Here is a 57,671-nt window from a genome sequence, read left to right on the forward strand (position 1 = left end):
TGTAGCATTTGTACTTAAAGAATTGTCTAAATATAAAAAAGTTTGTTGGTTTGTTTCTGTATTTTTATTACTGAAATAAGGTTGTGAAAATGCAAAAATTATCGCAGAAAATAAAAGCATTCTTGTAGCTAAAATTAACCATTTTTTTATGCGTGAACTTTTGCGTGTTTCTTGTACTAATTTTTTTAAAAAAGCAACATTTGTAAAAGGTGTTTTTACAAATTTTTGGAGTTGAAAAAGATGCACTAAAATCGGGATAATGAGTAGTGCTAAAAAGTATAAAATTTCAGGATTTTGAAATTGCATTTTTGTGTTTAAAGTTCTCTCAAAAATAGGGAAATTAATCCATATTATTACATAGTGTGTTTGCTGGAAAACAGAATATTTTTTTGATCTTTTGCATCATAATTTTAATAAAACAGGAGCTCAGAATCATTAAAATTTTTCAAAAACACCTAATCCAAAAAGTGCAAAATCGTATTTTACAGGATCGTTTTTATCTAGTATTCTTAAATTTTTGTCTAACTCAGAAAGTGCTTTCCAGTCGTTTTGTTTTCTGTTTAACAATTTTAATTTTCGAGCAACATTACCTGAATGTACATCTAAAGGACAAGATAAATTTGCAGGATTATGAGTTTGCCAAATTCCGAAATCTACACCAGAATTATCGTTTCTAACCATCCAACGTAAAAACATATTTATACGTTTTGCCGCCGAATTTTTAAGCGGATCAGAAACGTGTTTTTGGGTTCTTTGTTGATGGTCAACTTCAAAAAATATAGTTTTAAATTGATGTATTGCTGTTTTGTAATTTTTAGAATTGTCTTTTATATTTAATGCATTTTCTAAACCAAAATGGTTTTTATATATGTTTTGCAAAGACTTTATAAATTGTTGAAAATCGATGTAATTAAAAGTTCTATGTACAAAGTTTTCGAATACTTTTAAGTCTTTTTCTTGATGGTTTAATACAAAATCGTAAGGAGAATTGTCTAAAAGTTCCATCATTTTAAAAGCATTTTTAATAATCATTTTTCGATTACCCCAAGAAATAGTAGCTGTTAAAAAAGCAGCAATTTCTATATCTTCTTTTAAAGTAAATGTATGCGGAATTTGAATCGGATCTGATTCAATAAATTTTGGATTATTGTATAAAACAACTTTTTCGTCTAGAAATTCTTTGAGTTCAGTTTTGTTCATTTATCAACTAAAGAATTTTACCATCTTTCATTGTTAATTTTCTGTCTGCCATATCTGCTAATTCTAAATTATGGGTAACTAACACAAAAGTTTGACCAAATTCATCACGCAGTTTAAAAAATAATTCGTGCAGATTTTTAGCAGATTCACTATCTAAATTTCCACTGGGTTCATCTGCTAAAATAACAGAAGGGTTGTTAATTAAGGCTCTAGCTACAGCAACTCTTTGTTGTTCACCACCAGAAAGTTCGTTAGGTTTGTGGTTAATTCTGTGGGATAAACCTAAAAAAGCAAGCAATTCTTTAGCTCTTTTTTCGGCTTCTTTTTTAGATTTTTTGGCAATAAATGCAGGAATGCAAACATTTTCTAAAGCAGTAAATTCTGGTAATAATTGATGAAACTGAAAAATAAAACCAATATGCCTATTTCTAAATTCTGATAATTGTTTGTCGGTTAAATTTTTAAGTGAGGTTGCATTGATAGAAATTTCGAAATCTTGTTCTTTTAACGGTTTGTCTAAAGTGCCTAAAATTTGTAAAAGTGTCGTTTTACCTGCTCCAGAAGGACCAACAATAGCTACAATTTCTCCTTTTTTAATTTCTAAATCTACTCCTTTTAAAACTTCAACATCACCATAATATTTATGGATATTTTTTGTAACAATCATAGTTTTTATATCTATTTACGAATGTATAAAAAAACGGATATACTTTTTAAATATATCCGTATTTATTGAAATTTGGGAGAATTTTAAATTTTAAAAATGTTCTTAATCTTATTATAATCTATAAAATAGACAAACCTTACAGAAAAAGTATGGCTTTGTGATTGATCGAATAAATTCTCTAAATTTCTGAAAAAATTCAAGTTTGAATTCGTATCAGAATTATAGATAGAATTTCTGTAAAAAGCAATCAACTGACTTCCAGGAGCAAATTGCCAAATGTAATTTAAGTCTAAATTCCAACTATTAAAATTTACATTTTCTCCTTGGTAGGTGTTGTTTTTACTTAATCCACCATCTGAAGTTAAATTGTAATAGTCATTATAATTTACAGCCCCCCAATAATGTCTAAAAGTTAAAGAAAGCGAAGATTTTGTACTAAAACTATATTTACCAGATATTGAATTTGTATAGTTTTTACGATCTCTCATACCAAAAATAATATTGGTATCAACTTCATCTACATAACCCTGATCGTCGTAAAATTGATTGTAATTTAAGCTGTATTGTAAAGAAAATTGATTTGTAAATCGATAACGAGGTGAAACGCTAAATCCGTAACCAACTTTCGGGTTATTAGAATAAGCAGTATGCCAGAAATCTGCATCTAGTTGAAACTTTTTTTGTGAATTGGTAGATATCCAAGCATTGATGTTTTTTCTTTCGGGTTGCAAAAAATAAACGCCACTAGTTGAGCCTTGTCTTGGTTCAAAAAAGTCTTTGTTTTCTGTTTGATAATTTAAATTTCCTCCAAAGAAGAATCGATTTCTTGTTTGGGCATTTGCGCCAAAACTGGCTGAATAACCTGTAAATATTCCAGAAAAATGTTGGAATTCTGCATTGTTGTAAAAATAGAAACTGTAAGAATTAAATTTTTTGGTAGGTTGTAACGTACGCCAACCAGCACTACCATAAATTGTTTGTTGGTTATTGCTAAAAAGAATTCCTAAATCGTTTGGATTGTAATCTTTGTTTTCAAAATTATAGCCAATTTCCCAATTCCAATGTCCAGAGTTGTAACCAAAACTATTGTCAAAATAATAACCTAAACCATTGTTATTTACATCATCGCTTATAGAACTCATTTTTACAGAGCCATCTGCATTGTATTTGCTGTCTTTGGTTTCAATATGCCAATCTAAAGCAGTAACATTTGCATCTCTAAATCTACCATCTCTAGTAACATTTGTGTTGATTAAAGAAATGGTTGAATTTTGGTTAAATTGTTGGTCTAAAACTAAAATGTTATAATTGGTAAAAGGGCTAATAACCTCTTTTCTTTCTTCGTTTGTGATATTATTTTTAATGGTGGCTTCTGTTTTTTCTGTAATTGCATTAAAAAAACCGATTCCTAATCCTTTTTGCGTTCTTCCAGAAATTTTTACGGCATTTAGCATGGTAACTTTACCTGGATAATCTATAATTTCTTCGTCTGTAGAAAGTGTGCTAGAAACATCAAATTGGTCTATAGGATTAGAGCCAATTCTTCTAGAATAAAATAAATTGGCAATATTAAATAGCTCAGTACCTTCTGTAAAAAACTGTCTTTGTTCTGTAAATTGTTGCTCAAAAGGACCTAGGTTTAATTCTACATCATCGAAACCAACTTGACTAAAATCGGGAATTAAAGTGGCATCCAAAGTAAAATTTTCTGTTAAACCATATTTAATGTCCATACCAATACTGTAATTAAAATCGGTATTACCTTCAAAAGTTGTGGTTGTTGCAGAAGCGTAAGGATATAAATTTAATCTTGTTGGTGGCTTTATATTTTTAAAGTCTGTAATTAAACCATCATATTGTGTCCATCTACCTACTGCATTATCAATATGAGTCCAAGTGTGTTGTTGGTTTAATTTTTCTAATCTTCTATGAAAATTAAATCCCCAAGATTGTACAGGTCTGTTTGCAAAACGTAAGGCTCTGTAAGGTATTTCCATTTCTACATTCCAACCTTTTTCTGTAATTTTTGCTGCACTATCCCAAACTGCACTCCAATTAAAATCTTCATTTCCGTTAGAAACTTTAGCATCGCCTTGGTTTCCTGTAGTTTGAACTAAAAATTCGAATGGGTTTTGGCCATCGTCATTTGGGTTAATTGTTACCAAAAAGAAATCTGCAATACCAAAGTTATCTCTAACTGCAAATTCTTTAGGAATATCTTCTGGATTTGGATCTAACATTTCTGCTGATATGTATATAGCATCATCATTGTAGATTACTTTAACAGTGGTTTGGTATGCTTTACTCACTGGTTTACCATTATCTGGTCTAAGAATAACAAAATCGGTACAGATTTCTGCATTTTGCCAAACATCGTCGTCTAAATTTCCATCAATTTTCGGAGCCTTAGAGACTCTTGTGGTTTTAATTGTTTTTCTATTCTTTGGGTTTTGCGAAAATATCTGATGCGTGCTTATAAAAGCTATCAGAATTAAAGAGACTCTTTTGAACATATACAAATTGGTTGATTGGTGTATTAAACACATCACGAATATATCTGACAGATTACAGACAAAACATAAAATGTTGTTAATTGTTTTAAAGACAGTAGAAAAATTAAAGCGTTACAGAATTAATGTGTTAATTATATCTTAAAAAGGTTTTTTGTCTATTTTAAACGGAATTTTTAGTAAAATATAATTTTATAAAAAAAATATATAATTTCATCATTGAATTTGTATTTTTGTTACCGTTTTAAAATCACGATACAGATGAACTTACACGAATATCAAGGAAAAGAAATTTTAAGCAGTTTTGGAGTTAGAATTCAACGAGGAATTGTTGCAAGTACTCCTGCTGAAGCAGTTGATGCTGCAAAAAAACTAACAGAAGAAACAGGTACAGGTTGGCACGTTATTAAAGCTCAGGTTCACGCAGGTGGACGTGGAAAAGGTGGTGGTGTTAAGTTGGCTAAAAACTTAGACGAAGTACAATCTATTTCTGATGATATTTTAGGTATGATGTTAATTACACCTCAAACTTCTGCAGAAGGTAAGTTAGTAAACCAAGTTTTGGTTGCCGAGGATGTTTATTATCCTGGAGATGAAGAGCCAGACGAATATTATATGTCTGTTTTATTAAACAGAGCTACTGGTAAAAATATGATAATGTATTCTACAGAAGGTGGGATGGATATTGAAACTGTGGCAGAAGAAACTCCACATTTAATTTTTACTGAAGAAATAGATCCATTATTAGGGATTATGCCTTTCCAAGCACGTAAAGTTGCTTTTAATTTAGGTTTATCTGGTGTTGCATTTAAAGAAATGACAAAATTTGTTACAGCTTTATATACGGCATATATTAATTCAGATTCTTCTATGTTCGAAATTAATCCAGTATTAAAAACGTCTGATTCTAAAATTATGGCTGTAGATGCTAAAGTTTCTTTAGATGAAAATGCTTTATACAGACATAAAGATTACGCAGCAATGCGCGATTTAAGAGAAGAAAACCCAATTGAAGTAGAAGCTAAAGCTGCTGGTTTAAACTATGTAGATTTAGATGGTAATGTAGGTTGTATGGTAAATGGAGCAGGATTAGCAATGGGAACTATGGATTTAATTAAAGAATCTGGTGGTGAGCCAGCTAACTTTTTAGATGTTGGTGGTACTGCAGATGCTGCAAGAGTAGAAACTGCTTTTGGTATTATTTTAAAAGACCCGAACGTAAAAGCAATTTTAGTAAATATTTTTGGAGGTATTGTACGTTGTGACAGAGTAGCACAAGGTGTTGTAGATGCTTATAAAAATATGGGTGATAAAATTACAGTGCCAATTATTTGTAGATTACAAGGTACAAATGCGATTGAAGCTAAAGAATTAATCGATAATTCTGGAATGGAAATTATTTCTGCTACAGAATTTCAAGAAGCTGCTGATAAAGTAAGTGAAGTTTTAGCATAAATTTTTATTCTAAAGTTTAAATATATATTAAAAAGCCTCATAATTATTGTGAGGTTTTTTTTATGCTTGTTATTAAAGTTATTAATGTAAGCTATTAAAGAGATTTATAATTTGATTTTAAAATCAGTGTCTAAACCTCTTAAATTCTTAAAGTTCTGTTAAACAAAAAAAATAATGTAACTTAATTGGTAAAGTTACGTTTAATTAAATATATAAATTAGATATCTTAAGGTATTTAATTGATATTAGTTAGTTTTTAATAGTTGATTAGAGTCAAAAGCTGTAAAGTTTTTGACTCTTTTTTTTATTGATAAGATTTAGTTTTTAGAAGGAATTTTATCACGATCTATTTTACCATTTTTAATGGCTTTATAGTTTTCGTAACAACTTAAAACGGCTTCTATCATTTGTAAATCAGACGCTTTTTTAATAAAGTATTCAGAATAACTACAGTCTGTTAAAAGATCAGTTAATTCTTGTCTATCCATTTGCAGATACTCCATCATTACTTCTCTATCAAATTTACCTGCTAACATTTTACGTAAATCGTCCTCTTTCTTTAACTTCTGTAATTTTTTTAATTGTTTTGGCTTTTTACCAAAGAGATTGTACAGGAAATCTACAGGTTGAAATAACGCTGCAACAAGAGAAGAGAAATCTCTTTTGTTAGGTTTACCAACTTCATAAGTTTGTGGTAATCCATTAATATGGATTCGTGTAAATTTATCTTTAGGTACCTGTTTTACATCAACCTCTAAAACTCCAATTAATTTGGTAGATTTTATGATAACTTCTCTAATTTCTTCAGGTTTTTCGTACAAAGCAATCTCTAGTTCATTTCCTTTTAGTAAATCATTTGTAACCTTAACTTTAATAGAAGAAAACCCTAAATAAGAAACTAAAATAGTATCATTAGCTTGGGTTGGTATCTCAAAAAAACCTTTATCATTGGTAATGGTTCCTTGAACTGTGTTTAAATTTAAAATATGTGCAGCACTTAGAGGTTGTTTATTTACGGCGTGTATTATTTGACCTTTTAAAGTTGCTGTACGAAGACTATCTTGCTGAGAAAATGCACTTAAACTAATTAATAAGCACAGTATGAATAGGTTTTTTTGCATGGAAACAAAATTAATGATAAAACTGATTAGAAAGGTTAATATTTTGTGAAGATGTTAAAAAAAATATTGATAACAGTGCGCACGAGAAGATTCGAACTTCCACTTTCTTGCGAAAACAGCCCCCTCAAGGCTGCGCGTCTACCAGTTTCGCCACGTGCGCTATTAATACAACAAATAAAGTTAAGTGTAGACTTAATTTTATTTAAATCGGGCTGGGGTTAAACCTTAAGTTTAATGCCAGCAATATTCCGTCTTTTAATTTCCTTTTTTTAAGATATTGACGATTTGTTAACTTTATTTTTCTACAAATGTTAAATTAACTTCCGGGCAGCAAAGATAATTATAATTATAGGTTTACACTAAATCTGTTCAGAAAATATTATGAGAAATTTATAAATTTGATATGAAAATATTTAACTAATGTGGAATTACTTATTTGTCAAATGTTTCTGAGTGATACGTGCAAATTAATAGAAGTTTGCTTGCTAATTTATATTGTTAAAAAAAAATCGATGATATATTATCAGAATTATAAAAAATATATAGATTTTATGACATATTCCTTCTATGATTTAAGGATATTACGTTCTCCTAACAAAAGACTTAAACAAAAAGTATAACCTCGTCTTTTGTGTATACCCATTAAAAAATACTTAAGATTTATATGTTTTATGGTCTGTTTTTTGTTATCAAACTTGACAGATAAAGAGTCAGAAAAATCTATTTACTTCCCTTTTTAGGCTGATTAATCCCCATTGGTTAAAGAGTTTTTTAAGATTTTTACATAAATTAGAAAAGTATTTTTTTGAGAATTCTATTCTCAAAAAAATGATGATGTTCTAAATGAAAATCAATAAACATATCTTTTAGATTAACAGTAGACACAAATAACAAATAATTTATGAAGCAGCATATCTTAAATAAAGCAACATTATTTTCTTTTGCTTTTATTTTGTTCACATTAACAGCTTGTCAAAATAACAAAGAAAAACAAGAAACTACATTTAACTATAAACTTCCTCCAATTCCTGAAACAAATACAGCAGCCGAAAACTCAGTTGAAATGGGGAGTTTAGATGGGTTTAACGAAGTAGATGTAGAGATACCTATAGCAAAAGGTCCTTATCAGCCTTCTTGGGAGTCTATAGAAAAACATTATCCTGGAACACCTCAATGGCTTAGAGAAGCCAAACTAGGATTATGGGTGCATTTTGGACCTCAATCTGCTGGAGAGAGTGGTGATTGGTATGCAAGGCGATTGTATATTCAAGGTTCCGTAGCTAATAAAAATCATATAAAAAATTACGGTCATCCTTCTAAAGTGGGATATAAAGATGTTCTTAAAGACTGGAATCCAAAACAATTAAACCCAGACCATTTGGTGCAAATCTATAAAGATGCTGGAGTAAGGTTTTTAATTATTCAAGGCGTTCATCATGATCAATTTGATATGTGGGATTCTAAATATCAACCTTGGAATGCAACAAATATGGGGCCTAAGAGAGATCTTTTAAAAGAATGGGAGCAAGCAGCTAGAAAAGTAAATATGCGTTTTGGAATAACTTTTCATCATGAATATTCTTGGTGGTGGTGGCAAACAGCTTTTCAAAGTGATACTAAAGGTGATAAGGCTGGTGTACCATATGATGGAAATCTTACACTAGAAGATGGTAAAGGAACCTGGTGGGAAGGCTATGATCCTAGACTACTTTATGGGGTAAATTTAAGAGAGTATAAAGGTGTTGCTCAAGCAGCAAATAGTAGATGGACTCCTTCTCCTGCAGGTATTTTTAAAAATCATTTAGATTACAGTAAATGGTATAGTCAATGGTGGGCTGCAAGAATGATGGATGCAGTAGATAAATATCAACCAGATTTTATATATACAGATGGAACAGACCAACAACCCTTTAGTGGATCTGGAACGGGTTCAGGATTTAAATCAAATGCTATGCAACATGTTATAGCAGATTATTATAATAAAACATTGCAACGTCGTGGAGAGGTTGACGTATTTAGTATCGTAAAATTTAGAGATAAAACTAATGGTACTGTAAATACACAAGAAGGACACATACCACACAAAATTAAAACGGATCAAGCTTGGATAGCAGAAACACCTGTAGGCGATTGGTTTTATGGACCTAATTTTACTTACAGTTCTGATGCAGTTATTCGCTATTTACTAGAAGAAGTTGCAAGAGATGGGAATGTGGGTATTTGTGTTTCTCTACTTCCTGATGGTTCACTAGATGAAGGAAGTTCACAAATGCTTAAAGAAATTGGAGCTTGGATGCGCATCAATGGAGACGGAATCTACGGTAGTTATGCTTGGGATGTTCTTGGTGAAGGAACAGATGGTAAACTTAATGTACTTCCAGGAGGTAAAATAGGTAAAAGACAGGCTGAACATAAATTTTCAACGAATGATATTCGATTTACCAAAGGGAAAAATGGTAAAATCTATATTTGGGTAATGACCGTTCCTGCTTCAGATGAAGCCCTACAAATTAAATCTCTCGGTCTAAGTCAACAACACGGTACAATTAAAACCGTTAAGCTTCTAGGGCAGCAAGGTGATTTAAAATGGAATCAAAACAAAGATAATCTTATGATTACTTGCCCAGATAAAATGCCTTTTAAAACAGCAATTGGATTTGAGGTAGAATTAGAATAATTGTAAAAATACTTTTCAAATAGTTTTGTATTTAACAAACTATTAACTTCTACTTTCCAGAATGGTCAATGTATGGTTTAAATGACCATTCTGGATTGTTAGAATATCACTAATTGCTATATCAATTGATTTATATGTAGTTTCTTATTCTTATTAATTTATTAGTCTAAGTATGATGTAATAATAAAAAATCCTTTAACTATTTACCCATATCCGAATTATTCCTCAATAATTATTACTTATTCAATAGTAAAAAACTGAGCGGGAGAAAATGGTGAACCACTATATCCTGCATCTATGGTTTGAACGCTCCACTCGTAATTTCCAGGAGGTAGATTGTGAATACTCCAACTTTTATTCATCCAAGCATTTCCAAAATTGCTAACTTTTCTTTTTCCAGTTTCAAGATTAGACATTGGGGCTATTAAGTATTTCCCAGTTTTAGTGTTTTTGAGATAGTAATTATAGGAAAGTAATTTTTTTGCTGACTCTTCATCTTCACCATTGTCCCAACTGAGCGTTACTTTATTGTTCTCTTTTTCTAATTTAAGTTTTTTAGGAGGGGTAGGAATGTAGTTTGCTATTTCTGTTTGGTTTCTTACAATCACGGCTATTCTTCTTTCGGTATCGTAACTCTGAAAATTGGTATTGTTATTACCGTTGATTATCAAGTCAAGTTTCCCTTTATTATCAAAGTCTGCCATAGTTATTGAGCCCTCACTCACTCCAGGTAATTTCATATTACTTTCTGCAAAAACACCTTTTCCATTATTAAGATATAATCTCGTTTGGCCTTGTTTTGCTATTTTTCCTGAAAGTACCAGATCAAAGTCTCCATCATTATCCCAATCTCCAAAAGCAGCATTATTTCCACCATTTTCAGGTTTTATTGATGAAATTTTTTGAGTAACCGTAAAATTTCCTTTATTGTTAAGGTAAAGATAATAACCGTCTTGACTACCAATTAAAATATCTAAAAATCCATTAGCATCAACATCGGCATAGGTTATACATTCTATGATGCTCTTAGAAAAGAGGCCTGTATCTTTTTTTTGAAAATTGCCTTTACCATTGTTAAACCATATACTAACGTTACTTTCATTTTCATTTTTTGACACTACACATATATCTACGTCCTGATCATTATCTAGATCTGCATAAATCAAATTCGGATTTTTAAGAGTTGATAGATGCTCAATTTTTGCTTTATCGTGCGTAAATGATCTGTCAGGATTTTGATAATAAAAATGTTGATCTCCTTCATTTCCAATAAAGAAATAGTCTGGAAACCCATTATTATCAAGATCAGATATACCGCAAGCGGGAGAACTTTTACCTTCCGTTTCAACCGAGAGTGTGTTTAGGTTTCCAGTACGGTCATTTATAAGGACTTCATTGTGAGTGTTCCAAAAATCCCACCCTGATTGAATTAAATCAACATATCCATCTCCATTAAGGTCTCCTGCTGCAAAAGTTGCTAAAGAAAGTTCTCTCAAGCGTTGAGTTGCTGTAAAATTAAATCCTCCTTGGTTGATACGAATACCTCCTTGATTAACCTGATGTGCTTCACCACCACTATAAGCAATATCTAACTCATTGTCATTGTTTAGATCTACTGCAATGGCTGAGCCCAGTTTGAAGCCTTCCCCAACGGCTATATAATCCACTATATTTTTTTTAGGTAATATTTCAGTTATACTATCCAAAGGTGGGTAATTAATTGGTGTTACCTTTTGTTTGATATGTTTAAAAGCCGGCTCTAATCCTGCTGCTCTGCGAATACTATCTGGTACTGTAGGTCCATTTTGTTCCCAAATATTATGAGAACCATTTTTATTTTTTGAGTAAGAAGAACGCTTAGACCAATTATTTTTAACAGTAAAATAATCAGAGCCTTCATCTAGATAGATATCTACCTGAGCATGTTTCATATCCCACATTAAGGGATTGAGAAAAGGATCCCCTGGTGTTTCTATTGTGTTGCCCACAATAGACGAGTTGGGTTGTGAAGATAAAGTGTAGATAGCTCCACCATCACGCATTTGATTACTAAAACTGTGTATATAGTTTGAAGTAATGTGGTTGTTATGCATAATGTTGGATCTTGAAGTCCAGCCCCATCCCATACTGATAGCAGAGTATGGAGTATTATAAATTTCATTATGATCGATGGTTACACCTGCAGCAAATCCTGTACTAATTGCTAAACAACCCCAGTCTTCAGTTGCTGGGCTATGGATGTAGTTGTTTCTTATTAAAATGTTTTCACAAATTTCACGTAAGTCATTAGGGTTATAGGCCTTATGTGCTTCAAAATTTTGATCTCCATAATAGCCTACCTGAATAGCTGTTCCACCTATATCGTAAAAAACAGAGCTTTGAATTGACATATCTTTGGAGCCACTAATGAAGTCTATTGCAGTAGCTGCCATATGTTGAAAAGTACATTCGCTAAAATGAACATTTTTTGCATTTTGAACTGCAACAGCTGAAGCTTGTCTACCTACCCATGCTACATTATCGCCAGGTGCATTCTCATCCACGTATGCATCATAAATATAGTTACCTGCTTGAAGCGGCACGTGTCCTTTATGAGTAGGTCGCATCCAGGTAGTATGTGCAAATGTTATGCCTTGAAATTTTAGATTCTTTACAGGAGCATCTAGCGTACCCTCTATTTTAATTAGTGTTTCTAAATATGGGACTATACCAGTGGTATTTGTTGTTTTTTCGCCAGCTCTAGGCCAATAATAAAGTTGTCCTTTAGAAGTATCGTTGTACCATTCTAAAGGACGATTAAGTAACTCTATGGCATTAGATAAGTAGAAAAAATGATTATGTGGAGCACCTTCTGTAGCTCTGAGAATTGGCCAAGGCCTCTTAAATTCAATTTCACTTTCTGGTTGTTTAAAAGTAAGTTTTGATCTTAACCCAAAGTTCTCAAAATCTTGTACCCGCATACTATTTGTTACCCAGTCTTGTATAATGGTAATTTCTAAGTTTTCTGCTTTAGAAAGGTTAATTTCTGGTGTTGGGATAAGAAGAGATTCTTCCGTTTTATTAGCAGAAATGACTCGGGTAAGTGACCAATCGTCAAAAGTGCTTGCTCGTTTGGCTTTAGTACCATTAATCCATAGCTGACGAAAATCGAGATATGTATTTTCGGACTTTGGGGTTTGAGCAACCCATATTTTGCCTTGTGCTATTTCAGGAAGACCATCTATGTTACCAGCTTGTTGCCAATTTGTGATTTTTTTGCCACCACTTAAAATAGGGACTTCATTTTTATAAGCAGTATAAATCACATGAAATCCATTTTTACCTCCATCCTTATCTGTAAAAACAATCGGCTTATCTAATCTATAAACGCCACCATGCAGGTACACGATAATATCATCAGTCATATTACTATTGACTTTAGCGACTGCTTTTTGTGCAGATTCAATAGAATTGAAGGGGAATTCTAAGGTGCCATTACCGTTTGCTTTTGCCGAAGGAAAGACGTGTATAACTTGCTGTGCTATTGAACAAGTCACTAAAAACATGATTAAAAATCCAGTAAAAATAAATTTTTGACAATATTTATTCATTGAGTTATTACTTTAATTCTATTAGTTCTAAAATATAAGGCGGTGGTATTTTACCATCAGGTTTTTGGTCATTATTGGGAGGCAGAGTTTCCCATCTTAACACATATTTGTCGAGTTGATTAATTTTTACTTCAATGGGGCTTGCATAGTTACCTTTAGTCATCACTTTATTAAGCATTTCTGGGTATGAATATTTAAAATCTCTCACATCAATTACGCTCATTGTTTCCTCATCTAATAAGATTTCACCATTACCGTATTTTGAGTGCTCAAAAGCAACAGCTATTTGTTTATTATCCAACAAATACATGTCCTTTATTTTTACAGCAAAATTAATAGAGCCCCAGCCTGAGAATTCAAAGCGATATTCCCAGTTGGTAATTTGTTTTTCTTGCCATTTTCCGTTTACTTCCGGGCGATAAACATACAGTTGCGAATTGCCTTGCAAATCATATTTCATATTACATAGAACAATACGATTCTTACTATCGACCACATGTTTTTGAACACCATTAAGCATCCCAGAACCCTTGATTGCTGATGGATTGACTTTTAAACTTTTTTCACTAAAAACCATGGGACTACTTACTGGTTGACCAATGGCACTCTCCCAGTTCTTTAAATTTTTACTTTTTGCATAGGAAAAATCGTGATTGGTGGAGCAATCGGGACTTTGTCTCCAAACCCAATATAGATGATAATAACCATCTTGTTCGTAAAATGGACCAGACATATAAGCATTTTTTTCACCTTCTCCATCAATAAGCGGTTTGTCTAGAAAACGCAACCACGTTTTGGTATTAGAATTCCATTTATTGTATATTTCGTAGCCATTTCCACTACCACCATAACGATAATGGAAAAGGAGTTCTCCGTTTTTGGTTTTAAGGAAATGAGGATAGGTTACCCTATTTTCTTCAGATCCTGTCATATAGTGCACCTCTTCAAATTCAGAAGCATCATTCGGTCGTTTTGATCTCCAGTAGTTGAGTTGTACATTGTGCATGTTACCACTAATATGAATATAACCTTTTTTATCAACAATAATAGCAGTGTAATTGTGGCTGTCCCAACCAATTTTTGAATTAAGTATTGTCTTATTAAAAGAGTTTGTTTTTAGTTTTCGGTAGGCAATAGCAAAGTTCTTATCCTCATCAAAATATGCAATATAGTGTTTATCACCAGCAATGGTTTGTGAGAATCCAACAGGAAAAGAGGCTTCTATGGTATCAACAGGAATACGATTTTTTATTTTATACTGTGCATGGGTATTAAAGAAGCCATAAAGACTTAAAACCATAAAAATGAAAAATGATTTTATGTGTTTAAAATTATTGAAACTATATATGATGTATTTTTTAATTTTCCATTTCATGTTCTGTTTATATAAGAATGAACTTTCTTTATTTGTCATGTGTTTTTCTGATATTATAAGATGCCTCTAAACATTAAACTACTTTTTAATATAAATACTCTTTGGAGGACCAAGATAGCTAGGTTTTGCACCTCCTGTATTAATTACAAACTTTTGAAATACCACTCCATCATCTATTGCCCAAATCTTTAGAGTGTGTGTACCTTTAACCAATTTTTTATGTTTGGTTTTTTTAATAGCAATGTGATTACTAACACGGTTTGACCACCAATTACTACCTTCGTGCAGATTGACAATTTGAGGTATTTCATCATCAATAGATACAGCAAACTTTAAACCATCATCTCTATTAAAATTATAGCTAGGAGATAAATAGGCTGATACCTCAACATCAGCAGTATCAAAAGTTGTAAAAGTGTATGCTAGATGTGGATGATTTTTTTTAAATTTTGTAGGGACTTTATATTGAAAAATAAATTTGTCTAGTTGGGTTTTATTTTCACGATAAGCAATCTGTAGTAGATGTTTCCCTTTTTCCAGTTCTCCTAGTTTAGAGCTAAACCAGTTTTCTTTCCCATAACGTCCATTTTCAAGAATCCATTTACCCTCATCAACTCTCCAGAAAAAGGAGTCATCGTGTGCATTGTCTGATAGCATTTTAAAGTTAAAGTTATATAGACCAGTCTTTGAAACAGTAAAATTATATGAAGCAATATCTTCTGATGAAGTAGCGGCTGGACTATTACCATTATGGTCTAGATCAGGTGAAATTTCAATGTATTTGTCTTCAGTAGCATTAATTTTAGTATGTACTTTCCATACCTCACCAAGATTACCTTGTTCGGCTTCTAAAATAATATCGTAATCTCCTGTTCCTAGTTTAGGTTGGTTAGTAATAGGTGTATTTATTGTATTACTTGGAGAAATAGTAACTGATGAACTTGTGCGGCCAAGGTTAGGAATGGTTAGCCATTGATGGTCTTTCTTGTGTATCGATTTATCATAGTTTTCTGCTTCTATAGAGATTACATCCATGTTTTCAATAAATCCATGAGGAGATGATATGTCATTTCGAATAGGAACTTCAATTATAAAGGATTGATTTGATCCAGCAAGTTTTATAGTACCTATATTTTTGCCTTTAGGAGCTTTTTCCCAATTAATACTTACAAAAACTTTTTCATCAGAAAGCAGCTCTCCATTTTTTTTAGACACTTGAATCCAATCCTGCTTTGGAGCTAGTTTGTAATGTAATTTCTCGTCCCCTTTATTAAAGATATTTATGTACCATTCTTGTTTGTTTGCGTTATCAAAAGTAGAGAAACTACTGTGGTATTTATTAGCAATACCATCAAAAGGTTCAAAAGTCGTCCATCCTTTACCATATTCTATGCTATAGGCCAAGTCAGCCGATTTTCCACTAGCATGGGTGTATGAAATAGGAGGCATATTATTGGGGGTTGAAGAATGCCAATGTTTTTGCCCAATATGTGTTTGGTTAAACATGTGGTTCCACTTTCCGTTTTCTAAACTATGAATGGTTTTGTGAAATTTTTCGTCTTTAAAAAATAGTTCGGTTGTTTTTTTGGCATATTTACTTGCCGAATGTGCAGCACCACGATCTACGTAAAACTTGTTTTTAGCTGCGGTTAGCAGCATTTCATTTAAATTGGCACAAGACTCTACAGGAAACCTTACTAATTGATAGAATGATGATTGATATTTTTTAGGTAATTTTTTTGAAACAGCTATAGTTCTTTCATTCAGTCTTTTAAAGTCTTTAACCACACGATCTGCTTCTCTGTAATTTTCAAGGCTATAGGTTGTAGGTTCAAGCATTTCGGGTGTTCGCCTTGAGTTATACTTGGTATATAGAGATAGAATTTTCTCAATTTCTTCTGCATATTCTGCACCAAATTGTTGTTCAGCCCATTGTGTATAATAATTAGGTAATTCATTAGCTGAAATAGACTCAGGGTTCCAAGCATAATCAAACCAAAAACTCATTGGGAATTCATGAGGTTTAATATCACCTACATTGGCTATCCACAGTTCTTTTGCACCGCGCTCATAAGCAAGGTTCATTTGTTCCCACACACGCTCTATTTGCGTTACATTAGCCCATTTGTAAGATCTTGGACTACCCACATAGTCAAAATGGTAATATATACCAAAACCTCCTTTTCGATGTAAATCTTCTTTCTTAGGTAAACTTTTAATATTTCCCCAGTTATCATCACAAAATAATATGGTTACATCGTCTGCTGGACGTAGTCCTTTGTCATATAAATTTTGGACTTCTTTATAAACAGCCCAAACTTGTGGTGTTTCATTAGCTGGTTTTCCAGTAACATTTTTAATAATTTCTCTCTGATCTTTTAATATTTTTTGAAGTGCTGATGTTTGCATACCTCCAGGAATGTCCCAATCACCATCACCACGCATACCTAGTGTTATAACACTTTCATAATTTCCCATGCGCTTAATACCTCCACGCCAAAATTCTTTTAGATTTTTACTGTTTTTGCTGTAGTCCCACTCGCCATTATCACCTCTATGCCATTCGTGGTGTGCTCGCATCATAGGTTCATGGTGACTTGTAGACATTACAATACCGTATTCATCAGCCAAACGGTGATTTTCGGGGTCATCTGCATAAAAGGCAGGTACATTCCAGTCTGAACCTTTTTCGTACCACATTGCTGGCCATAGAAAGTTAGCTCTGTTACGCAAAAGTAGTTCATAAACTTTTTCGTAAAACTTATGATTCCACCCTCCAAATTTATCATAAACCCATTTTGCCATAGAGGGGCGTTCATCATTTATGAAAATACCTCTGTATTTGATTTTAGGACTTTTAGAAACAAAGTTGCATTTTTCAAGATATATTTCTTCCTTTTGTTTAATAGGAACATCAGCCCACCAGTACCAAGGTGATACCCCCATTTTTTTTGAAAGTGTAAAAACACCGTAAGCCAAACCTCGTCTATCGCTACCTAAAATAACCAAACATTCTTCTACTCCATCAAAGGGATTGTCTATTGTTTGAATGATAAAACTCTCCCATTGTCCTTTAATTGCATCAACATTTATCTTCTTTTCAGCTATAAGTTTTTCTATAAGTGCGTTTTTACCTAGGGTACCTAAAAGAATAATTTTTTTTTCTTTATTAGCAAAATTATGATGTACCTGTGGTTTTTTATCGGTTACTTTTTTAATATCACTAGCCAAAAATTCTGCTGATTTTTTAACTAAAATATTTTCGGAATTATCATAAAAAATACTTGTTGCACTTTTTTTATTAGCAATAGAAAAATGCTTTTTTGGGTTTCTATTTTTATTGATAATGTTTATTTGAGAAAAAGAAATACTTGGTAATATTACCATTAGAATTAGTAGTTTTTTCATAAGGCTAATTTATATAAAAATTATGTTTTTCATTTTATGGATTAAATAATTTATAGAGGTAAAAGGAACAAATAGAATCGATTATAATTGCTTTATTTAAAAGTAATTTTCTGCGCAATAAGTAACATGTTTATTCAATAGATAAGTAAATTTTTTATTCAAATACTTGATTATTAAAGGAAAAGAAGAATATGGTTTTTTTACCACAATCTTTAAAACATCCACTTGTTTACAAATCTGATTGGGTAAATAAGTTAAAATTATTATTTTATCATAAACTATATTTCTAGTTTTAATGATATCGTTAATAATCTTAGATGCATGGCTAAATTAAGGTTAATTTATACCAATTTAGATAAATGATGTAATAGAAATAGTTAAATAGAATAGCTGTGTTCTCTTAATTATTTAATTGTTAATAAAATCAATTAATTTGAAAGTTTTAAATAAATAAACTAGACATTTTCTATTGTACAAGAAAATAAATTAGATTGTAGTTTTTTGTCTTTTAGCTAACAAAAACTCTTTATTAAATATTTTTACCTATTTTTTTAATAACATAATTAGTTGAGGAATTCTTACAAATTAAAAAGTTATTATTAGGTATTGTTTTTACCTAAACCATTATTCAAAATTTAGACTACAAAATAACTTTACATCTTATTCTTATAAGGTGAATATTTTTAGGTCTAGATAAATTGCGATTTAAGTAGTTTGTAATCAGTTATTTGTGTTTTTTGTTTAATGACAGATTTAACTATTCTATTCTAATAATTCTATTACAATATTAATCTGTTATACTGTAATTTAACTTTTATTTACCTGTTGTTTAACAGAAAAAAACAAACTTTTTGATGTTACAACTGCAATTAATTTATCCTAATTCTTAAGCTTTTTTACAAGATGATAGAAGGGGGTAGGTGAAATTTTAAACATAATTAACTAATCTAAAATTTTATTAACTTATGGAAAAAACTACAAAAAGTTTTTCAAGGTCTAAAAGAGACAAACTTATTTTAATGCTATTCTTTGGACTAAGCATTTTTACGTCATTAGCACAAGAATCTACAATTAGTGGTAAGGTTACAGACCAAGAAGGTCTGGCAATACCTGGAGCCTATATTGTATTAGATGGTACTAAGAAAGGTACAGTAACAGATTTCGAGGGACTATATACAATTAATGCTTCACCAACGGATGTTTTAGTTGTGTCTTACGTTGGATATCTTACAAAAAAAATAGCTGTAAACAATCAACAGGTTATTAATGTTACATTACAGGAAAGTATATCAAAATTAGATGAAATTGTTGTTGTTGGGTATGGTACACAAAAGAAAAAAGATTTAACAGGCTCAGTGGCTCGCGCAGATTTAGAAACTTTTAAAGATGCTCCGAATACAAACGTTGTTCAATCTCTTCAAGGTACGGTTCCTGGCTTAAATATTGGACAAGTAAGTAGTGCTGGTGCCACACCTTCTATACAAATTAGGGGAAGGACTACTTTAAATGGAAACCAAGGAGTTTTAATTATTTTAGATGGAATTCAGTATAATGGTTCACTTTCGTCAATTAATTCTGATGACGTAGCAACATTAGATGTACTAAAAGATGCAAGCTCAGCAGCAGTTTATGGTGCTCAAGCTGCTAATGGAGTAATAGTTATTACTACCAAAAAAGGGAGAGTAAATCAGCAACCAGAAATTACACTATCATCTTCCTACACTACCCAAGAGCCAACTAAAAATCGTAGGCCAATGAGAAGAGAGCAATATATAAATCATATACGTGATTTATTTCCTGAATTTGCTTACGATGAAAATGGAGAAATTAACCAAGATTGGGTAGAAAATGAACTTCCAAAACAAGGAGGTATAGCACCAGTTCTTTTTGATGGAGAAGGAGATAGCCGTACTTGGAAAGAAAACGATTTCGATTGGTGGGATGAAGGAACAGATTCTGGTTTCATTCAAAATAATCAATTAACAGTTAAAGGTGGAGGTAACAATGTCAGTTACCTTATGTCTGCAGGTTTAACAAAACAACAAGGCTTCATTAAGGCAGATGAATTTGAAAGAAAGAGTTTAAGAATTAATTTAGAATCTCAAGTTACAGATTGGCTTAAGTTAGGGATTAAATCTTTTGGTTCGTTTATAAATCAAGATGGTGCCGAGCCAACATTGTATCAACTTGTACGTCAATCACCATTGCTGTTGCCTTATGATGAACAAGGTGATTTGGTAGTAAACCCATTCAATACCCTTGATACAAATCCATTTCTTGCAAGTGATGTGGATGACTATGAAAGACACAATTACTTTTTTGGTAATATTTATTCTGTTATTGATTTTCCATTTATCGAAGGACTTTCATATCGTATGAATTTTGGAAATAATTATAGAATTGATAGAGCAAGAAGATCTTCAGCCTATGCAGCTGGGTTAACTGGAGTTGCCTACAAGAACAATACTGAATATTATGACTATACACTTGATAATATATTGAATTACAAAAGAACTTTTGGAGGTGTACATAGTATCGATGCAACATTGTTATATGGTGCAATTGAAAGAAAAAACTCTAGTACAGTTGCAAGAGCAGAAGGGTTTTCTAGATTAAATTTGGGGTACAATAATCTTGGAATTGGAGAGGTTCAAAAGGTTTCTTCTTCAGCATGGAGCGAGTCATTAGCATATCAAATGGCTAGATTAAATTATAAATTTTCTAATAAATACCTTGTTACAGCTACCGTTCGTAGAGATGGGTTTTCTGGTTTTGCTGAAAACAAAAAATACGGTTTATTTCCTTCTTTAGCACTAGGTTGGGTACTTAGTGAAGACTTTAATATTTCAAAAGCAGTAGATTTTATGAAAATTAGAGCAGGTTATGGGGTCAGTGGAAATCAAACAGGCAGATATTCATCGTTAGCAAGGGTTAGTAGCAATCAATCTTATGTATTTGGTGATGGCGGAACACCTTTAACCGGTCAAGAGCTAATTTCTTTAGCAAATAACGATCTTACTTGGGAAAAAACAGTTGGTTACAATTTTGGATTAGATTTTGATCTTTTTGACGGAAGAATATCAGGAACTGTTGATTATTACAACAAAACTACTAATGACTTGTTAAACAATGTGTCTCTTCCTGTTGTTTCTGGTTACGGTAGTGTTCAATCTAATTTAGGAGAGTTAAACAATAAAGGGGTAGAAGTAACTTTATCAACCGTAAATATTAAGAATGACAATTTTAAATGGACCACAACTTTTACGTTTTCTCTAAACAGAAATAAAATTGTAAGTCTTTTTGGAGAAGATATTGACGGAGATGGAATTGAAGATGATGTAGTTGCAAATGGTTGGTTTATTGGAGAACCAATCGATGCGATATATGACTATCAAATTGATGGAATTTATCAAATAGGAGATGACATTCCTGCAGGTTATTTTCCAGGTACATACAGAATTGTAGATCAGCAAAAAGATGCAGAAGAGTATGATATTGATCGTGCAGATGATAGAGTTATCTTAGGGAATAGTTCACCTGCATACAGAGCAGGTATATTAAGTAAAATGGACTATAAAAACTTTTCATTAAGTGTTTTTGTTAATACCATACAAGGAGGTAAAAATTCTTATTTAGGAAATAATACCCATTTTCTTACTAGAGGAAGTAATGAGATTATATGGAACTACTATGATGATGTAAATTACTGGTCTCCTGGAAATCCTAGTGGAGAATACCCGCGTTCTCTTGGTTCTCCAGCTGTGCGAGGAAATGCCTACTATGATAGAAGTTTTGTTAGATTACAAGATATTGTTTTGTCGTACAGATTTCCAAAAAAGTGGCTCGATAAAATTAGAGTAAAGCAAATGGATGTATTTGTTTCTGGAAAAAACCTTGGAACTTGGACCAATTGGAAAGGTTGGGATCCAGAAACCGGAGCTGGATTGGGCGTAGGATCACGTCCTGTTATGAAAGGTTATTCTCTTGGTTTAAATATTACAATCTAAAAAAAAATAATTATCATGATTAAAAAGTATATAACAATTTTAATAACAGCATTAATATTTTCCTCTTGTTCGGAATCATTTTTAGAAGAGGAACCACTTGATTTTCTTAGTGCAAATAATGCATATCAAACAAAAGAAGACTATGATGCAGGGATGTATAATCTTTACAGAAGAGTTCGTAGAGAGTTTTATGACCGTGATGAAAGAACACCATTCGATTATTTATATGGTACAGATTTAGTATTTGATGGTACACCAGAATACAATAGTGCTAGGCATTTTCCAATGGAAGTAGCTTACCATCCTGATGGAAATATAGCTTATTCTCATTGGGGTGTTATTTATAAGCTTATATCAGAGGCAAATACAATAATAAGTAGATTGCCTTCATCTGGAATGAGTGATGAGGATAAGGAACTTTATAAAGCACAAGCCTTATTTTTTAGAGGTATGGGATATCGAACACTTGCTTATTTATATGGAGGTGTACCTCTATATACAGAAGAAATTACTAGCCCTAAAAAAGATTTTACAAGAGCAGAAAGGTCAGAAGTAATTGCACAAGCTATTGAAGATATTAAATTTGCAGCAGAAACGCTACCTGAAATAGATGAGGTTCAGGATGGAGAGGTTCATAACCTTGCAGCCTATCATTTATTATCAGAACTATACATAGCTAATGAAGAGTATCAGAAAGCTGTAGATGCAGCCACAATTGTTATAAACAGCCCTAAGACAGGGTTGATGTATAATAGATTTGGTTCAAGAGCTAATGAAGCAGGTAAAGATGTATATTGGGATCTTTTTAGAAGGGGAAATCAAAATAGATCATCAGGAAATACAGAAGCTATTTGGGTAATTCAATTTGAAACAGATGTGTTAGGAGGTAGCCTTATATCTACAGGAAGAAGAGGGTATTTACTTGAACGTCATCATGCACCATTTGTTAGAGATTTGAGAGTTAATGGTAGATCACCATTTCTATGGCCTGTGGGCGATTTAACAGGAGGAAGAGGTATTGGATGGGCCATTTCTACAAAATACTTTACTAATACTATTTGGGAAAGCGATTTTGATAATGATATTAGAAACGCCAATCATAATTTTGCTAGAGAGTTTGTAGTAAATAACCCAAGGTCTCCATTATTTGGTCAAGTGGTTTCAACAGAAGATCCTGCATTGGCAGATGTTGTACCGTCTAGAAATTTATATGCATATCAAACAAAATGTACTACACCAGATAATCACCCCGAAAATGTTTATGCAGGAAGTACGCAAACCCCATTGTTATTAACTTCAGCTGCAGGTTCAAGCTATACTGATCAGTATATGTTTCGTTTGGCAGAAACTTACCTACTTAGAGCAGAAGCTTATCTTGGATTAAATGATAATATAAATGCGGCAGCCGATATTAATGTTATTAGAGGAAGAGCTAATGCTTCTAGCGTTAATGCAGCAGATGTAGATATAGATTATATTCTAGATGAACGTATGAGAGAGTTAGGTGTCGAAGAGAAACGTAAGTTAACACTAATGAGATTGGGTAAAGTTTATGATCGAGTAAGTAGATTTAATCCGTTTTATGTTGGTCAGAATGGTTTGCAAAGACATCACGAACTATTTCCTATTCCATCTAGAGAAATAGAAGCTAATGCTGGTGCTAAATTAGAACAAAACCCAGGTTACTAATAAAAGGATAATAACCTTTTTAACTTAAAAAATTATTTTGCTTTTAATAAAACTAGATGCTCAAATTTTTTCTGAGTGTCTAGTTTTTCTAAAAAATAAAATTTTAAAAATTCTGAATGTTTTGATGATGAGAACAACCTCTTTAATAAAATTATTTTAAAAGTTTACGAACATTATAAAATTATAGATTATCTCAATGTATAAATAATTTATAATTTTAATGGCATAACTAATAGATATTTAGGTTTTTAGCCTGTAATCAATTATCTAGCTAAAAGCCAGTTCTCAAAAAACCTTATGTAAATTCTAGGGATAATTATTTTAGAATTTACGTTAATCCATAAACGTAACATTATGTTGCAAATTTTTTAAATAAAAGACATTAATATCTCTTTTTTCTGATGAAGCTATGGTATAAATAGGAGTAATTAGGTGTTAAAGCTGTTTTAGCCCCCTTTTTGAGCTGAATAATCCCCGTTAAATAAGTGATTTTTAATGTTTTTTTATTATAAATTAGTTTAAAATACACATCGTAATTGATTGGTTTTTATACTATCTATAAACAATAATAACTATAAAATAAATTTTAAAATTATGAAAAAAATTACATTTTCTTTTTGTTTCTTGGCACTAAGTGCTATCTCTCTTTTTTCTCAAACAACAGAACCTTTTTCAGTTGAAGCTGAATCTGGGGTTTTAGGAAGTGATTATACAACTGGAACTGATGGAGGAATTACCTATATTTATCCTCAAACAAATTTTATAGCTACCTCTAATCCTGGAGATGCCAGTAAAGTGGTAAGCTATTCTATTACTTTTCCTGAGGCTGATACATATGATCTATATGTTAAGCTTTATATTGGAGATGGAGGAAATAATGATGATAGTTTTTATACACCTAGATATTTAGGTACAAATGATCCTGCTAATGGTCAAGATTGGGTTATAATAAATCAATTAAATGAAACAGGTTATACGTCGGGTTCAAGTGTTGTAGATGGAGCCCTAGTGCAACCTGAAATTATAAACCAATGGAAGTGGTTAAATGTTTCACAAATATGGAATACATCAGAGTGGTCTTACGTAATATCACCTGGTTCTCTTAAGGTTACTTTTGAAATAGGAGCTAGAGAAGATGGTTTAAGCATTGATAAATTGGTATTTGGTAAAACAGGTGTAAACTATACTGTTGATGAGCTAGAGGGTGCTAAACCATTAAGCACAAATAAATATGAGTCTTTAGAAACAGTAACAGTATCTCCAAATCCTTCAAAAGGTGTTTTTAATATCCAATCTGCTGAGCAATCTGTTTCATATAAAATATATAGTATTTTAGGTGCAAAAGTAGAAGAGGGTACATTTGGTTTTGGAGTTAATAACTGTGGAGAAAATTTAAAATCAGGTACTTATATTTTAGATATGCAAACTAAAGATAAAAGAAGTGTTTCTAAAATAATTAAATTATAGTATTCATAAGACTATTTAGTTTATAAAAAAGGTTTAACGATTATTTGATCGTTAAACCTTTTTTTTATGTTTATTTTTTAGAAAAACATCATCAAATATTTAATGTGAAGATATTCTATGGTTTTAAATAAAATTATATCAACAGAGTTTTAAAATTTATCATTAAAATTTTCTTTAGATAAAGCATCTGTCTATATTGTTTGATAAGAAATGAAAAAAATATAGTTTAATTATATAGCCATTAAGTGTTTAAAAAAGAAGAATAATAAGTTATTAAATTCTATAGCAGATTTCTTGATGTTTAAAAGTAAGTATAACCAATCTACAGTTTGTTGTTTTAATAATAGAGAATATATTTATTAAGGCAAAGTTTATATTCAATGAAGGAACAAAACGGCAGAATAATTCTTTGTTTATAATTTTACTAAATCACTCTGCACTAGAAGTACAGAGGTTTGTTTCACTAGGGATTATAATCCCCTTTATGTATCAGAATTATAAAATTTAAAATTGACTGAAGCTTATTTATAACAAACCTAACGATATAAATTTTTTATATCACTAAAGTACTTCAATAAAATTGCAGGGTTTTAAACCCTAATCTGAAACCAATAAACTCAACAATATTTATTCAGTAAACCGTAATTAATCAGTAAAATTTTATTTAGAAAATAATTTATTTATTATTTTTTCAAATCTGTTACTGGAGTCATTTTTGGTAAAATTAAATGAACAACACCAATACCTATAATATAACCAAACGATGCAACAGCAAAAGCTGTGTTGTAACCTGATGTTTCTGATTCATTTAGTAAGAAACCTATTATAAGGGCAAAAATCATACCCCCTGCTGTACTTACTGTTGTTGCAAATCCAGTTACAGTAGCTACTACATTTTTTGGAAATAAATCTGAAACCATTGTAAATATGTTTGCGGACCAAGAACTATGGGCTCCTGCAGCAAGAGCAATTAAAGCTACACTTATAAAAATTGAATTATAATAAGGAACGGTCATCACTGGTAAAACTAAAATGGCAGAACCTAACATGGTTGCTTTCCTAGAAAAATTAATACTTTTCCCTTTTTTAATTAAAGAGGAAGAAACAGCTCCTCCAATAATACCGCCTATATCTGCAACAACATAAATTGCAATAAGAGGCATGGCAAGTTCTTTTAAATCTACTCCAAATTTTGAGTTTAAAAATTTAGCACCCCAAAAAATATAAAAATACCATGTCGGATCTGCAAAAAGTTTACCAAAAGCAACAGCCCATGTTTGTTTGTGTTTTAAAAGGTCTATCCATTTTATTTTATCGTTATCTTCATGGTGTTCACCATCTTCGATGTAATTAATTTCTGCTTCGTTTGTAAATTTACTTTCTCTTGGTTTTTTGTAGAGAATAATCCAAAATATAACCCAAACAAATCCTAATAAACCAGAAAGAATAAATACCCACTCCCATGAACCCATTGATGTTATAATAATGGGTATTAAAATAGGAGCCATTATTGCTCCAAGGTTTGATCCTCCATTAAAAAGTCCAGTAGCCAAGGCTCTTTCTTTTTTAGGAAACCATTCAGCAACTGTTTTTATTGCTGCAGGAAAATTACCAGCTTCAGTTAAGCCCAGTCCAATTCTAGCCAAAGCAAAACCAACCCAATTTCTAGCAGCGGCATGGAGCATACTTGCTAAACTCCATAAAATTACAGCTAAGGAAAATCCCCAACGAGTACCTAATTTGTCTATTACATAACCCACTAATAACGTTCCTATACCATATGCAAATTGAAAAGAGGCAACAATATAACCGTATTGAATTTCTGTCCAACCAATTTTTGTTTCTAAATAGGGTGCTAAAATTCCCATTAAAAATCTATCAAAATAATTAATAGTAGTGGCAAAAAAAAGCAATACAACTATTACCCACCTGAAATTAGACTTTTTGGTTACGCTTAAATCTGTCATGTTATTTTGAAATTTTTTATACTGAGTTTCTTGTTATTAATTTTGGAGAAAATACTTTTTGGGTAGGTTTTGGGTTTTGAATAAATTCACATATGGCATCGCCAATTTTAAAAAAATCAGCACTAATAACAGTTATTCCATCTTTTATTATTTTTTTCATAGGCGTTTCATTATAAGAAACTACACCTATTCCATGCCCAATTCTATACCCAGCTTCTTCAGAATATTGTATTACAGAAATTAAATCTTTGTCTTCAATAACTCCGAATACTTTTTTAGGAGAGATTAAGTTTCTACTTACTTTTTCAACAATACTGTAATTAATGTTTTGATTACTACAAAACTCTATAAAAGCTTTTTTTAGGCCTTTAGGTATTTTTTGATTTGAAGGAAAAACCAATATAAATTCATCGTAATATTTAAGCTTTGGTTTTAAATTAAATAATTCAATTTTTAAGTCATTGTAAAAATCTTGAGTGATATATGATATATCATTTAGAATTGGAGGACGTAAAATTTGTAGAAGTTTCCTTTTGGGTAATCTGTTAAGCCAACTATCCATTTTTGGATCGTCAAAAACGGAAATGATATATAATCCATAAAGACCAATATTTTCTTTAAGAATAGCGTTAAATGTTTTAGGATTGTAGTGATGAAAAAATAAATCAACAGTAATTTTATTGTCTCCTATACCTTCAATTATTTGATTATAAACAGTTTCATGAGTTGATTGAAAACCAGATAAAAAAAGCATAACTTTTAATTCTCTTTCAATTTCTGTATTTCTAACAAAGTATCCAACTTTGTCTTCAGATACAATTATTCCTTGTTCTTTAAGTGTATTTAAAGCTTTAACAACCGTCATTCTAGCCACACCTAATTTTTGAATAAATCTATTTACCGAAGGAAGTGGATCTCCTTTTTCAATAGCTTTGTCTTCTATGGCATCTATAATACCATTAACAATTCCATTTGTTTTTGATTTTTGATACTGAACTAAATTAATGTAATTAAATACTGCTGACATGATCTAATTTATGAAAATCCAATATACAATTTATAAATATGCTTTTTTTCTTAATAGAATAGAATAGAATAACTAGAACAGGGGTTAGAGACTAGGTTACTATAGAAATAATAATATATTTAGCATTTTAGTGAATAGTTACAAAAATAACAATGGTATAGATTAAAATTCATCAAAAGCAATTAATTTATCAGGAACTCCTATTTCTTTTAGCATTTTTAAAGTTGCTTTAATCATTCCTGGAGGCCCACATAAATAATATTCTATTTCTTTTGGGTTTTGATGTTTTGACAAATATTTATCCATTAAAAATGTATGTATAAAACCTGTTCCTCCATCCCATTCATCTGTATTATTTGGTTCTGAAAGAGCAACATGAAAAGAAAAATTAGCTTTTTCTTTATCTAATAGATTGAAATAGTCATCATAAAAAAGTTCTTTTAATGATCTTGCACCATACCAATAACTTATTTTTCTATCTGAATTTATGGATTTTAATAAATGAGATAAGTGAGATCGAATAGGAGCCATACCTGCTCCTCCACCTATATATACCATTTCTCTATTAGATTCTTTAGGGATGAAATCTCCAAAAGGTCCATTTATAGTCACTTCATCTCCTTTTTTTAGTGAAAATGCATAAGAAGATCCATTACCTGCGCTTATTAATTCTGATTTGGGAGATAAAGCAATTCTAATATTAAATTTTAAGTTTTTTTCTAGTTCTGGATTGTTAGCAAGAGAATAGTTTCTTTTAGAATATAATGCGTTTTCAGACCAATGTTCAAAAAGTCCCATTTTATCCCAATCTTTACGATATGGTTCTTTAACCTCAAAGTCACTAAATTTTATGTTATGTGGAGGAATGTTTAATTGAATATATTGTCCAGGTTTAAAAGAAACTTTTTTTTCATTTAAAGGTTCTAAAACAAGTTCTTTAATAAAACTTCCTACATTGTTATTGCTAACAACCTTATACTTATACTCTTTATCTTTAATTTGGTTTTTATTTTGATCAAGATGCAAATAAACATTGTTGTCTAAGACTTCTACTTTATGTGTTTTCAATCCAATACAAACAGGCATTCTTTTTGGTGATCCATCACAAAGATTAAAACGACCATTGTGTTTTTGACACTCTATTGTTTCTCCTATAATAATACCATCAGCTAGATGAGCATTTCCATGCGTACAAATACCATCTGTTGCATAAAAATTATTTTTTTGGGTTCTGTAAATAGCATAGGTTTTATGGTTTAAATCAAAACGAACGGTTCCATCTTTTGGAAGATCTTTTAAATTACAAACTTTAATTTTGCCATTTTCAATTTCATCATTATTACCTATTAAATAGTCTTTTTTTAGTGAAACTGTTTTTGCTTTAGGTAATTTACGTTCTATGAAATATGATGGGTCTTTCATTTGTTTAAGAATGGCTGGTATAATTTCTTTATACGCACCATAAAGTCCTTTGCAAGGAGGTGCACAATCGTCTTTAATCAACTTATGTAACTTTGGTAAAGCGTGATATGGTACTAAAGGAAACATATGGTGTTCTACATGGTAATTCATATTCCAATATAAAAATCTATGAATCCTATTCATGTAAACAGTTCTAGAATTTAAACGGTGGTCTAACACGTTTTCTTGAAGACCAGCATGTTGTGTCCATCCATAAATTCTCATTAGCCATCCTCCAAAAATAGTGGGGAGTCCTATAAACATTAGGGGAAGTATGGTATTGTATATTATAGCCAAATAAATAACTATAGCATAAATAAGTAAATAAATTCTAGCTTTAAAAATAACTTTAAAAAATTCTTGTTCAGGTACATAGGTAGCAACTTCTTTGTCAATTTTACCAGTAGCGTGTAACAGAATTTTTCTAATTTCAGGTAACGCTCCTCCTAAACCTAAAAGTCCTTTTATAATTCTTTTGTAACGCGGTGGTCTTGGCATAGAAATCTCTGGATCTCTTCCTCGAATGATGGTGTCACTATGGTGTCTTGCATGACTCCAACGCCAAACAGTAGATTGTCTAAATACCATGAAAGATGAAAGCTCATATAAAAAATCATTCATCCAATCGGTTTTAAAAGCAGTACCATGACTGGATTCGTGCCAACGAGAATCAGAAGAAGAAGCATATAAAGTACTATATATAATATAAGGAATAATAACCCACCAAGATCCCCATAATAGATACACCATGGCACCAGATGTAAAAATTAAACCTAACCATAATAAAGTGTCTCTAATTGCAGGGCCATCTTTTCTTACTAAAAGTTTTCTCATATCCTCTTTAGAAACAGGGCTTTGGTACCACTCTGCATCTGCCAAACCTATTTCAATGGCCTTTTTTGCTTCAACACCTACAAGACTGTAATCTCTTGGAATTTCAACTCTTTTACTCATGTATTCATCTAATTTAAAAAAGATAAGTTTGTTAAATACTTCTTAAGTGTAAAGTCAAAACAATTCTAATCTAATTATGTAAAAATAGATTTTTAGAGGTGATGAAAATTGAAGACTATAACAGAAATACCTTTGTAGAATTATGCTTATTCTTTAAATAATGATAATTTTGATTGCTTTTTAATCTACCTTAAGATTCAATTTTTAAGATATGTTAGTATCTTTTAAGTAGAGTATTTATATTAAGTTATCAGCATTAACATATTTTAATATTGGAGATGCATTTATATAATCAAGAGCTTTTTCCAGTGAGTTAGCATGAATTGGTCCCCAACCTTCATCATCAATTCCGTGGAGCATATACATTAAAAAATTCGGGCGTAAAGCTTCGGCATTCTTTAAAGTTTTTAGAAGGTGGTCATCGCAATAATCTGGTCCATGCCAAGAACAATTAAACCTTTTTGTATTTATTTCTTTTTCATTGTTCATACCAGAACCTACATGACCTTCAAGACCTGTTGTTCTAATAGCTTTTACTTTACTAAGAAGATATTGATCTACTTGCGGAGTAGATTTATTGTAAGTTAGGTGATATGTTGTATTAGAGGGGGTAAATCCAATTAAATGATTGCTAAAGTATTCTAAGCAAGTATCTATTTTTAATTTGGCTTCTTCAAATGGTATTTGGGTTAAATCAGTGTGATCATATCCATGAGGATGGATAGTATGTCCGCTTTCTTGTAACTTATTCCATAAATCAAAATCACCTTTAGGAGTATCTGGATAAATATTACTGCTATCAACCAAAACAGCAAAATTAGCAGTCAAACCTCTTTCTTCAAAAATCTCAGAGGTCTTAATTGCGCTTTTGGCAAAGCCATCATCAAAAATTAAGCTTACTTTTGTCATGGAACACTAGTTTTTTATTTTACCATCTTGTGTGGCCATACTAAAGTAATTGAAGTTTTTTACGAAAATATGTTCTCGTTTAATTTTTTCAAGTAAGTCTTCAGGTAATGGTCCTTTACTAGCATATTCAATGGCTGAATCAACATGTTCTTTATTGTCCATAGATAATACGATGTTAGAAACACCAGCACCACTTAAAGCAAAACGTACACTTAATTCGCTTAAGCTCATATTATCTGAACAACATTCTTTTTTAAGTTTGTCTATTCTATTTATGTATTCGGTTACAATTTCTGGAGAACCTTTGGATAGTTTTACATCATTTGCTAAAATGTCTCTAGAACCTCCAGTAGCTAATGAGCCAGAATGGTCAAAAACACAACGACCAATAACTCCTACTTTACGCATTTCTGCTAATGGTACAACGCTAGTAAATGGTCTAGATTCAAATGCATTAATCACTATTTGAACCGAGTCAACAACATTGTTGTCTATAAGTTTTAATACAGCATCATGTTCATGATCTAATGCGCTTACACCTATGTGTTTTACTTTTCCTTCACTTTGTAGTTCTTTTAAAGTATCTATCCACTCAGGTCTAAGGCTCCATAAATAATACCATTGGTGCAATTGTATAAGATCTATGCAATCTACATCCAGCATTTTTAAACTAGTTTCTACAGATTCTCTAATGCTTTGTGGTGTAAATTGTTCTTCTAGTGGTACAGGAAAACGCCAATTGGTAATATCTAGTGGTTTTATTTTTGAGGCTATAAAAGGTCTTGTTCCACCAAATTCTTTTAAAGTTTTACCTACAATACGTTCACTTTCTCCGTAATTTCTTGCAGTATCAACAAAATTGATACCTTTTTCTAGAGCATAAAGAAGAGGTTCTGAGATGCCAAATCCATTATCTTTAATACGCATGGCACCAAAGCCAATAGGTGTAGTTTTAAAACCTGTGTTACCAAATAATCTATTTTCCATAGTATAACAATTTTAGTTTTTTAATTGATATTTCCTTATCCATTTTATATGGTTTTGGCTAAAATAGGATTATTCTATACAAGGGTATAGTTGGATTAGAATAGAAATAGGTCAATAGAATAATAACTTGAATTTTTATTTTTTTTAATAAAAACATTCTATTATTAGCGTATGAATTTAAATATAATCAGTTAAAATATTGTAAGCGAAGCTAGAGTTATTAGACTTCCTTTAGTTTTATTGCAATTTATATATGATAAAAATTATCATTAGAAGAACAGTTAAGGGTGAATGGCTTAGAATAAAATATCTTACGTTAAAGTAAAATTTTTTATTAGTAAACATTTGCTCATTTCATTAGACAGCAAATACCCTTTAGAAATAAGGTTCTTTGTTAAGTTACAAATGTTAACTTTAAAACCACTTTTTATAAATAATAAAACGCCCTGAAAAATCATTAGATTCTCAGGGCGCTTTGTATTTATGTTTTCTAAAAGTGACCGGGCTGGGGCTCGAACCCAGGACCCTCTCCTTAAAAGGGAGATGCTCTACCAACTGAGCTACCAGGTCAAAAATTTAACGAGGTGCAAATATACTATCAATCATTTAAATGTGAAATATAAAATTGAAGAAATTTTATCGATATTTGCCAAAAACATTAAAAAATGAAAATAGTTTTATTAGGATATATGGCTTCTGGAAAATCTAGTATAGGTAAAAAACTTTCTAAAAGTCTAGAAATGAATTTTATAGATCTAGATGATTATATCATTGAAAAAGAAAATAAAACTATTTCAGAAATTTTTAAAGAGAAAGGTGAAATCTATTTTAGGTTGATCGAAACACAATATTTGAAAGAAATCTTATCAAAAGATGGTAGTTTTATACTTTCTTTAGGTGGTGGTACGCCTTGTTATGCAAATAATATGGAAATTGTGAATGCAGGAAATACAAAATCAATTTACTTACAAGGTAGTGTACCAACTATGGTAAAAAGATTGATAAAAAAGAAAGCCAAACGACCTTTAATTGCTTCTTTAGGAGATGATAAAATTCCTGAATTTGTAGCTAAACATCTTTTTGAAAGACGTCCTTATTATGAAAAAGCTAAAATCACCATAAAAATTGACGACAAAAAGAAAAGCGAAGTTGCAGAAGAATTACATCAATTATTAAACTAAATAAGCTTTAGAATTATTTTCTACAAAGTCTATTTGTACATGTTCTTTTATTGATGTTGATAAAGAAACACCTTTAAAATCTGCCTTAACTGGGTATTTTTTATGATTTCTATTTACCAAAACTGCTGTTTTAAATCTTTTTAAAGGCACATCTAAAAAATGTTTTACACCATAGATTAAGGTTGTGCCTGAGTTTAAAACATCGTCTACTAAAACCAAAGGCTTATTTTTATATTCATTAACGTTTAATGAAGTTGAAATAGGTTCTAAAGGTTTTTTCTTATTGATTGTTACTTTACAAATGGTAACGTTAAGGGGAGAAATTTCATTTAAAATTTCTACTAATTTTTCAGCAAAAATAAAACCATTACCAATTATACCAGCAATAATTACCTCTTTTTCATTGCTGTTGCTTTCATAAATTTGATAGGCAATTCTTCTAATTTTTTGATTTATTTGTACTGTATCTAAAATAATATTTCCTTCTGTAATCATAAGTTTTCTGTATCTTCAGTAAATCCGTCTATATCTCGTCTATCTTTTTTAGTTGGTCTTCCAGTTCCTTTTTTACGATAATAATCTTTGGCATATTTTAAAAGCTCATTTTTTTGAAACTCTTCTTTAGGCGTAATATCTTTTCTATACAAATCTACCAACTTAGCACCAACACGACTTTCTGGTAAATCTAAAACTTTTATTTGATAATTTATTTGATTTTTTCTTACTAAAATAAGTTCGCCACCAAAGATTTCTTTTGATGGTTTTATGTTTTTATTATCAATCTTAACCTGTCCTTTTTTACAAGCGGTTGTTGCTAAACTTCTTGTTTTAAAAGTACGTATACACCATAAGTATTTATCAATTCTCATAAAAACAGTTAAAATCCATAATTTGTCTTTTTACAAAGGTATAAAAATGGTAAATTGCGCCCACAAAATTTATGATTAAATGAGTAAAATAAAAAATGCACTTGTAATAATAATATTATCTACTATTATTTATGCTTGTGGTGATGATAATTTTTTTACTAATCCTTTTGATGATGTAGATCATGAAGCATTAGCAATTTCAGATGGCGATTCTTTAGTAAAGTTTTTAAGCAATCATTATTACGATTTTAGTGTAGATTCTGTAAAAGCCATTACAGCAAACGAAACTGCACTAATTAGCGATAGCAATTTAAAAACCTTATCTGTTACAGAAAATGATATTGATTATAAATTATACGTTTATGTAGCTAGAGAAGGAGATCCATCACCTGATTTTGATAAAGGATACCCAACAAAAGTAGATTCTGTTTTTGTAAAATATTCTGGTAAAACAATGTCTGGTTCAACTTTTAGTGATACTTATTTTGATGGTAATACAACTGGTCTTTGGCTAAATTTATTATCAACTGTTAGAGGTTGGTCTTATGGATTTCAATATTTTAAAGGAGGTTCTTTAAAGAAAGATCCAGACACTGGAGGGGCGTTTAATGGACCAGTTACTTTTTTAAATGGAGGAAAAGGAGTTTTATTTATTCCTTCTGGTTTAGGATACCCATCTTCTGTAACTGCAAATCAAACAAGTTCTTTAGTAGATACTAATTTACTTTTTTATATCGAATTATTAGATTTAGTAAAAGATACAGATCATGATAATGATAATGTTGGTACCTTTTATGAAGATTTAGATGGTGATGGAGACGTTTCTAACGATGATACAGATGAAAACGGATTGCCAAATTATTTAGATACAGACGATGATGGAGATGGTGTTTTAACCAAAGATGAAGATGCAAATAATGATGGAGATCCAACAAATGATTTTAGTGATCCTAATAATCCTACTTTACCAGATTATTTAAATCCAGACATCTACTAAAACAATAAATAATAAAATTTAAAAAAGCGCTTTCTAGATATAGAAAGCGCTTTTTTTGTTTTAATTAAATTTAAATTTTATTTCTTCTTTTGTTTGCTAATAATGTATTCTTTAACAGCATAGCAATCGTCATTGGTCCAACTCCACCAGGAACTGGAGTAATGTATTCAGATTTTGCAGCAACCTCATTAAAAGCAACATCACCTACTAATCTAAAGCCACTTTTTTTACTTGGATCTGCCAATCTTGTTATACCAACATCTATTACAGTTACATTATCTTTAACCATATCAGCTTTTAAAAACTCAGGAATACCAATAGCAGCTACAATTATATCCGCTTGTAAAGTAATTTCTTTTAAGTTTTTAGTTCTACTATGGCACATGGTAACTGTTGCATTACCTACTTTTCTTTTTTGTGATAAAAGAATGCTCATTGGGCTACCGACAATATGACTTCTTCCTAAAACCACAACATGTTTACCAGAAGTTTCTACATTATATCTGTCTAATAACTCTAAAATTCCGAAAGGAGTGGCAGAAATAAAAGTTGGTAAATTCAATGCCATTTTTCCAACATTTGTTGGATGAAAACCATCAACATCTTTATCAGGATCTACAGCCATAATAACCTTTTGTTCATCTATGTGTTTAGGCAAAGGCAATTGTACAATAAAACCATCAATATCATTATCAATATTTAAAATGGCAATTTCATTTAATAATTCTTCTTCAGTAATATCTTCAGAAAGTCTTATTAAAGTAGATTCAAAACCTACTCTTTCGCAAGCTTTTACTTTTGCGTTTACATAGGTGATACTTGCGCCATCATTACCCACAATAATTGCAGCCAAATGAGGAGGTTTATGATCGTTATTTTTTAAATCTCTAACTTCTAAAGCTATTTCTTCTTTAATGTCGGCTGATGTCTTTTTTCCGTCTAAAAGTGTCATATATGTAATTACGAATTTTAAATTTAGAATTATGAATTAAAAATTTCAGATATTGAAAAATTTAAAATTCGTAATTCATAATTGATTTTAACGCATTCCTTTCATCATTTGCATCATCTTTCTACCACCACCACCTTGCATCATTTTCATCATTTTGCTCATTTGGTTAAATTGCTTCATTAACTGGTTTACTTCTTGTATTGATGTTCCAGAACCTTTTGCAATTCGTTTTTTTCGACTAGAGTTTATGGTAGATGGTGTGCTTCTTTCTGATGGTGTCATAGAATGAATTATTGCTTCAATACCTTTAAAAGCATCATCATCTATATCAACATCTTTCATTGCTTTTCCTGCACCAGGTATCATGCCTACTAAATCTTTCATGCTACCCATCTTTTTGATTTGCTGAATCTGACTTAAAAAGTCGTCGAAACCAAATTGATTTTTAGCAATTTTCTTTTGTAGTTTTCTAGCTTCTTCTTCATCATATTGATCTTGAGCTCTTTCTACAAGAGAAATAACATCTCCCATTCCCAAAATACGATCTGCCATACGATCTGGATGAAAAACATCAATAGCTTCCATTTTTTCTCCAGTACCAATAAATTTAATTGGTTTATCAACCACAGATTTAATAGATAAAGCTGCACCACCTCTGGTATCACCATCTAATTTTGTAAGTACAACACCTTCAAAATTTAAAATATCATTAAATGCTTTTGCAGTATTTACAGCATCTTGCCCAGTCATAGAATCTACCACAAATAAAGTTTCTTGTGGATTTACAGTTTTATGAATGTTAGAAATCTCTGTCATCATTTCTTGATCTACAGCCAAACGACCAGCAGTATCTATAATAACAACATTTTTACCATTTGCTTTGGCGTGTTTTATGGCATTCTGAGAAATTTCTACAGGATTTTGGTTGCCCACTTCTGCGTAAACTTCTACACCAATTTGTTCTCCAACAACTTGTAATTGATTTATGGCAGCTGGTCTGTACACATCACAACCTACTAATAAAACTTGTTTAGATTTTTTAGTTTTAAGGTAATTTGCCAGTTTACCAGAAAAAGTTGTTTTACCAGAACCTTGTAAACCAGACATTAAAATTACAGTAGGTGAGCCTCCTAAATTTATACCTACAGTTTCTCCACCCATTAATTCAGTAAGTTCGTCTTTAACCAACTTTACCATTAATTGCCCAGGATTTAATGTAGTTAATACATCTTGACCAATGGCTTTTTGCTGAACTTTCTTTGTAAAATCTTTGGCTATCTTAAAGTTAACATCGGCATCTAAAAGAGCTCTTCTAACTTCTTTTAAAGTTTCTGCAACATTAATTTCTGTAATTTGCCCATGACCTTTTAAGGTGTGTAAGGCTTTATCTAATTTATCACTTAAATTATTGAACATAATTTGTATTCATTTTTTTCGAAACACAAATATAAATATAACTGCTCTCTTATAAAAAATTAATATACTTAATCTCTTTTTAAAAATAAACTAGTAAAAAAGATTACTAAATGTACAAAGTTGGAGAGTAGAAACAAGAAAAACGAGAAAATTAAAACACTTTCTAAATTTAGAATTCCTAAAAATTGATCGCCTTTTAATAATCCTTGTTCATCTAACCTTAAAACAGCGTAAATAAATGGAATTATAGATAAAGTTTGTAAGACAATGTGCAACAGTATTAACCAGTTTTTTGGATTCTTTTTAGCCCAACTTAAGGCTACGTAATTCAGACCAATCAAACTAAAATAAAGGGCAGAAACGTAACACCAAAAATCTACATTTATTAAATAATTGATGTAGCTAATATTAATATCTATGGGAGTGTTTCTTTTTATTAATCCAATAATTATATAGACAGGAATTAACGCAAAAAAGTAATACTGAGGTTTTTTAATGATTTTATTCATTTACATAAGAATACAATCTTAAAAGTATGAAAATTAATTAGAACTTCAATTTAGAATTAAAAATATTAGATGTTTTTTCTTTTAAACTCAAAAAAACTACACTTCATTTTAAAAATTAGTATAGGTTTTTTAAAAAATATTAGAAATATTTTGTCCAGCAGAATTATTTTTTAGCTACAAACTCTAAAGCAGCTCCATTTATACAATGACGTTTGCCAGTAGTTTCTCGAGGCCCATCATCAAAAGAATGCCCCAAATGCCCACCACAAGTATTGCATTTTAGTTCTGTTCTGGCATAACCAATTTTATAATCAACATCTAATTCTACATTTTCCTTTATAGCTCTATCAAAAGAAGGCCAACCAGAACCAGAATCGTATTTATGTTCAGATTTATATAAAGGAGTTTTACAAGCAGCACAAACAAAAGTCCCTTTTTGGTGATTGTCATTTAAAGGACTCGAAAAGGCTCTTTCTGTACCAGATTCGCGTAAAACATAATACGCTAATGGAGATAGCAATTCTTTCCATTCAGCATTTGTTTTGCTTATTTTATAAGTTTTCTTTTTTTCTTTTGATGAGTTTTGTGCGTTTCCAACACAGCTTATCATCAAGAATAACATTAAAAGAGTGGCTACTTTTTTCATAAATTTAATTTGTATCATACCTATTATCAATAAGAATATAAATCTTTTAGTACTATCAATTTAGACGATTATAAATGATTAACCTTACAATATTATTAAAAACAATTTTCTAGATTTAAATAGATTACTTAAATTTAAAAAAATAATTTTAGGTAATAGTGACTAAATTATTGCAAAAGTGTCTTAAAATAAGAACCAAAAAGTATCAAATAATGAAAAAAATAATAGTTTTAGTAGTCGCAGTTTTTCTTTTTACTGAATGTAGTACAGTACCAATTACAGGAAGAAAACGAGTTAATTTTGTAAGCGATGCTCAAGTTTTACCTGCAAGTTTTGCTCAATATAATAGTTTTTTAGAAGAGAATAAATTATCTACCAATAGAGAAATGGCCAACCAAGTAAAAAACGTTGGTAAAAATATTTCTGCGGCTGTAGATCGTTTTATGAGAGCAAATAATATGGTTGCAGAAGCTAATTCTTATAAATGGGAATTTAATTTAATAGAAGATAAAACTGTAAATGCTTGGTGTATGCCTGGTGGAAAAGTGGTTTTTTATACGGGTATTATGCCAATTTGTGATAATGAAGATGGAGTAGCAGCAGTTATGGGACACGAGGTTGCACATGCATTTGCAAAACATGGTCAAGAAAGAATGTCTCAAGGGCAATTGCAACAAATAGGTGGTTTGGCTGTGGCTTTAGGTACATCTGGTAAAGATGCTAAAAGTCAACAAATTTGGAATACTGCTTTTGGTATTGGTTCTGGTTTAGGAATGTTAAAATTTAGTAGAGTTCATGAACAAGAAGCTGACAGGTTAGGTTTGGTTTTTATGATTATGGCTGGTTATGATGGAATTGAGGCTGCTGAAGTATGGGTTAGAATGAGTCAAAATTCTGGAGGAGGTTCTACACCAGAAATTTTAAGTACACACCCGTCTAACGAATCTAGAATACAAGATCTTAGAACATATTTGCCTACTGCAAAAAAATATGCAGCTCAATATAATGCAAATGGCGTTGTAAAATAAAATAGAAACAAATAGTTTCCCTATATTGTAACCGTTCAAAGATTTTATTTTGAACGGTTTTTTTATAAAATAAATTTTATGTTAAAAATAGGTGATAAGAAATTAATTAATGCTTGGGCTTTTTATGATTGGGCAAATTCGGTGTATTCTTTAGTAATCAGCACAGCTGTTTTTCCTTTGTATTATAGTGCAGTTACAGAAGGTAAAATTGTTACTTTTTTAGGCATGGAATGGAGTCATCCAGATAGTTTATACAGTTATGCTTTGTCTTTTTCTTTTTTAGTGGTTGCTTTTATTTCACCCATTTTATCAGGAATTGCAGATTATACAGGAAGCAAGAAAAAATTTATGAAGTTTTTCTGTTTTTTAGGAAGTTTATCTGTAATGAGTTTGTATTTTTTTGATGGATTAGACACAGTTTGGATTGGTATTGTTTTTACCATTTTAGCAAGTATTGGTTTTTGGGCAAGTTTGGTTTTTTATAACGCTTATTTGCCAGAAGTTGCACATCCTGAGCAACAAGATAAAGCAAGTGCTAAAGGATTTATTTATGGTTATGTTGGTTCTATAATCTTGTTAGTTATCAATTTAATTATGATTCAAATGCCAGATTTGTTTGGTTTAGATTCTGGATTGGCTTCTCGAATTTCTTTTGTTATGGTAGGTTTGTGGTGGCTAGGTTTTGCACAAGTTACTTTTAAACGTTTGCCTAATGATTTGTACAATAAAAAACCAGAAAAAGATTATATATGGAAAGGGTTTAGAGAGTTAAAATTAGTGGCAAAAGAAATTGCGAATTACCCTACTTTAAAAAAGTTTTTAATTGCTTTCTTTTTATTAAGTGTTGGGGTGCAAACTATTATTTTATTGGCTACTATTTTTGGATCTACAGAATTGGGTTTAGAAACAATCGATTTAATTATTACAGTTTTATTAATTCAGGTTGTAGCTATTTTAGGTGCTTTTTTGTTCTCTAGATTATCAGGTAAAAAAGGGAATTTTTATGCCTTAAAATTAACCATTGTAATTTGGATGGTAGTTTGTTTCTGTGCTTTTTTATTGCATAAAGACCTACCTAATGTTTCTCTTTATTTTTACAGTTTAGGTGCAGTTTTAGGTCTGGTTCTAGGAGCAATTCAATCTTTAACACGATCTACCTACTCTAAATTATTGCCAGAAACCGAAGATCATGCTACATATTTTAGTTTTTATGATGTTACCGAAAAAATAGCCATAGTTTTAGGAACAGCAGTTTACGGTATTTTGTATGCCATAACAGACTCTATGCAATGGAGTGTTTTGTGTTTGGCTTTTTTCTTTTTAGCAGCTTTAATAATCTTAAGCACTTTAAAGAAAACAAAATATGTGAGATAAAAAAAAGTGCTGTAAACCAGCACTTTTTTAAATATTTGTAAGTTCTTGTATTATTGAACAGAAATTGCAAAAGTTACTTCAACATCTGTACTACCTCCTGCATTGTCAGCAGTATCATCATTTGGTTTTGTTGGTTCATGTTTTAACACAATTGTTAACGTACCAACTCCAGCATCTCCTGTTGTGAGTGTAGTTTCAATTCCAATTGGGTTTCCATCACCATCTGTATCTGTTTTTGTAACAGAAACTCCTGAAATGTTAGATGAATAAAAGAATTCGTGCTCATCACCTTCATCTTTAACTTCTACAGTAATGTCATCTGCAGGATTTACAGTTTCATTTAGTAACTGTAAAACACCTGTATAAGTTGTATTTGCAGATAAAATAACAGCATCAGAATAACTTCCATCTTCTCCACCTTCGCCATCTAAATCTTGAAAAGTTAAAGTAAATGTATCTGTACCATCAGTTAATGTGTAATTAACTGTAGTAATTAATTCTTCTTCATGATCGTGATCATCATCATCATGATCATCATCAGAACATGCAGTAAAAGTTAATGCCGAAATAAATAAAATGGCTAAAAGTTTAATTGTTTTTATTGTTGTATTTGAATTTTTCATAATAGAGTGTTTAATATTTTATTTTTATTTTTAAATTAAAATTTCTGCCTAATTCATCAGCAAAATATCTTAATCTATTTAAGTGTTCTCTGTAAGACACATTAAATAAATTTTCGATATTAAAATCTAGTTGAATACTTCCTTTTTTAAAAGCTTTAAATTCAGCAGAAGAATTTAAACCAAATAATGAATAAGCAGGTGGTGTAGAACTAATGTCTACAAATACATCTTCTTGCGCAATAGCATTAAATGTGTAAAAATTGTAATCTGGGTATCGTTTTTGTTGTAAAACTGTTTTGTGTGTTAAACTTATTTTTAGGTTGTTTAACTGATTATTTGTGTACGAAATACGGTTGCTAAAATTAGCAGCTGGCATATGAATTAAAGGAATATCTTCAGAAATATTTGTTCCTTTTAATAAGCTTAAACTTCCTTTATAATCGAACTTGCTGTTAATTTTCTTGTTTACATCTATATCAACCCCAAAAATCTGTGCATTAATCTGGTTGTATTGCCAAACAGGAAATGCGCCTCTTATTGTTGTTGTAATTCCCACAGGGATTAATTGAATGTAATTACGAATATCCTTAAAATAAGGGCTAACAGAAAAACCAAAATTGTCTGATTTCTTCTCTAAAGAAATGGCAAATTTATTGGCTGTTTCTTTTTCTATGGTAAGTAACCCAATTTCTATTCTAGCAGCACTATGATGCAAACCATCACTAAATAATTCTGATGGATTTGGTACTCTTGATGCCAAACCATAATTTACTAATAACGACAGATTATTATCAAATTGTTTCGAGAAACCTAAGCTTGTTGAAATATTGTGGTAAGAAAAATTCGGATTTGTTGGAATATCTGTTCCATCAATTTCTCCATTTTCAAATTCAGGGAAAATTTCATCATAATTATAAGTCTCTTGCCAATCTGTAACATTATAATCTTTGTTGGCATCTATTCTAGAAAAATCATAACGAACTCCTGCACTGAATTCAGTAGATTCATTCAAGTCATAATTTCCTATTATATAAGTACCAAAATCATATTTATCATAATCAGGAATTAAAGGACTTGTACCTGTACCAGATATGGCATCATTTTGTTGATAACGTGCTAAAATACCCGTATTTAACTTTAAATTATCTGAATAATCTATGTTTAAATCAGACTGTAAACTGTTAGTAAATAATCGTAAATCGATAACAGGAGTATTACTTAAATCTCCTCTTCGTAAATCAAATTCTTTTCGTCTATTAATTTGAAAATCGTATTGAACTGTTAATTTTCCAAAACCTTTAAAGCGTTTGTATGCTTCTATTTTTCCTAAATGATGTAAAATAGATTGCTTTGGAAAAGTTATATCATAAGAAAAATCTTCAATAATTCTTGGTTCTTGACTGTTTATAGCGTTTACCAAATCATTTACATTACCAATGTGAGATGATTGTAAAATAGCAAACTCATTATCTACAACACTATAATACGCATCAAAACCTTTTTCGAAACTATTGTAACCCAATCTAAAGGATGCATTTATGCTTTTTGTTCCGCTATTAGTTAGGTAATAATCAGGTGCTTTAAAATCTCCAAATTGCTTATAATTCATCTGAATTTTACCATAAAAACCAGAATTGTAAGTTTTTATAAGTTCTGAAGTTATATTGCCACCCAAACCATTAGAATTAAATGATACCAAAGAGCTGCCAAAAAGGCTATCTTTAATAGCATATTTTTTAGGTTTAATTAAAATTAAACCTCCAATAGCATCACTACCATATTTTAACGTATTTGCACCTTTTATAACATTAATTCTATCACTAGCATTAATATCTACATTGGGTGCGTGTTCATCTCCCCATTCTTGGTCGAACATTCTTACATTATTGTTAATAAGTAAAAGTCTACTACTGTGTAAACCATGAATCATAGGTTTTACAATAGTATTACCAGTGTTTAAAGAAGATACACCACTTACGTTTTTTAAAGCATCGCCTAAAGATTTATCAGAAAAACCTTCTAAATCATTTTTCTTAATAGATTGTTCTATACTGGTAACTTCTGTTTTAAAATTTGTGGTTACAACAACTTCATTTAGTTCTTCTAAATGATGTTCTAACAAGATTTCTTTATACAAATCTCCTTGTATTGTAATTGTTAAATTTTGGGTTTCACAAGCAATGTGTTGTACTTCAATAATTAATGTACCCGAACATAAGCCCTTAAACTCAAATTCTCCTTTTTCATTGGTAGAAGTATATTTGTTTAAATTTTTTATGTGAACAGATGCACCAAAAATTGATGTATTGTTATGAAAGTCAGTTACCTTTCCTTTAAACGTATATTGGCATTCTTGTGCTATTGTATTTGTGCACATGCACAGTACAATTACACAATAACAGAATAATTTTATCATTGTTAATTTTAAAGTAATTTAAATTAATAGTCTTGAATTTAAATACTTATGGGTGGTCCCCTTAATAAAAATGATAATTGAGAATGATTTTTTAAAAAATAATACTGAATACTATAATCATCAGAATTTTCAGTATTGGTAGGTATTTCCTCGTAATTTGTGTTTAAATAAACATGACTTTGTTTGATTAAATGCAGATTACAATTAATATCTTTTTGATGTACGTGCTTTACTATTTTAGAAGTACAGACAGCATGCTTATGATTCATTAAATCATGAGCTGCGTTAATAGTAATTGGTAAGAAAAATATTACTATTAATAAAAGACTAATATGTTTTTGTGTCTGTTTGATCCTAATTCTTCTTTTTACGTGCTTTTAAATTCAATAATTCTACACCTAATGAAAAAGCAATCGCAAAGTACAAATATCCTTTAGGAATAGCACCTACAGTTTTGTTAAAAAATTTGGTATGTGATAAATGTGCACCTTCTGTAATTAACATAAACCCAATTAAAATTAAAAACGAGAGAGCTAACATTTGTATTGTTGGATTTCTATTGACAAATTTATTGATGGGTTGAGAGAAAATCATCATAATTATAATAGAGACAATTACAGCAATTATCATGATAATTAATGCGCCATTAATACCATTGGTCATACCAACAGCTGTTAAAATACTATCAAAAGAAAAAACGATATCAATTAAAATAATTTGAAAAATTACACTTTTAAAAGAAACTACTTTTGGTGATTTTAGTATTTGTTCTTCGTTAGTATGTTCTACTTTTTCTCTTATTTCTTTGGTGCTTTTGTACAATAAAAAAATACCTCCTAAAAATAAAATGATACTTTGACCTGTTAAACCCGTTTTAAACCAACCTAAATCTATTGAGAAAAAAGGATCTTTTAAAGCTATTAAATAAGATACACTAAACAGTAATGCAATTCTGGTAATCATTGCCAAAGCCAAACCTAATAAAGTGGCTTTTTTAACCTGATTTTCTGGTAGTTTATTGGCAGAAATAGAAATAAAGATAATATTATCTATTCCTAAAATAATTTCTAGAAAGGTAAGTGTTAGCAAAGAAACCCAAGTTTCTACTTGTAAAAATATTTCCATTTATTTTACTTTAATTACAGTACCCGTTTTTTTAAATTTCGAGAAACCAATTTTAACTGTAAAATCGTAAGAGTTTTCTCTAAACTTGTTTATTTGGATAAACATTGGATCTTTTTGCAAGCTATTTTTTGGATTGATGTATTTTAGAGTGTAAAAGAAATTGTTTTTCCATTCAATAGATAACGTATCTATTTGATCTCCATATTTACTAATCTGAATACTATCTTTTCTGATAATGGTTTCTTTTACAAAATCTTTACCCGCAGGAATTTCGAAAACACCTTCTTTAAATCGATTAGAGGTATCTTTTGTTGCAGGTTTACAAGACAAAAAGAAAACAGAAGTAAACACCATAAATAGCAAAGCAATAGAAGCTTTTCTGCCAAAGAATTGATTTCTGTTATAATTACTATTCCTTATATTTTTAGTTCTTTTTTCTTGCATCCTATAAATTTATATACCAGTATAATTAGCTGGTGTAATTGCTTTTAATTCTGCTTTAATGTCATCAGAAACCTCTAAAGTGTCTATAAAATCAGCAATAGAATTTTGATTGATTTTTGCATTAGTTCTCGTTAATCCTTTTAAGGCTTCATAAGGATTTGGGTACGCTTCTCTTCTTAAAATAGTTTGAATTGCTTCTGCTACAACAGCCCAATTATTTTCTAAATCTTGTTCAAATTTTTCTTTATTTAACAATAATTTGTTCAATCCTTTTAAGGTAGATGTAAACGCAATAATTGTATGTCCAAAAGGCACACCAACGTTTCTTAAAACAGTGCTATCAGTTAAATCTCTTTGTAAACGAGAAATAGGTAATTTTGCAGATAAGTGTTCAAAAATGGCATTTGCAATTCCTAAGTTTCCTTCAGAATTTTCAAAATCGATAGGGTTTACTTTGTGTGGCATTGCAGAAGAACCCACTTCACCTGCTTTAATTTTTTGCTTAAAATAATCCATAGAAACATACGTCCAGAAATCTCTGTCTAAATCTATGATAATTGTATTGATACGTTTTAAAGTATCAAACAAAGCAGCCATATGATCATAATGCTCAATTTGAGTTGTAGGAAATGAGTGTTGTAAACCTAATTTTTCTTGCACAAACTCCGTTCCAAAAGCTTTCCAATCGATATTTGGATAAGCTACTTTATGGGCATTAAAATTACCAGTTGCACCACCAAATTTGGCAGCACTTGGTATATCATTCAATAAATTAAATTGTTCTTTTAAGCGAACAACAAAAACGTCAATTTCTTTTCCTAATCTTGTTGGCGATGCTGGTTGACCATGCGTTCTTGCTAACATAGAAATATCTTTCCATTCAATTACCAATTCTTGCAATTTTTCTACAACTTCAAAATAATGAGGTACAAAAACATCATTCATAGCTTCCTTAATAGATAAAGGAATTGCAGTGTTGTTGATGTCTTGAGATGTTAATCCAAAATGTATAAATTCTTTATCTTTTTGTAAACCTAAAGCATCGAATTTTTCTTTTATAAAATACTCAACCGCTTTTACATCATGATTGGTAATTTTTTCGATATCTTTTATTTTTTGAGCATCTTCGGTTGTAAAATCAGTATAAATTTTACGTAAATCTTCGAATAAATCTGTATTAAAATCAGCCAATTGTGGCAAAGGAACTTCGCACAAAGCAATAAAATATTCAATTTCTACACGAACTCTGTATTTTATTAGAGCTTCTTCAGAAAAATAGTTTGCAAGTTTAGAAATTTTACCTCTGTAACGACCATCAATAGGAGAGATGGCATTTAATTGTGTTAAGTTCATTTTAATTTGATTGTGAATTGCAAAAATAGGTATTTTAACAGATTTAAGAACCAGAATTTTGATGTTTTTCTATCAATGTTAGAATATGTTTTCCTCTCGCTTTTGTGCCTTTACTTTCGTGAATAATTTTAGTTTCTATTAAATGTTTTAATTCAGGATGCACCCAATCTTTGTCTAATCCAAAAAGATATAAAGTATTCATAGTATAGGCTCTAACTGCTATTTTTTGTGGTGTAATAAGCCAATCGAAACCAGTTTCTATAATAGTATTGATGTGTTTTTCTGTAAGCGTAACTTGCACTTCATTAGGTGTTTTTGCATAATAAGTATTGGCCAAATGTTCGCATATTTTGGCACATGGTCTTGTAGCGCTATCAAAATAAACAAGACCAATATTTTTTGTAAATTGATCTAAATGCGGTAAAATCCAATCTAATTGATGATGGGTACAAATCCATTCTAAAATCCATGCTGCTTTTATAGAAATTTTATCATCTACCTTAAATGTTAGCGTTACTAAGTCTTTAAATAAATTTTGATTTTCTAACACAATATCTGCTACTGTTTCTCGGTTTTCCCTTTTAGGATTGGCCATATTATTAAGCTGTGCTGTTAAAAAATTAATGCTCATTTTTGGTTTGATTAATGTATATTTACTCTAAAATTTCTGTAATGCTAAATATAAAAAGACTAAGCTTTGTATTCGTGTTTTTTGCTTGCTTTTTTACAAGTAAAGAATGTAATGCCCAAAAAATAAATCAATTTAATGCCAATAAACAGAGAACTGGACTCTGGAAAAAATACTACCCAAATAAAAGAATTCGTTATACAGGTCAGTTTGTAAACGGAAAAGAAGTTGGTGTTTTTAAATTTTATGATATCACAGATTCTAAAAACCCAACTATTATTAAAAAATTCTCTGCCACAAGCGATTCTATAGATGTTTCCTTTTATACTGTTAGCGGAGTTTTAAAAAGTAAAGGTGTTTTTATCGGAAAAAAAAGAGTAGGCGAGTGGAAGTATTTTTTTACTGATGGTAAATTATTGTCTAAAGAGTTTTATGTTGATGGTAAATTAGATGGTGAATTAATTAATTATTATCCGAATGGAAAACCTGCAGAAATTTCTATTTATAAATTCGGTTTAAAAAATGGATTATCGCAAAAATATACAAGCAAGGGAATCTTAATCGAAGAATTGATGTATAAAAATGGAAAGCCTAATGGAGTTGCCAAATACTTTGAATTAACTGGTTTGTTAAAAGAAAAAGGAGTTTACAAAGATGGAAAAAGAGTTGGTAAATGGGAGTATTATTTAGATGGTGAAATGGCTTCTGATGAAGGGTTTAAGAAAAAGAAAACATTTACAAAAAAGAAAATTAATAAAAACTAATAGTCCATTTTTTATTTGGATGTTGATAAATCATTCACAAGTACTACAAATTTAATGCATCAATTTTTACAATAAATCCATCAATTCTTTCAATTTATAGTTCACTTACAAAGTCGTAACTTTGCAACCTCAAAATTAAAAAATGAAACGAGTAGTTGTTGGTCTTTCTGGTGGAGTAGATTCTAGTGTAACAGCACATTTATTAAAAGAACAAGGGTATGAAGTTATTGGGCTTTTTATGAAAAATTGGCACGATGATTCTGTTACCATTTCTAATGAATGCCCTTGGTTAGAAGATTCTAATGATGCCATGATTGTTGCAGAAAAATTAGGTATTCCTTTTCAAGTAGTAGATTTAAGTGCACAATACAAAGAGCGTATTGTAGATTATATGTTCGATGAATATTCTAAAGGTAGAACCCCAAATCCTGATGTACTTTGTAATCGAGAAATTAAGTTCGATGTTTTTATGGACATTGCTCTAAAACTTGGTGCAGATTATGTAGCTACTGGTCATTATTGTAGAAAAGGAGAGGAACAAATTGATGGTAAACCTGTGTATAAATTACTAGCAGGTAAAGACAATAATAAAGATCAATCTTACTTTTTATGTCAATTATCGCAAGAACAATTGGCAAAAGCCTTATTCCCAATTGGCGAATTAACCAAACCAGAAGTTAGAGAAATTGCCAAAGAAGCAGATTTAATTACAGCAGAAAAGAAAGATTCTCAAGGTTTGTGTTTTATTGGTAAAGTACGTTTGCCAGAATTTTTACAACAAAAATTACAACCCAAAGAAGGAGATATTGTTTCAATTCCTGTTGATTTTGAACAATACACAAAATCAGCTCCAAAGTTTGAAAACAAAGAAGCAGAACTCGCTTATTATGCAACTAAATTTTCTTACCATAAAGAAGATGGAAAAGTTGTGGGTAAACATCAAGGAGCACATTATTTTACAAAAGGACAACGAAAAGGATTAAATGTTGGTGGTACAAAAGAAGCTTTGTATGTTATAGAAACTGATGTAAATAAAAATGTAATTTATACAGGAGAAGGTAAAAATCATCCAGGTTTATATCGAAATGTTTTGTTTGTTTCTAATGATGAAATGCATTGGATTCGTGAAGATTTAATCTTAAAATCTGGAGAAACAATGCAAGTTGAGGCAAGAATTAGATACAGACAGCAATTAGAAAATGCTACTTTACACAAAGTTGATGCTGGTTTGTATGTAGAGTTTGATAACAAACAGTCTGCCATACAAGAAGGGCAATTTGTAGCTTGGTATAAAAATGAAGAATTATTAGGATCTGGAGTTATTTCGTAACCTCGTTTTATGACAAATAAAATCACGCAACTTTTTAATATTAAATACCCAATCATACAAGGAGGAATGGTTTGGGTTTCTGGATGGAGGCTAGCTTCTGCAGTTTCTAATGCAGGTGGTTTAGGCTTGATTGGTGCAGGTTCTATGTATCCTGATGTGTTAAGAGAACATATTCAGAAATGTAAAAAAGCAACAGACAAACCTTTTGGCGTAAATGTGCCCATGTTATATCCTCAAATTGAGGAAATCATGAATATTATTGTTGAAGAAGAAGTCAAAATTGTTTTTACATCAGCAGGAAACCCAAAAACTTGGACTTCCTTTTTAAAAGAAAAAGGGATTACAGTTGTGCACGTTGTGAGTTCTGTAAAATTTGCTTTAAAAGCTGAATCAGCAGGAGTAGATGCAGTTGTTTGCGAAGGTTTTGAGGCTGGTGGACATAATGGACGAGAAGAAACCACAACTTTTACTTTAATACCTATGGTTAAAGAAGCTTTAAATGTTCCTGTTATTGCTGCAGGCGGAATTGCAACAGGAAAAGGAATGCTGGCAGCTATGGTTTTAGGTGCAGATGGTGTACAAATTGGTAGTAGATTTGCTGCCACAGAAGAATCTTCGGCTCACATCAATTTTAAAAATATTATTGTTGATGTAAAAGATGGTGATACACATTTAACACTAAAAGAATTGGCTCCTGTACGTTTGATCAAAAATAAATTTTACCAAGAAGTACAAGAATTGTATCAACAAAATCCATCAAAAGAAGATTTAAAAGAATTATTAGGTAGAGCAAGAGCAAAAAAAGGAATTTTTGAAGGAGATTTAGAAAATGGTGAACTAGAAATAGGACAAATTGCGGGCTTAATTCATGATATAAAACCTGCTAAACAAGTTTTAGAAGAGATTATTAACGAGTTTACTGCTGTTAAAGCCACTGTTAATCAGCTTTAAGCATTTAATTAAAAGAAAATTAAATATTTACGTGTTTCTAATTTTATTGGCACTATATTTGCAACTTAATAAACGTTGTTAGGAATTAATTTAACAACACAATAATTTTTTATAATGAATAAAGGTACCGTAAAATTTTTCAATGATTCTAAAGGATTTGGATTTATCACTGAAGAAGGAACAAACAAAGAACATTTTGTACATGTGTCAGGATTAGTTGACGAAATTCGTGAAAACGATGAAGTTGAATTCGACTTACAAGATGGAAGAAAAGGATTAAACGCAGTAAACGTAAGAGTTTTATAATTATATATTACTAGTTAAATTTTTATCTAAAAGCCTATCAAAATTTTGATAGGCTTTTTTAGTTTTATGTATTAGGTAAAAAATAAGCTTTGTTATTTTTTGATAACTTTAATTAAATATTAATCGTTAATGTGATTCAATTACTTAGCAGGTATTTTAATTTCGTACAATTTTCTGCTTTTATTATTTAAGTGATGTTCTCTTAACCAAGGATTTAAAATTTTAAATTCCTTATAATTCATTCCAAACTTTTTTGCAAAAGCAGTAATATTTGTAATTGCAGTATCTACTTTTACAGTTGTCGTTTTTTCAATTGTATATAAATCTTCTTTTTCAAAAACAAAACCATATTTCTGAGGATTATTTATAATTTCTTTTAAGGCTAAAATTCTAAAAATATAACGCTCAGTTTCATCAGCAAGTTTTGCATCGTAATAATTGTCTACTTCTTGTGCCTCTAATCTTCTAGAAATTCCATAATTCCCAGCATTATAAGCTGCTGCTGCCAATGTCCAAGAATTAAAACGCTCTTTAGATTTTATCAAATATTCTGCTGCAACTTTGGTAGATTTTTCTATGTGATACCTTTCATCAACATTTTTATTAATTTCTAAACCAAATTCTTTACCAGTTTGTTTCATAAAATGCCACATACCAGCTGCACCAACACTAGAGGTTTCGTCTATAAACCCACTTTCTGCTAAAGCTAAAAATTTAAAATCGTCTGGTAAACCATATTTTCTTAAAAGTGGTTCTAATACAGGAAAATATTTATTGGCTCTTTTAATTAGTAACAAACCATTAGATTGCCAATACGTATTTACTAACAATTCTCTTTCCATTCTTTCTCTAACATCAGGTATTTCTAAAGGAACTCTTTCGCCTGCCAAATTTAAGTTTTCTGGTAGTTTTAAAGATTTAATTTTATAGTACTTATGAGTGCTTGCAATAGGATCTATTTCTTCTTTATTTATGGCATTTATAAAGATAGTTGTAATAAAAATGATACTTAATATAGATATAATTCTGAATGGTTTTTTCATGATCAATTTAATTTAAAGCATAAAAATACTTAATACTACTTGTTTAAAAAAGTTAAAGTATCTTCAATTATTTTTGATATTTGTTTAGCTTTTAAAATGATCATAGAATGATTTCCGTTTTCAATTTCTATAGCATTATTTATATTTTTTATTGGAAAAATTTCATCTTTGCTTCCGTGAATATGTGTAATGTTTTCTAGAACTATTTGCTGTTTCCAATTAAGCACATTTTCAATAGACCATTTTAAATAATTTTCACCTCTTACAGAAAGGTATTTCTTGTACATTTTGGCTTTCTTTTCTAAGGTTTTGCCAATAAAATATTTAGAATACGTCTCAAAATTAGTTACAATCTGAGTTGGGAATAATTTGTAAATTTTGCTTTTACTAGCAAATTGAAAAGTAGTTGGGAATTCAGTTTGAGATTTAACACTAGAGATAATAATTACCTTTTTAACATCGATAAATTTTGTTATTTCTTGTACTATAATCCCACCAAAAGAAACACCAACCAAAACAGGGTTTTCGTGTTTAATTTCTTTTGATAATCTTTTGGTATAACTACTTAAACTTTCTTCTAAACTTAAGGGTTCATTCCAAGTTAAATAATGCAATTCATATAACTCATTAGAAAGGGTTAAGTTTTCAAAAATTTCAGGTCCTGCAGCTAAACCAGGCATAAAATAAATATGAGTTTTAGACATAACAATTAATTAAAAATATACAATTCAGTTTACCAAGCACAAGTTTAATTCCAAGTTATAAGGCTACTTTAGCTTCTACAAAATCGAAACGTACCAAACCATCATCATCAATATTTGTTAAAGTAATGGTGTGCAAAGTGTTTATTAATTCAGGATTCCAAGGAGTTTTAACTTTTACGTAATTTTCTGTAAATCCGTTTATATAACCTTCTTTGTTTTCATTTTCGAATAAAACAGTTAACGTATTTCCTAATTGCGATTCATAAAAAGCACGTCTTTTTTTAGCAGACAAACCACGTAACATTTTACTACGTTTTGCTCTTGTTTTTTTAGGTACAACACCATCAAAATCTACTGCTTCTGTATTTGGTCTTTCAGAATAGGTAAAAACGTGTAAATAAGAAATATCTAACTCGTTTAAATAATTGTAGGTTTCTAAAAATAGTTCATCTGTTTCTCCAGGAAAACCAACAATTACATCAACCCCAATACAAGCATTTGGCATTACTTCTTTAATTTTATCAACTCTATCTGTGTAAGTTTTACGTAGATATCTACGTTTCATTTTCTTTAGCAAATCATCACTACCAGATTGTAAAGGAATATGAAAATGAGGTACAAAAGAATCTGAATTTGCAACAAATTCTATGGTTTCATCTTTTAATAAATTTGGTTCTATAGATGAAATTCGTAAACGATGAATGCCATCAACCTTATCCAATTCTTTTACCAATTCTAAAAAAGTATGTTCGTGTTTTTTGTTTCCAAATTCACCTTTTCCATAATCGCCAATATTAACACCTGTTAAAACAATTTCTTTAATGCCTTTTGATGATATTTCTTTGGCATTGTTTATTACATTCTGTAAAGTATCGCTTCTAGAAATTCCACGAGCTAAAGGAATTGTACAATACGTACATTTGTAATCGCAACCATCTTGTACTTTTAAAAAAGCACGAGTTCTATCGCCAATTGAATAAGAACCTACATAAAAATCGGCATCAACAATTTCGCAAGAATGCACTTCACCAACATCATTTTTAGTTAAATCGTTAATATAACTGGTAACATTAAACTTTTCTGTAGCACCTAAAACCAAATCTACGCCATCTACAGCAGCCAATTCTTCTGGTTTTAATTGAGCATAACAGCCCACAGCAATTAAAAAAGCCTCATCGTTTTTCTTTAATGCATTTTTTACAATCGATTTAAAACGTTTGTCTGCATTATCTGTTACTGAGCAAGTATTTATTACATAAATATCGGCTGTTTCTGTAAAATCTACGCGTTCAAAACCTTCATTTACAAAATTTCTTGCAATGGTTGAGGTTTCCGAAAAATTTAGTTTGCAACCTAAAGTATAAAAAGCTACTTTTTTATCTGCCATCATTCCTGTACATTTACTCGATAATCGAGGTTTTATATTTTTTTAATAACCCCTATTTTTTTATTAAAATAAAGCTTATTAAAATGATTTTTTAATTCTGCAAATTTACAACATTATTGATGATTTTTGAGACACAAAGGCTACTTATTAGAAAACTGAATTTAGAGGATTTAGAACCTTTTCATCAATTAGAAAGCAATCCTACAGTTTTAAAATATGCAACAGGAGAAGCGAAAACTCTTTCTGAAAATAAAAAGGAATTAAAAGATTTAATCTCTAGATACAATAAGCATTTAAACGATTTTTGGATTTATGCTATCGAAAGAAAATCAGACCAAAAATTTGTAGGTACTTTAGCTTTGGTAAAAGACAATATTGATGATGAAATAGGATATCGTTTTTTAGAGAAATATTGGAATAAAGGTTATGGTTTTGAGGTTTGCAAAGCAACAATAGCCTATTGTAAACAAATAGGAATTAAAAAGTTAGTGGCTTATTGTGTAGATGAGAATATCGCATCAGCAAAGATTTTAGAAAAGTTAAAGTTTAAGATTGTAAAGCATTTTATAAGTGATGATATTAAATTGCCAGAAACTAAATACGTTTTAGAATTATGATTGTTGATACTTTAAAACCTCCTTACTATGCTGTTATTTTTACCACAATTTTAAATGATAATTTAGAAGATTATCTAGAAACTGCTGAAAGAATAGAAGCTTTAGCAAAAGAACAAAAAGGCTTTCTAGGAATAGAATCTGCAAGAAATACAATAGGAATTACTGTTTCTTATTGGCAAACTTTGGCAGATATTACCCATTGGAAAAATAATATAGAACATACAGAAGCCAGAAATTTAGGCAGAGAAAAATGGTACAAACAATACCAGTTAAGAATCTGTAAAGTGGAACGTGAATATGGTTTTAAGCAATAATATATGTACGCACAAATTCAGAAAGTATTAGAAAAATTTATGAGTAAAAGCAGTATTTATAAATACGGTTTTAACTTATCGCCTATGTACAGAAGATCTACAGGAAGAATTATTAACGTTTCTGAAGATTTGTTAAATGTTCAGATTCAAATTAAACTGAGTTATAAAAACAGCAATTATGTAGGTTCTATTTTTGGCGGAAGTTTATTTTCTGCAACAGATCCAATTTTTATGATTCAATTATTAAACATTTTAGATAAAAATTATGTGGTTTGGGACAAAGCTGCAAGTATTAAATTTAAAAGACCAGCAAAAGAAACTTGTTATGTTGATTTTATTTTTACTTCGGATGAAATTGATCAAATAAAAAAAGATGTTTCTGAGAACAAAGAAATTGATTTAATTAAGAATATTCAACTAACAAATAAAGATAAAACTGTTGTTTTTGCTGAAGTTTCTAAAACAATTTATGTTGCTGATAAAAGGTATTATAAAGAGAAAATGAAGCGTAAAAAATTAAAAAGCACCTAATTTTTATTAGAACTTAAAAAGGTAAATATCAAAAATGATTTATCAATTTTAAAAAAATTTCTCCTTAATTTTATTTTTAAGTTTTTCTGAAACATTAGTAGGAAAAGGACGATCTCCATGTAAAATATCGACCATAATATTGTTAAAATATTGGCCATATTTATTCAGTAAATACTTTCTAACAGGATTATTGTGATAAAAGAATTTAGATAAAAAAGCGCCCGATTTTAATTCAGGCAACAATTTAATATTTAGTTTTTCTAGGTAAATTTTTTCAGCAAGATTTAGATCTAAATTGCTTTCAATAATCGCTTCAGCAACATATTTTCCGCTTAAAATAGCGTTAGAAATTCCTTCTGCAGTAATGGGTTCTGCAAAACCGGCAGCATCTCCAATTAAAAAGACATTGTTCTTTACAAAACCATCTGTTCTTGGTGCTAAAGGAATCTGAAAACCATGAGCATCTTCTTTTACAATTTCTTTAATTCCTAAAGTTTCTAAATACTTTTTGTAATACTCTTTTAAGTTGATTTTTCCTTTTTTAGTAGTTAAAACTCCTAATGACAAATGATTTTTTTTAGGAAAACACCAAGCATAACCATAAGGCACTGCATCAATATCAAAACGTGCAGTTTTAGAAAGACGATCAAAATCTTCTTTAGAAACTTCAACTTCATATTCTAAAGCAGGTATTAAATTTCTGGTATCATTTTTATAACCCGCCATTTTTGCAGTCGGACTTAAAACACCATCAGCAGCAATAATAAAATTGGCAGAAATATCTCCTTGCGAAGTTTTTAAAATGGATTTATCATTAGTAAAATCAATACTTAACAATTTGTGATCTTCTAATAAAGTAACTCCAAATTCTTTTGCTTTATTCACAATTAAATTGTCGAAAGCATCACGCATAATCATTGTAATTATGGGTTCTTTTTTATTAGAATAATAACATTTTTCGTGATTGTTAAAATACGTATCAACTTGGCAAAATTCGCGTTCTACAACTTCAGAAATATCAAAAGGCATGTTTTTTTTACCTCTATTTACAAAGCCACCACCACAAGTTTTATACCTTGGCAAGGTTTCTTTTTCTATTATAACTGTGTTAATTCCTTGTTTGCCTAGGTAAAATGCGGTTGATGCTCCAGAAGGACCACTACCAATAATTGCAACTGTAAAATGTTTCATAGCACTAAAAGCTTTATGCGAATATAAAGATTCCTACCAATTTATTTTAGCTTGAATAGGGAAGTGGTCTGAATTTTTTTCTGTAAAACATGTAAATTGATTAATTTCTGCATTTTCATCGGTTAAAATAAAATCGATTCGCATAGGAAACCAATAATTAAAAGATTTTCCAAACCCTTTGCCAGCCTCAATAAATGCATCTTTTTTATCTTCGGATATTTGATTATACACCCAAGAATAGGAAGTGTTGTTAAAATCGCCAGCAACAATTACTTTTCCATTCCATTTTTTTTCGTGTTCTAAAAATAAAGAAGTTTGATCAGCTTGTTCTTTAAACCCTTCTTGCAATCTTGCTACTAATTTTTCTGAATTTTCTTGACCAAAATTTTCTTTATCTGTGTTTAATCCTAAAGATTGTAAATGAATGTTGTACACTCTAATTGTGTCTTTCTTTTTTAAAATATCAGCAAAAATGATATTGTTAGATGTGTTTTTTAAATC

47 protein-coding genes and 2 tRNA genes (2 of these 49 cut by a window edge) are annotated in these 57,671 nt (G+C 30.5%); 16 read left to right on the forward strand and 33 right to left on the reverse strand.

The annotated features are described in order from the left end of the window. The 4 genes from ACWYN7_RS07105 to ACWYN7_RS07120 all read right to left on the reverse strand — a co-directional run. Window positions 1-306 carry the 5' portion of a BatA domain-containing protein gene (locus tag ACWYN7_RS07105; RefSeq protein WP_462859192.1) on the reverse strand. Its footprint begins 1,644 nt before the window's first position, so the window shows 306 of its 1,950 coding nt (coding positions 1-306); its start codon is at window positions 304-306; its stop codon lies beyond the left edge, outside the window. Between the two features lie 129 nt (window positions 307-435). After that, the gene (locus tag ACWYN7_RS07110) at window positions 436-1,200 is read right to left on the reverse strand and encodes a TIGR02757 family protein (RefSeq protein ID WP_462859194.1); all 765 of its coding nucleotides are present in this window, start codon (window positions 1,198-1,200) and stop codon (window positions 436-438) included. A 7-nt stretch (window positions 1,201-1,207) separates the two neighbouring features. Continuing rightward, a complete protein-coding gene (locus ACWYN7_RS07115) occupies window positions 1,208-1,867 on the reverse strand; it encodes an ABC transporter ATP-binding protein (protein ID WP_462859195.1) in 660 nt (219 codons plus the stop codon). A gap of 83 nt (window positions 1,868-1,950) precedes the next feature. Next, window positions 1,951-4,380 carry a DUF5916 domain-containing protein gene (locus ACWYN7_RS07120; RefSeq protein ID WP_462859196.1) on the reverse strand — a complete coding sequence of 810 codons (2,430 nt, stop codon included), beginning with the start codon at window positions 4,378-4,380 and terminating at the stop codon, window positions 1,951-1,953. Between the two features lie 258 nt (window positions 4,381-4,638). Between ACWYN7_RS07120 and sucC the strand changes: the two genes are divergently transcribed. Further along, window positions 4,639-5,832, forward strand: a complete 1,194-nt coding sequence (sucC, locus tag ACWYN7_RS07125; RefSeq protein ID WP_462859197.1) for an ADP-forming succinate--CoA ligase subunit beta — start codon at window positions 4,639-4,641, stop codon at window positions 5,830-5,832. Window positions 5,833-6,149: 317 nt separating this feature from the next. Here the strand turns inward: sucC and ACWYN7_RS07130 are convergent, their stop codons facing one another. Further along, complete coding sequence (locus ACWYN7_RS07130; protein WP_462859199.1) at window positions 6,150-6,953, reverse strand: carboxypeptidase-like regulatory domain-containing protein; 804 nt, start codon at window positions 6,951-6,953, stop codon at window positions 6,150-6,152. A gap of 76 nt (window positions 6,954-7,029) precedes the next feature. After that, window positions 7,030-7,113, reverse strand: a tRNA-Leu gene (locus tag ACWYN7_RS07135). Between the two features lie 741 nt (window positions 7,114-7,854). Between ACWYN7_RS07135 and ACWYN7_RS07140 the strand changes: the two genes are divergently transcribed. Next, a complete protein-coding gene (locus tag ACWYN7_RS07140; RefSeq protein ID WP_462859200.1) occupies window positions 7,855-9,630 on the forward strand; it encodes an alpha-L-fucosidase in 1,776 nt (591 codons plus the stop codon). 239 nt (window positions 9,631-9,869) lie between these two features. Here ACWYN7_RS07140 and ACWYN7_RS07145 read toward each other — a convergent pair whose 3' ends face one another. The 3 genes from ACWYN7_RS07145 to ACWYN7_RS07155 are packed head-to-tail and all read right to left on the reverse strand — an operon-like array spanning window position 9,870 to window position 18,003. Continuing rightward, window positions 9,870-13,220 (reverse strand): FG-GAP-like repeat-containing protein, encoded by a 3,351-nt coding sequence (locus ACWYN7_RS07145; protein WP_462859201.1) that lies wholly within the window; start codon window positions 13,218-13,220, stop codon window positions 9,870-9,872. 7 nt (window positions 13,221-13,227) lie between these two features. Continuing rightward, window positions 13,228-14,634: a BNR repeat-containing protein gene (locus tag ACWYN7_RS07150; protein WP_462859202.1), complete on the reverse strand. Its 1,407-nt coding sequence runs from the start codon at window positions 14,632-14,634 to the stop codon at window positions 13,228-13,230. 39 nt (window positions 14,635-14,673) lie between these two features. Beyond that, window positions 14,674-18,003 (reverse strand): glycosyl hydrolase 115 family protein, encoded by a 3,330-nt coding sequence (locus ACWYN7_RS07155; RefSeq protein ID WP_462859203.1) that lies wholly within the window; start codon window positions 18,001-18,003, stop codon window positions 14,674-14,676. 965 nt (window positions 18,004-18,968) lie between these two features. Between ACWYN7_RS07155 and ACWYN7_RS07160 the strand changes: the two genes are divergently transcribed. The 3 genes from ACWYN7_RS07160 to ACWYN7_RS07170 all read left to right on the forward strand — a co-directional run bounded on the left by ACWYN7_RS07160 (window position 18,969) and on the right by ACWYN7_RS07170 (window position 25,166). Next, window positions 18,969-22,010 (forward strand): SusC/RagA family TonB-linked outer membrane protein, encoded by a 3,042-nt coding sequence (locus ACWYN7_RS07160; RefSeq protein WP_462859205.1) that lies wholly within the window; start codon window positions 18,969-18,971, stop codon window positions 22,008-22,010. A 15-nt stretch (window positions 22,011-22,025) separates the two neighbouring features. Continuing rightward, window positions 22,026-23,699, forward strand: coding sequence for a RagB/SusD family nutrient uptake outer membrane protein (locus tag ACWYN7_RS07165; RefSeq protein ID WP_462859206.1), 1,674 nt, complete (start codon window positions 22,026-22,028; stop codon window positions 23,697-23,699). Between the two features lie 594 nt (window positions 23,700-24,293). After that, on the forward strand, window positions 24,294-25,166 hold the full coding sequence (locus ACWYN7_RS07170) for a T9SS type A sorting domain-containing protein (RefSeq protein WP_462859207.1): 873 nt from the start codon (window positions 24,294-24,296) through the stop codon (window positions 25,164-25,166). A gap of 683 nt (window positions 25,167-25,849) precedes the next feature. Here the strand turns inward: ACWYN7_RS07170 and ACWYN7_RS07175 are convergent. From ACWYN7_RS07175 to ACWYN7_RS07200, 6 genes are all read right to left on the reverse strand, one after another. After that, window positions 25,850-27,133, reverse strand: a complete 1,284-nt coding sequence (locus ACWYN7_RS07175; RefSeq protein WP_462859208.1) for an MFS transporter — start codon at window positions 27,131-27,133, stop codon at window positions 25,850-25,852. 16 nt (window positions 27,134-27,149) lie between these two features. After that, complete coding sequence (locus ACWYN7_RS07180; RefSeq protein WP_462859209.1) at window positions 27,150-28,160, reverse strand: GntR family transcriptional regulator; 1,011 nt, start codon at window positions 28,158-28,160, stop codon at window positions 27,150-27,152. A gap of 162 nt (window positions 28,161-28,322) precedes the next feature. Further along, entirely contained in the window at window positions 28,323-30,575 is a 2,253-nt protein-coding gene (gene nqrF, locus ACWYN7_RS07185) for an NADH:ubiquinone reductase (Na(+)-transporting) subunit F (protein WP_462859210.1), read from the reverse strand. A 237-nt stretch (window positions 30,576-30,812) separates the two neighbouring features. After that, window positions 30,813-31,484, reverse strand: coding sequence for a polysaccharide deacetylase family protein (locus tag ACWYN7_RS07190; protein WP_462859211.1), 672 nt, complete (start codon window positions 31,482-31,484; stop codon window positions 30,813-30,815). Window positions 31,485-31,490: 6 nt separating this feature from the next. Continuing rightward, window positions 31,491-32,471, reverse strand: a complete 981-nt coding sequence (locus ACWYN7_RS07195) for an aldo/keto reductase (RefSeq protein ID WP_462859212.1) — start codon at window positions 32,469-32,471, stop codon at window positions 31,491-31,493. Window positions 32,472-32,968: 497 nt separating this feature from the next. Continuing rightward, window positions 32,969-33,041: transfer RNA gene (locus tag ACWYN7_RS07200), tRNA-Lys, on the reverse strand. 95 nt (window positions 33,042-33,136) lie between these two features. On the opposite strand from ACWYN7_RS07200, the gene ACWYN7_RS07205 reads away from it, so the two are divergent. Beyond that, window positions 33,137-33,652 carry a shikimate kinase gene (locus ACWYN7_RS07205; protein WP_462859213.1) on the forward strand — a complete coding sequence of 172 codons (516 nt, stop codon included), beginning with the start codon at window positions 33,137-33,139 and terminating at the stop codon, window positions 33,650-33,652. On the opposite strand, the gene ACWYN7_RS07210 is transcribed toward ACWYN7_RS07205, so the two are convergent. Both ACWYN7_RS07210 and ACWYN7_RS07215 read right to left on the reverse strand, forming a co-directional pair. Then, window positions 33,644-34,147, reverse strand: coding sequence for a phosphoribosyltransferase domain-containing protein (locus ACWYN7_RS07210; protein WP_462859214.1), 504 nt, complete (start codon window positions 34,145-34,147; stop codon window positions 33,644-33,646). The two genes, ACWYN7_RS07205 and ACWYN7_RS07210, sit on opposite strands and share 9 nt — an antisense overlap. Then, window positions 34,144-34,521, reverse strand: a complete 378-nt coding sequence (locus ACWYN7_RS07215) for an RNA-binding S4 domain-containing protein (RefSeq protein ID WP_462859215.1) — start codon at window positions 34,519-34,521, stop codon at window positions 34,144-34,146. Before ACWYN7_RS07215 ends, ACWYN7_RS07210 begins: the two co-directional genes overlap by 4 nt. 79 nt (window positions 34,522-34,600) lie before the next feature. On the opposite strand from ACWYN7_RS07215, the gene ACWYN7_RS07220 reads away from it, so the two are divergent. Next, window positions 34,601-35,518, forward strand: a complete 918-nt coding sequence (locus ACWYN7_RS07220; RefSeq protein WP_462859216.1) for an FKBP-type peptidyl-prolyl cis-trans isomerase — start codon at window positions 34,601-34,603, stop codon at window positions 35,516-35,518. A 70-nt stretch (window positions 35,519-35,588) separates the two neighbouring features. Here ACWYN7_RS07220 and folD read toward each other — a convergent pair whose 3' ends face one another. The 4 genes from folD to msrB all read right to left on the reverse strand — a co-directional run bounded on the left by folD (window position 35,589) and on the right by msrB (window position 39,041). Then, window positions 35,589-36,470 (reverse strand): bifunctional methylenetetrahydrofolate dehydrogenase/methenyltetrahydrofolate cyclohydrolase FolD, encoded by an 882-nt coding sequence (folD, locus tag ACWYN7_RS07225; RefSeq protein ID WP_462859217.1) that lies wholly within the window; start codon window positions 36,468-36,470, stop codon window positions 35,589-35,591. Window positions 36,471-36,557: 87 nt separating this feature from the next. Further along, a complete protein-coding gene (ffh, locus tag ACWYN7_RS07230) occupies window positions 36,558-37,886 on the reverse strand; it encodes a signal recognition particle protein (protein WP_462859219.1) in 1,329 nt (442 codons plus the stop codon). Window positions 37,887-37,954: 68 nt separating this feature from the next. Beyond that, the gene (locus tag ACWYN7_RS07235; protein WP_462859220.1) at window positions 37,955-38,395 is read right to left on the reverse strand and encodes a hypothetical protein; all 441 of its coding nucleotides are present in this window, start codon (window positions 38,393-38,395) and stop codon (window positions 37,955-37,957) included. Window positions 38,396-38,558: 163 nt separating this feature from the next. Continuing rightward, complete coding sequence (gene msrB, locus ACWYN7_RS07240) at window positions 38,559-39,041, reverse strand: peptide-methionine (R)-S-oxide reductase MsrB (RefSeq protein WP_462859221.1); 483 nt, start codon at window positions 39,039-39,041, stop codon at window positions 38,559-38,561. Window positions 39,042-39,253: 212 nt separating this feature from the next. On the opposite strand from msrB, the gene ACWYN7_RS07245 reads away from it, so the two are divergent. Continuing rightward, the gene (locus ACWYN7_RS07245) at window positions 39,254-40,069 is read left to right on the forward strand and encodes a M48 family metalloprotease (RefSeq protein ID WP_462859222.1); all 816 of its coding nucleotides are present in this window, start codon (window positions 39,254-39,256) and stop codon (window positions 40,067-40,069) included. A gap of 78 nt (window positions 40,070-40,147) precedes the next feature. Next, complete coding sequence (locus tag ACWYN7_RS07250; RefSeq protein ID WP_462859223.1) at window positions 40,148-41,443, forward strand: MFS transporter; 1,296 nt, start codon at window positions 40,148-40,150, stop codon at window positions 41,441-41,443. A gap of 50 nt (window positions 41,444-41,493) precedes the next feature. On the opposite strand, the gene ACWYN7_RS07255 is transcribed toward ACWYN7_RS07250, so the two are convergent. The 7 genes from ACWYN7_RS07255 to ACWYN7_RS07285 all read right to left on the reverse strand — a co-directional run bounded on the left by ACWYN7_RS07255 (window position 41,494) and on the right by ACWYN7_RS07285 (window position 48,035). Next, a complete protein-coding gene (locus tag ACWYN7_RS07255) occupies window positions 41,494-42,066 on the reverse strand; it encodes a type 1 periplasmic binding fold superfamily protein (protein ID WP_462859224.1) in 573 nt (190 codons plus the stop codon). 10 nt (window positions 42,067-42,076) lie between these two features. Further along, entirely contained in the window at window positions 42,077-44,443 is a 2,367-nt protein-coding gene (locus ACWYN7_RS07260) for a TonB-dependent receptor (RefSeq protein ID WP_462859225.1), read from the reverse strand. Between the two features lie 77 nt (window positions 44,444-44,520). Further along, on the reverse strand, window positions 44,521-44,751 hold the full coding sequence (locus ACWYN7_RS07265) for a hypothetical protein (RefSeq protein ID WP_462859226.1): 231 nt from the start codon (window positions 44,749-44,751) through the stop codon (window positions 44,521-44,523). A gap of 85 nt (window positions 44,752-44,836) precedes the next feature. Next, window positions 44,837-45,607 carry a TerC family protein gene (locus ACWYN7_RS07270; RefSeq protein WP_462859227.1) on the reverse strand — a complete coding sequence of 257 codons (771 nt, stop codon included), beginning with the start codon at window positions 45,605-45,607 and terminating at the stop codon, window positions 44,837-44,839. Then, window positions 45,608-46,051: a hypothetical protein gene (locus tag ACWYN7_RS07275; protein ID WP_462859228.1), complete on the reverse strand. Its 444-nt coding sequence runs from the start codon at window positions 46,049-46,051 to the stop codon at window positions 45,608-45,610. Between the two features lie 9 nt (window positions 46,052-46,060). Next, window positions 46,061-47,404: an adenylosuccinate lyase gene (gene purB / locus ACWYN7_RS07280; protein ID WP_462859229.1), complete on the reverse strand. Its 1,344-nt coding sequence runs from the start codon at window positions 47,402-47,404 to the stop codon at window positions 46,061-46,063. Window positions 47,405-47,447: 43 nt separating this feature from the next. Continuing rightward, complete coding sequence (locus ACWYN7_RS07285) at window positions 47,448-48,035, reverse strand: adenylosuccinate lyase (RefSeq protein ID WP_462859230.1); 588 nt, start codon at window positions 48,033-48,035, stop codon at window positions 47,448-47,450. A gap of 41 nt (window positions 48,036-48,076) precedes the next feature. Here ACWYN7_RS07285 and ACWYN7_RS07290 point away from each other — a divergent pair, with 41 nt between their 5' ends. The 4 genes from ACWYN7_RS07290 (at window position 48,077) to ACWYN7_RS07305 (ending at window position 51,383) form a co-directional block, all read left to right on the forward strand. Continuing rightward, on the forward strand, window positions 48,077-48,796 hold the full coding sequence (locus tag ACWYN7_RS07290; RefSeq protein ID WP_462859231.1) for a toxin-antitoxin system YwqK family antitoxin: 720 nt from the start codon (window positions 48,077-48,079) through the stop codon (window positions 48,794-48,796). A gap of 142 nt (window positions 48,797-48,938) precedes the next feature. Further along, window positions 48,939-50,126, forward strand: a complete 1,188-nt coding sequence (gene mnmA, locus ACWYN7_RS07295) for a tRNA 2-thiouridine(34) synthase MnmA (RefSeq protein ID WP_462859232.1) — start codon at window positions 48,939-48,941, stop codon at window positions 50,124-50,126. A 9-nt stretch (window positions 50,127-50,135) separates the two neighbouring features. Beyond that, window positions 50,136-51,077, forward strand: coding sequence for an NAD(P)H-dependent flavin oxidoreductase (locus ACWYN7_RS07300; RefSeq protein WP_462859234.1), 942 nt, complete (start codon window positions 50,136-50,138; stop codon window positions 51,075-51,077). A gap of 114 nt (window positions 51,078-51,191) precedes the next feature. Beyond that, entirely contained in the window at window positions 51,192-51,383 is a 192-nt protein-coding gene (locus ACWYN7_RS07305; protein WP_105045262.1) for a cold-shock protein, read from the forward strand. Between the two features lie 140 nt (window positions 51,384-51,523). On the opposite strand, the gene ACWYN7_RS07310 is transcribed toward ACWYN7_RS07305, so the two are convergent. The 3 genes from ACWYN7_RS07310 to mtaB are packed head-to-tail and all read right to left on the reverse strand — an operon-like array spanning window position 51,524 to window position 54,520. Continuing rightward, entirely contained in the window at window positions 51,524-52,426 is a 903-nt protein-coding gene (locus tag ACWYN7_RS07310) for a lytic transglycosylase domain-containing protein (RefSeq protein WP_462859235.1), read from the reverse strand. A gap of 35 nt (window positions 52,427-52,461) precedes the next feature. Next, window positions 52,462-53,130, reverse strand: a complete 669-nt coding sequence (locus ACWYN7_RS07315; RefSeq protein ID WP_462859236.1) for an alpha/beta hydrolase — start codon at window positions 53,128-53,130, stop codon at window positions 52,462-52,464. A gap of 55 nt (window positions 53,131-53,185) precedes the next feature. Beyond that, window positions 53,186-54,520 (reverse strand): tRNA (N(6)-L-threonylcarbamoyladenosine(37)-C(2))-methylthiotransferase MtaB, encoded by a 1,335-nt coding sequence (gene mtaB / locus ACWYN7_RS07320; RefSeq protein WP_462859237.1) that lies wholly within the window; start codon window positions 54,518-54,520, stop codon window positions 53,186-53,188. A gap of 116 nt (window positions 54,521-54,636) precedes the next feature. On the opposite strand from mtaB, the gene ACWYN7_RS07325 reads away from it, so the two are divergent. From ACWYN7_RS07325 to ACWYN7_RS07335, 3 genes are read left to right on the forward strand one after another with little or no spacing between them, the layout of a single operon-like run. Then, window positions 54,637-55,134 carry a GNAT family N-acetyltransferase gene (locus tag ACWYN7_RS07325; RefSeq protein WP_462859238.1) on the forward strand — a complete coding sequence of 166 codons (498 nt, stop codon included), beginning with the start codon at window positions 54,637-54,639 and terminating at the stop codon, window positions 55,132-55,134. Continuing rightward, on the forward strand, window positions 55,131-55,448 hold the full coding sequence (locus ACWYN7_RS07330) for an antibiotic biosynthesis monooxygenase family protein (protein ID WP_462859239.1): 318 nt from the start codon (window positions 55,131-55,133) through the stop codon (window positions 55,446-55,448). The genes ACWYN7_RS07325 and ACWYN7_RS07330 overlap by 4 nt, the downstream gene beginning before the upstream one ends. A 3-nt stretch (window positions 55,449-55,451) precedes the next feature. After that, entirely contained in the window at window positions 55,452-55,979 is a 528-nt protein-coding gene (locus ACWYN7_RS07335) for a DUF4442 domain-containing protein (RefSeq protein ID WP_462859240.1), read from the forward strand. 48 nt (window positions 55,980-56,027) lie between these two features. Here the strand turns inward: ACWYN7_RS07335 and ACWYN7_RS07340 are convergent, their stop codons facing one another. Both ACWYN7_RS07340 and ACWYN7_RS07345 read right to left on the reverse strand, forming a co-directional pair. Next, a complete protein-coding gene (locus tag ACWYN7_RS07340; protein ID WP_462859241.1) occupies window positions 56,028-57,170 on the reverse strand; it encodes a geranylgeranyl reductase family protein in 1,143 nt (380 codons plus the stop codon). 33 nt (window positions 57,171-57,203) lie between these two features. Next, window positions 57,204-57,671 carry the 3' end of an endonuclease/exonuclease/phosphatase family protein gene (locus ACWYN7_RS07345; protein WP_462859242.1) on the reverse strand. The gene runs 543 nt beyond the window's last position, so the window shows 468 of its 1,011 coding nt (coding positions 544-1,011); its start codon lies off the right edge, out of view — the gene reads right to left on this strand; it ends in the stop codon at window positions 57,204-57,206.

The sequence above is a fragment of the Polaribacter sp. M10 genome, from assembly GCF_054968445.1.

What these genes read in the sequence shown, in the direction of transcription:
- ACWYN7_RS07110 (WP_462859194.1), bottom strand. Translation starts at nt 1,200, where the DNA reads ATGAACAAAACTGAACTCAAAGAATTTCTAGACGAAAAAGTTGTTTTA.
- ACWYN7_RS07275 (WP_462859228.1), bottom strand. Translation starts at nt 46,051, where the DNA reads ATGCAAGAAAAAAGAACTAAAAATATAAGGAATAGTAATTATAACAGA.
- ACWYN7_RS07190 (WP_462859211.1), bottom strand. Translation starts at nt 31,484, where the DNA reads ATGACAAAAGTAAGCTTAATTTTTGATGATGGCTTTGCCAAAAGCGCA.
- ACWYN7_RS07335 (WP_462859240.1), top strand. Translation starts at nt 55,452, where the DNA reads ATGTACGCACAAATTCAGAAAGTATTAGAAAAATTTATGAGTAAAAGC.
- ACWYN7_RS07330 (WP_462859239.1), top strand. Translation starts at nt 55,131, where the DNA reads ATGATTGTTGATACTTTAAAACCTCCTTACTATGCTGTTATTTTTACC.
- ffh (WP_462859219.1), bottom strand. Translation starts at nt 37,886, where the DNA reads ATGTTCAATAATTTAAGTGATAAATTAGATAAAGCCTTACACACCTTA.
- ACWYN7_RS07120 (WP_462859196.1), bottom strand. Translation starts at nt 4,380, where the DNA reads ATGTTCAAAAGAGTCTCTTTAATTCTGATAGCTTTTATAAGCACGCAT.
- ACWYN7_RS07130 (WP_462859199.1), bottom strand. Translation starts at nt 6,953, where the DNA reads ATGCAAAAAAACCTATTCATACTGTGCTTATTAATTAGTTTAAGTGCA.
- ACWYN7_RS07285 (WP_462859230.1), bottom strand. Translation starts at nt 48,035, where the DNA reads ATGAGCATTAATTTTTTAACAGCACAGCTTAATAATATGGCCAATCCT.
- ACWYN7_RS07290 (WP_462859231.1), top strand. Translation starts at nt 48,077, where the DNA reads ATGCTAAATATAAAAAGACTAAGCTTTGTATTCGTGTTTTTTGCTTGC.
- ACWYN7_RS07325 (WP_462859238.1), top strand. Translation starts at nt 54,637, where the DNA reads ATGATTTTTGAGACACAAAGGCTACTTATTAGAAAACTGAATTTAGAG.
- folD (WP_462859217.1), bottom strand. Translation starts at nt 36,470, where the DNA reads ATGACACTTTTAGACGGAAAAAAGACATCAGCCGACATTAAAGAAGAA.
- ACWYN7_RS07150 (WP_462859202.1), bottom strand. Translation starts at nt 14,634, where the DNA reads ATGACAAATAAAGAAAGTTCATTCTTATATAAACAGAACATGAAATGG.
- ACWYN7_RS07220 (WP_462859216.1), top strand. Translation starts at nt 34,601, where the DNA reads ATGAGTAAAATAAAAAATGCACTTGTAATAATAATATTATCTACTATT.
- purB (WP_462859229.1), bottom strand. Translation starts at nt 47,404, where the DNA reads ATGAACTTAACACAATTAAATGCCATCTCTCCTATTGATGGTCGTTAC.
- ACWYN7_RS07265 (WP_462859226.1), bottom strand. Translation starts at nt 44,751, where the DNA reads ATGAATCATAAGCATGCTGTCTGTACTTCTAAAATAGTAAAGCACGTA.
- ACWYN7_RS07170 (WP_462859207.1), top strand. Translation starts at nt 24,294, where the DNA reads ATGAAAAAAATTACATTTTCTTTTTGTTTCTTGGCACTAAGTGCTATC.
- ACWYN7_RS07155 (WP_462859203.1), bottom strand. Translation starts at nt 18,003, where the DNA reads ATGAAAAAACTACTAATTCTAATGGTAATATTACCAAGTATTTCTTTT.
- ACWYN7_RS07310 (WP_462859235.1), bottom strand. Translation starts at nt 52,426, where the DNA reads ATGAAAAAACCATTCAGAATTATATCTATATTAAGTATCATTTTTATT.
- ACWYN7_RS07160 (WP_462859205.1), top strand. Translation starts at nt 18,969, where the DNA reads ATGGAAAAAACTACAAAAAGTTTTTCAAGGTCTAAAAGAGACAAACTT.
- mtaB (WP_462859237.1), bottom strand. Translation starts at nt 54,520, where the DNA reads ATGATGGCAGATAAAAAAGTAGCTTTTTATACTTTAGGTTGCAAACTA.
- ACWYN7_RS07270 (WP_462859227.1), bottom strand. Translation starts at nt 45,607, where the DNA reads ATGGAAATATTTTTACAAGTAGAAACTTGGGTTTCTTTGCTAACACTT.
- nqrF (WP_462859210.1), bottom strand. Translation starts at nt 30,575, where the DNA reads ATGAGTAAAAGAGTTGAAATTCCAAGAGATTACAGTCTTGTAGGTGTT.
- msrB (WP_462859221.1), bottom strand. Translation starts at nt 39,041, where the DNA reads ATGAAAAAAGTAGCCACTCTTTTAATGTTATTCTTGATGATAAGCTGT.
- ACWYN7_RS07180 (WP_462859209.1), bottom strand. Translation starts at nt 28,160, where the DNA reads ATGTCAGCAGTATTTAATTACATTAATTTAGTTCAGTATCAAAAATCA.
- ACWYN7_RS07245 (WP_462859222.1), top strand. Translation starts at nt 39,254, where the DNA reads ATGAAAAAAATAATAGTTTTAGTAGTCGCAGTTTTTCTTTTTACTGAA.
- ACWYN7_RS07165 (WP_462859206.1), top strand. Translation starts at nt 22,026, where the DNA reads ATGATTAAAAAGTATATAACAATTTTAATAACAGCATTAATATTTTCC.
- ACWYN7_RS07195 (WP_462859212.1), bottom strand. Translation starts at nt 32,471, where the DNA reads ATGGAAAATAGATTATTTGGTAACACAGGTTTTAAAACTACACCTATT.
- ACWYN7_RS07260 (WP_462859225.1), bottom strand. Translation starts at nt 44,443, where the DNA reads ATGTGCACAAATACAATAGCACAAGAATGCCAATATACGTTTAAAGGA.
- ACWYN7_RS07235 (WP_462859220.1), bottom strand. Translation starts at nt 38,395, where the DNA reads ATGAATAAAATCATTAAAAAACCTCAGTATTACTTTTTTGCGTTAATT.
- ACWYN7_RS07115 (WP_462859195.1), bottom strand. Translation starts at nt 1,867, where the DNA reads ATGATTGTTACAAAAAATATCCATAAATATTATGGTGATGTTGAAGTT.
- ACWYN7_RS07140 (WP_462859200.1), top strand. Translation starts at nt 7,855, where the DNA reads ATGAAGCAGCATATCTTAAATAAAGCAACATTATTTTCTTTTGCTTTT.
- ACWYN7_RS07340 (WP_462859241.1), bottom strand. Translation starts at nt 57,170, where the DNA reads ATGAAACATTTTACAGTTGCAATTATTGGTAGTGGTCCTTCTGGAGCA.
- ACWYN7_RS07215 (WP_462859215.1), bottom strand. Translation starts at nt 34,521, where the DNA reads ATGAGAATTGATAAATACTTATGGTGTATACGTACTTTTAAAACAAGA.
- ACWYN7_RS07315 (WP_462859236.1), bottom strand. Translation starts at nt 53,130, where the DNA reads ATGTCTAAAACTCATATTTATTTTATGCCTGGTTTAGCTGCAGGACCT.
- mnmA (WP_462859232.1), top strand. Translation starts at nt 48,939, where the DNA reads ATGAAACGAGTAGTTGTTGGTCTTTCTGGTGGAGTAGATTCTAGTGTA.
- ACWYN7_RS07205 (WP_462859213.1), top strand. Translation starts at nt 33,137, where the DNA reads ATGAAAATAGTTTTATTAGGATATATGGCTTCTGGAAAATCTAGTATA.
- ACWYN7_RS07145 (WP_462859201.1), bottom strand. Translation starts at nt 13,220, where the DNA reads ATGAATAAATATTGTCAAAAATTTATTTTTACTGGATTTTTAATCATG.
- ACWYN7_RS07210 (WP_462859214.1), bottom strand. Translation starts at nt 34,147, where the DNA reads ATGATTACAGAAGGAAATATTATTTTAGATACAGTACAAATAAATCAA.
- ACWYN7_RS07305 (WP_105045262.1), top strand. Translation starts at nt 51,192, where the DNA reads ATGAATAAAGGTACCGTAAAATTTTTCAATGATTCTAAAGGATTTGGA.
- ACWYN7_RS07300 (WP_462859234.1), top strand. Translation starts at nt 50,136, where the DNA reads ATGACAAATAAAATCACGCAACTTTTTAATATTAAATACCCAATCATA.
- ACWYN7_RS07255 (WP_462859224.1), bottom strand. Translation starts at nt 42,066, where the DNA reads ATGAAAAATTCAAATACAACAATAAAAACAATTAAACTTTTAGCCATT.
- ACWYN7_RS07175 (WP_462859208.1), bottom strand. Translation starts at nt 27,133, where the DNA reads ATGACAGATTTAAGCGTAACCAAAAAGTCTAATTTCAGGTGGGTAATA.
- ACWYN7_RS07250 (WP_462859223.1), top strand. Translation starts at nt 40,148, where the DNA reads ATGTTAAAAATAGGTGATAAGAAATTAATTAATGCTTGGGCTTTTTAT.
- sucC (WP_462859197.1), top strand. Translation starts at nt 4,639, where the DNA reads ATGAACTTACACGAATATCAAGGAAAAGAAATTTTAAGCAGTTTTGGA.